55 protein-coding genes and 1 riboswitch (1 of these 56 running past the window's edge) are annotated in these 57,671 nt (G+C 37.8%); of the genes, 15 read left to right on the top strand and 40 right to left on the bottom strand.

Annotation, left to right across the window (positions count from 1 at the left end; translation table 11 throughout):
* From KMW37_RS18435 to KMW37_RS18425, 3 genes are all read right to left on the bottom strand, one after another.
* A protein-coding gene (locus tag KMW37_RS18435) for a helicase HerA-like domain-containing protein (RefSeq protein ID WP_215226130.1) crosses the window boundary here: on the bottom strand, positions 1–689 show its beginning. It extends 853 nt beyond the left edge of the window; only the first 689 of its 1,542 coding nucleotides appear in the window; its start codon is at positions 687–689; the stop codon falls past the left edge of the window.
* 82 nt (positions 690–771) lie between these two features.
* Entirely contained in the window at positions 772–1,179 is a 408-nt protein-coding gene (locus tag KMW37_RS18430) for a DUF4332 domain-containing protein (RefSeq protein ID WP_215226129.1), read from the bottom strand.
* Between the two features lie 28 nt (positions 1,180–1,207).
* Positions 1,208–1,660 (bottom strand): DUF937 domain-containing protein, encoded by a 453-nt coding sequence (locus tag KMW37_RS18425; RefSeq protein ID WP_215226128.1) that lies wholly within the window; start codon positions 1,658–1,660, stop codon positions 1,208–1,210.
* 333 nt (positions 1,661–1,993) lie between these two features.
* Here KMW37_RS18425 and KMW37_RS18420 point away from each other — a divergent pair, with 333 nt between their 5' ends.
* The gene (locus KMW37_RS18420) at positions 1,994–2,665 is read left to right on the top strand and encodes a DnaJ-like cysteine-rich domain-containing protein (protein WP_215226188.1); all 672 of its coding nucleotides are present in this window, start codon (positions 1,994–1,996) and stop codon (positions 2,663–2,665) included.
* Positions 2,666–2,751: 86 nt separating this feature from the next.
* Here KMW37_RS18420 and KMW37_RS18415 read toward each other — a convergent pair whose 3' ends face one another.
* Together KMW37_RS18415 and KMW37_RS18410 are read right to left on the bottom strand one after the other, a co-directional pair.
* Positions 2,752–3,354: a tetratricopeptide repeat protein gene (locus tag KMW37_RS18415; protein ID WP_215226127.1), complete on the bottom strand. Its 603-nt coding sequence runs from the start codon at positions 3,352–3,354 to the stop codon at positions 2,752–2,754.
* A 15-nt stretch (positions 3,355–3,369) separates the two neighbouring features.
* Positions 3,370–4,185 carry a 2,3,4,5-tetrahydropyridine-2,6-dicarboxylate N-succinyltransferase gene (locus tag KMW37_RS18410; RefSeq protein WP_215226126.1) on the bottom strand — a complete coding sequence of 272 codons (816 nt, stop codon included), beginning with the start codon at positions 4,183–4,185 and terminating at the stop codon, positions 3,370–3,372.
* Positions 4,186–4,226: 41 nt separating this feature from the next.
* Between KMW37_RS18410 and KMW37_RS18405 the strand changes: the two genes are divergently transcribed.
* The 7 genes from KMW37_RS18405 to KMW37_RS18375 all read left to right on the top strand — a co-directional run bounded on the left by KMW37_RS18405 (position 4,227) and on the right by KMW37_RS18375 (position 11,350).
* Positions 4,227–5,342 (top strand): glycosyltransferase, encoded by a 1,116-nt coding sequence (locus KMW37_RS18405; RefSeq protein WP_215226125.1) that lies wholly within the window; start codon positions 4,227–4,229, stop codon positions 5,340–5,342.
* Between the two features lie 462 nt (positions 5,343–5,804).
* Positions 5,805–6,473, top strand: a complete 669-nt coding sequence (locus KMW37_RS18400) for a metal-dependent transcriptional regulator (protein WP_215226124.1) — start codon at positions 5,805–5,807, stop codon at positions 6,471–6,473.
* Positions 6,470–7,390, top strand: coding sequence for a metal ABC transporter solute-binding protein, Zn/Mn family (locus tag KMW37_RS18395; RefSeq protein ID WP_215226123.1), 921 nt, complete (start codon positions 6,470–6,472; stop codon positions 7,388–7,390). The genes KMW37_RS18400 and KMW37_RS18395 overlap by 4 nt, the downstream gene beginning before the upstream one ends.
* Complete coding sequence (locus KMW37_RS18390; protein WP_215226122.1) at positions 7,387–8,175, top strand: metal ABC transporter ATP-binding protein; 789 nt, start codon at positions 7,387–7,389, stop codon at positions 8,173–8,175. The genes KMW37_RS18395 and KMW37_RS18390 overlap by 4 nt, the downstream gene beginning before the upstream one ends.
* A 1-nt stretch (position 8,176) precedes the next feature.
* The gene (locus KMW37_RS18385; RefSeq protein ID WP_215226121.1) at positions 8,177–9,469 is read left to right on the top strand and encodes a metal ABC transporter permease; all 1,293 of its coding nucleotides are present in this window, start codon (positions 8,177–8,179) and stop codon (positions 9,467–9,469) included.
* A complete protein-coding gene (locus KMW37_RS18380) occupies positions 9,466–10,371 on the top strand; it encodes a metal ABC transporter permease (RefSeq protein ID WP_215226120.1) in 906 nt (301 codons plus the stop codon). Before KMW37_RS18385 ends, KMW37_RS18380 begins: the two co-directional genes overlap by 4 nt.
* Positions 10,372–10,573: 202 nt before the next feature.
* The gene (locus KMW37_RS18375; RefSeq protein WP_215226119.1) at positions 10,574–11,350 is read left to right on the top strand and encodes an NIPSNAP family protein; all 777 of its coding nucleotides are present in this window, start codon (positions 10,574–10,576) and stop codon (positions 11,348–11,350) included.
* A gap of 45 nt (positions 11,351–11,395) precedes the next feature.
* Here KMW37_RS18375 and KMW37_RS18370 read toward each other — a convergent pair whose 3' ends face one another.
* A complete protein-coding gene (locus KMW37_RS18370) occupies positions 11,396–11,986 on the bottom strand; it encodes a hypothetical protein (protein ID WP_215226118.1) in 591 nt (196 codons plus the stop codon).
* A 97-nt stretch (positions 11,987–12,083) separates the two neighbouring features.
* Positions 12,084–12,608, bottom strand: a complete 525-nt coding sequence (locus KMW37_RS18365; protein ID WP_215226117.1) for a HEAT repeat domain-containing protein — start codon at positions 12,606–12,608, stop codon at positions 12,084–12,086.
* An 80-nt stretch (positions 12,609–12,688) separates the two neighbouring features.
* Here KMW37_RS18365 and KMW37_RS18360 point away from each other — a divergent pair, with 80 nt between their 5' ends.
* Positions 12,689–13,399: a hypothetical protein gene (locus KMW37_RS18360; protein WP_215226116.1), complete on the top strand. Its 711-nt coding sequence runs from the start codon at positions 12,689–12,691 to the stop codon at positions 13,397–13,399.
* 86 nt (positions 13,400–13,485) lie between these two features.
* Here KMW37_RS18360 and KMW37_RS18355 read toward each other — a convergent pair whose 3' ends face one another.
* Positions 13,486–14,814, bottom strand: a complete 1,329-nt coding sequence (locus KMW37_RS18355; RefSeq protein WP_215226115.1) for an ammonium transporter — start codon at positions 14,812–14,814, stop codon at positions 13,486–13,488.
* A gap of 521 nt (positions 14,815–15,335) precedes the next feature.
* Here KMW37_RS18355 and KMW37_RS18350 point away from each other — a divergent pair.
* A complete protein-coding gene (locus KMW37_RS18350; RefSeq protein ID WP_246581565.1) occupies positions 15,336–16,700 on the top strand; it encodes an OmpP1/FadL family transporter in 1,365 nt (454 codons plus the stop codon).
* 210 nt (positions 16,701–16,910) lie between these two features.
* Here KMW37_RS18350 and KMW37_RS18345 read toward each other — a convergent pair whose 3' ends face one another.
* The 16 genes from KMW37_RS18345 to KMW37_RS18270 form a co-directional block, all read right to left on the bottom strand.
* The gene (locus KMW37_RS18345; RefSeq protein ID WP_215226114.1) at positions 16,911–17,870 is read right to left on the bottom strand and encodes an aldo/keto reductase; all 960 of its coding nucleotides are present in this window, start codon (positions 17,868–17,870) and stop codon (positions 16,911–16,913) included.
* Positions 17,871–18,045: 175 nt separating this feature from the next.
* Positions 18,046–19,116, bottom strand: coding sequence for a HesA/MoeB/ThiF family protein (locus KMW37_RS18340; protein ID WP_215226113.1), 1,071 nt, complete (start codon positions 19,114–19,116; stop codon positions 18,046–18,048).
* Complete coding sequence (gene thiH, locus KMW37_RS18335; RefSeq protein ID WP_215226112.1) at positions 19,106–20,227, bottom strand: 2-iminoacetate synthase ThiH; 1,122 nt, start codon at positions 20,225–20,227, stop codon at positions 19,106–19,108. Before thiH ends, KMW37_RS18340 begins: the two co-directional genes overlap by 11 nt.
* On the bottom strand, positions 20,224–20,988 hold the full coding sequence (locus KMW37_RS18330; protein ID WP_215226111.1) for a thiazole synthase: 765 nt from the start codon (positions 20,986–20,988) through the stop codon (positions 20,224–20,226). The genes thiH and KMW37_RS18330 overlap by 4 nt, the downstream gene beginning before the upstream one ends.
* Positions 20,969–21,622: a thiamine phosphate synthase gene (gene thiE / locus KMW37_RS18325; RefSeq protein WP_215226110.1), complete on the bottom strand. Its 654-nt coding sequence runs from the start codon at positions 21,620–21,622 to the stop codon at positions 20,969–20,971. The genes KMW37_RS18330 and thiE overlap by 20 nt, the downstream gene beginning before the upstream one ends.
* Positions 21,612–22,202, bottom strand: a complete 591-nt coding sequence (locus tag KMW37_RS18320; protein ID WP_215226109.1) for a thiamine phosphate synthase — start codon at positions 22,200–22,202, stop codon at positions 21,612–21,614. Before KMW37_RS18320 ends, thiE begins: the two co-directional genes overlap by 11 nt.
* A gap of 12 nt (positions 22,203–22,214) precedes the next feature.
* On the bottom strand, positions 22,215–24,086 hold the full coding sequence (gene thiC / locus KMW37_RS18315) for a phosphomethylpyrimidine synthase ThiC (protein ID WP_317195588.1): 1,872 nt from the start codon (positions 24,084–24,086) through the stop codon (positions 22,215–22,217).
* 12 nt (positions 24,087–24,098) lie between these two features.
* The gene (thiS, locus tag KMW37_RS18310) at positions 24,099–24,305 is read right to left on the bottom strand and encodes a sulfur carrier protein ThiS (RefSeq protein WP_215226108.1); all 207 of its coding nucleotides are present in this window, start codon (positions 24,303–24,305) and stop codon (positions 24,099–24,101) included.
* A 55-nt stretch (positions 24,306–24,360) separates the two neighbouring features.
* Positions 24,361–24,459, bottom strand: a riboswitch (TPP riboswitch).
* A 101-nt stretch (positions 24,460–24,560) separates the two neighbouring features.
* Entirely contained in the window at positions 24,561–25,802 is a 1,242-nt protein-coding gene (locus KMW37_RS18305; protein WP_246581564.1) for an alkaline phosphatase family protein, read from the bottom strand.
* 137 nt (positions 25,803–25,939) lie between these two features.
* Positions 25,940–27,151: a tetratricopeptide repeat protein gene (locus tag KMW37_RS18300; RefSeq protein WP_215226106.1), complete on the bottom strand. Its 1,212-nt coding sequence runs from the start codon at positions 27,149–27,151 to the stop codon at positions 25,940–25,942.
* Between the two features lie 28 nt (positions 27,152–27,179).
* Entirely contained in the window at positions 27,180–29,735 is a 2,556-nt protein-coding gene (gyrA, locus tag KMW37_RS18295) for a DNA gyrase subunit A (RefSeq protein WP_215226105.1), read from the bottom strand.
* Positions 29,736–29,829: 94 nt separating this feature from the next.
* Positions 29,830–30,873, bottom strand: a complete 1,044-nt coding sequence (locus tag KMW37_RS18290) for a hypothetical protein (RefSeq protein ID WP_246581563.1) — start codon at positions 30,871–30,873, stop codon at positions 29,830–29,832.
* Positions 30,874–31,037: 164 nt separating this feature from the next.
* Positions 31,038–31,547 carry a hypothetical protein gene (locus tag KMW37_RS18285; protein WP_215226104.1) on the bottom strand — a complete coding sequence of 170 codons (510 nt, stop codon included), beginning with the start codon at positions 31,545–31,547 and terminating at the stop codon, positions 31,038–31,040.
* 155 nt (positions 31,548–31,702) lie between these two features.
* Positions 31,703–32,356, bottom strand: coding sequence for a ribulose-phosphate 3-epimerase (gene rpe, locus KMW37_RS18280; RefSeq protein ID WP_215226103.1), 654 nt, complete (start codon positions 32,354–32,356; stop codon positions 31,703–31,705).
* 156 nt (positions 32,357–32,512) lie between these two features.
* Positions 32,513–34,165 (bottom strand): S8 family peptidase, encoded by a 1,653-nt coding sequence (locus tag KMW37_RS18275; protein WP_215226102.1) that lies wholly within the window; start codon positions 34,163–34,165, stop codon positions 32,513–32,515.
* Complete coding sequence (locus KMW37_RS18270) at positions 34,152–34,829, bottom strand: hypothetical protein (protein ID WP_215226101.1); 678 nt, start codon at positions 34,827–34,829, stop codon at positions 34,152–34,154. The genes KMW37_RS18275 and KMW37_RS18270 overlap by 14 nt, the downstream gene beginning before the upstream one ends.
* Before the next feature lie 165 nt (positions 34,830–34,994).
* Here KMW37_RS18270 and trpF point away from each other — a divergent pair, with 165 nt between their 5' ends.
* Positions 34,995–35,621, top strand: a complete 627-nt coding sequence (trpF, locus tag KMW37_RS18265; protein ID WP_215226100.1) for a phosphoribosylanthranilate isomerase — start codon at positions 34,995–34,997, stop codon at positions 35,619–35,621.
* Positions 35,622–35,671: 50 nt separating this feature from the next.
* On the opposite strand, the gene trmB is transcribed toward trpF, so the two are convergent.
* From trmB to holA, 9 genes are all read right to left on the bottom strand, one after another.
* Positions 35,672–36,331: a tRNA (guanosine(46)-N7)-methyltransferase TrmB gene (gene trmB / locus KMW37_RS18260; RefSeq protein WP_215226099.1), complete on the bottom strand. Its 660-nt coding sequence runs from the start codon at positions 36,329–36,331 to the stop codon at positions 35,672–35,674.
* Position 36,332: 1 nt separating this feature from the next.
* Complete coding sequence (locus KMW37_RS18255; protein WP_215226098.1) at positions 36,333–37,625, bottom strand: bifunctional folylpolyglutamate synthase/dihydrofolate synthase; 1,293 nt, start codon at positions 37,623–37,625, stop codon at positions 36,333–36,335.
* A 6-nt stretch (positions 37,626–37,631) separates the two neighbouring features.
* On the bottom strand, positions 37,632–38,600 hold the full coding sequence (locus KMW37_RS18250) for an energy transducer TonB (RefSeq protein WP_215226097.1): 969 nt from the start codon (positions 38,598–38,600) through the stop codon (positions 37,632–37,634).
* A gap of 5 nt (positions 38,601–38,605) precedes the next feature.
* Positions 38,606–38,998, bottom strand: coding sequence for an ExbD/TolR family protein (locus KMW37_RS18245; RefSeq protein WP_215226096.1), 393 nt, complete (start codon positions 38,996–38,998; stop codon positions 38,606–38,608).
* A 1-nt stretch (position 38,999) separates the two neighbouring features.
* Complete coding sequence (locus tag KMW37_RS18240; RefSeq protein WP_215226095.1) at positions 39,000–39,695, bottom strand: MotA/TolQ/ExbB proton channel family protein; 696 nt, start codon at positions 39,693–39,695, stop codon at positions 39,000–39,002.
* A 1-nt stretch (position 39,696) separates the two neighbouring features.
* Complete coding sequence (locus KMW37_RS18235; protein ID WP_215226094.1) at positions 39,697–40,521, bottom strand: SPOR domain-containing protein; 825 nt, start codon at positions 40,519–40,521, stop codon at positions 39,697–39,699.
* Positions 40,522–40,630: 109 nt separating this feature from the next.
* Entirely contained in the window at positions 40,631–42,319 is a 1,689-nt protein-coding gene (locus KMW37_RS18230; RefSeq protein ID WP_215226093.1) for a TonB-dependent receptor domain-containing protein, read from the bottom strand.
* A 30-nt stretch (positions 42,320–42,349) separates the two neighbouring features.
* A complete protein-coding gene (locus KMW37_RS18225; protein ID WP_215226092.1) occupies positions 42,350–45,337 on the bottom strand; it encodes a tetratricopeptide repeat protein in 2,988 nt (995 codons plus the stop codon).
* A 15-nt stretch (positions 45,338–45,352) separates the two neighbouring features.
* Complete coding sequence (gene holA / locus KMW37_RS18220) at positions 45,353–46,375, bottom strand: DNA polymerase III subunit delta (RefSeq protein ID WP_215226091.1); 1,023 nt, start codon at positions 46,373–46,375, stop codon at positions 45,353–45,355.
* 219 nt (positions 46,376–46,594) lie between these two features.
* Between holA and KMW37_RS18215 the strand changes: the two genes are divergently transcribed.
* The gene (locus KMW37_RS18215) at positions 46,595–47,329 is read left to right on the top strand and encodes a tetratricopeptide repeat protein (RefSeq protein ID WP_215226090.1); all 735 of its coding nucleotides are present in this window, start codon (positions 46,595–46,597) and stop codon (positions 47,327–47,329) included.
* Here KMW37_RS18215 and KMW37_RS18210 read toward each other — a convergent pair whose 3' ends face one another.
* Genes KMW37_RS18210 through KMW37_RS18200 form a run of 3 tightly spaced genes read right to left on the bottom strand, consistent with a single transcriptional unit; the run spans position 47,330 to position 49,716 of the window.
* A complete protein-coding gene (locus KMW37_RS18210) occupies positions 47,330–48,163 on the bottom strand; it encodes a universal stress protein (RefSeq protein WP_215226089.1) in 834 nt (277 codons plus the stop codon).
* Positions 48,164–48,183: 20 nt separating this feature from the next.
* On the bottom strand, positions 48,184–49,104 hold the full coding sequence (locus tag KMW37_RS18205; protein ID WP_215226088.1) for a 2-hydroxyacid dehydrogenase: 921 nt from the start codon (positions 49,102–49,104) through the stop codon (positions 48,184–48,186).
* On the bottom strand, positions 49,105–49,716 hold the full coding sequence (locus tag KMW37_RS18200) for a DNA-3-methyladenine glycosylase (protein WP_215226087.1): 612 nt from the start codon (positions 49,714–49,716) through the stop codon (positions 49,105–49,107). It abuts the gene before it with no gap.
* A gap of 93 nt (positions 49,717–49,809) precedes the next feature.
* On the opposite strand from KMW37_RS18200, the gene KMW37_RS18195 reads away from it, so the two are divergent.
* The gene (locus tag KMW37_RS18195; protein ID WP_215226086.1) at positions 49,810–50,661 is read left to right on the top strand and encodes a DUF2911 domain-containing protein; all 852 of its coding nucleotides are present in this window, start codon (positions 49,810–49,812) and stop codon (positions 50,659–50,661) included.
* 82 nt (positions 50,662–50,743) lie between these two features.
* Here the strand turns inward: KMW37_RS18195 and KMW37_RS18190 are convergent, their stop codons facing one another.
* Together KMW37_RS18190 and KMW37_RS18185 are read right to left on the bottom strand one after the other, a co-directional pair.
* The gene (locus KMW37_RS18190) at positions 50,744–52,450 is read right to left on the bottom strand and encodes a sodium:solute symporter family transporter (protein WP_215226085.1); all 1,707 of its coding nucleotides are present in this window, start codon (positions 52,448–52,450) and stop codon (positions 50,744–50,746) included.
* A gap of 93 nt (positions 52,451–52,543) precedes the next feature.
* A complete protein-coding gene (locus tag KMW37_RS18185; RefSeq protein ID WP_215226084.1) occupies positions 52,544–55,021 on the bottom strand; it encodes a PIG-L family deacetylase in 2,478 nt (825 codons plus the stop codon).
* A 438-nt stretch (positions 55,022–55,459) separates the two neighbouring features.
* Between KMW37_RS18185 and KMW37_RS18180 the strand changes: the two genes are divergently transcribed.
* Together KMW37_RS18180 and KMW37_RS18175 are read left to right on the top strand one after the other, a co-directional pair.
* Positions 55,460–56,002, top strand: coding sequence for a DUF4136 domain-containing protein (locus KMW37_RS18180; protein ID WP_215226083.1), 543 nt, complete (start codon positions 55,460–55,462; stop codon positions 56,000–56,002).
* A gap of 32 nt (positions 56,003–56,034) precedes the next feature.
* Positions 56,035–56,625 (top strand): hypothetical protein, encoded by a 591-nt coding sequence (locus tag KMW37_RS18175; RefSeq protein ID WP_215226082.1) that lies wholly within the window; start codon positions 56,035–56,037, stop codon positions 56,623–56,625.
* 139 nt (positions 56,626–56,764) lie between these two features.
* Here KMW37_RS18175 and KMW37_RS22675 read toward each other — a convergent pair whose 3' ends face one another.
* Together KMW37_RS22675 and KMW37_RS22670 are read right to left on the bottom strand one after the other, a co-directional pair.
* Positions 56,765–56,998, bottom strand: coding sequence for a GIY-YIG nuclease family protein (locus KMW37_RS22675; protein WP_215226081.1), 234 nt, complete (start codon positions 56,996–56,998; stop codon positions 56,765–56,767).
* 119 nt (positions 56,999–57,117) lie between these two features.
* On the bottom strand, positions 57,118–57,414 hold the full coding sequence (locus KMW37_RS22670; RefSeq protein ID WP_215226080.1) for a GIY-YIG nuclease family protein: 297 nt from the start codon (positions 57,412–57,414) through the stop codon (positions 57,118–57,120).
* Positions 57,415–57,671: the final 257 nt, after the last annotated feature.

The raw sequence follows: 57,671 nt of genomic DNA, 5'->3' as shown, positions 1-57,671 counted from the left end.
ACATCAAATGAAGCTTCACCAAAAAATTCATTTGCACCCTGTTGTTCAAGTTCTATTATTTTGCGCAGGATGGTATTCACTGAGCTGCTCGATACAGAACCGTACTCTTCTTTAATCTCTTCTTTTCCTTCATTGATGATATACTGCAAAACTTTTCTAAGGTCATTGAGATGAAGTAGAGGTAAATGCTGAAGATCACAATACCTGAATACCAATGCCATTATCCCTTGTTGGGTATTGTTAAGCCCTAAAATTTGGGACATCAATACAGGGCCGAATTCTGTTACAGTAGCTTTCATTTTAGCTCCTTTTTCTTGACTTATAGTCAAAAATTCGGTTGGTAATCCTTCAGGTTTGTACTCCACACCAATCGCCTTACTGCGCCAACTAATATGCTCATTTAAAGTCCCTGGCTTGGCAAGACCGGAAATATCACCCTTTAAGTCCATCAGCACACTTGGAATTCCTTTCAGCGAAAGTTGTTCAGCGATTACCTGGAGTGTCTTAGTCTTACCTGTACCTGTAGCTCCTGCAATCAAGCCATGCCTGTTTAGTGTCTTTAAAGGGATTTTAACTGTTGCTTCTGGAACAGGTTCTTCACCCAAAATTCCTGTTCCCAAAACAAAAAAATCCTTTTTTGTCTGATATCCATTTTGAATAGCTTCTTGAAATTTAGTGCTTAGAGCCATAGATCTTCTGGGATAATTGTTGAAAAATGAAAAATACCTCAACCAGTTTGATAATTGAGGTATTCATAATGTAGTGGATCAATCAATAAGTAACCAAAGGTTCCAGTGCTTTGGCTTCATCAATAAATTTCTCTACTTGGCTCAGGGCGGGGACGACCCTTGTTAACTTTTTCTCATTATTCGTCGCGGTCAAAGCCTGATGAAGGTTTTCTGCATTACGATTTCTCAATTCCTTTACGGTATCTACTCCTGTTGCTTTCAACAGCTCAGCAAATTGACTGGCAACCCCATTTATCCTAAACAGGTCAGCCATGTTGACAAAACTGAGCACTTTATGCTCGTCAATTCCTGATAATTCGGCTATTTCCTTCCTTCCCTTTTTGGAAGCTCCTTTTTCCAATAAAGCTTCTACCGTTTTTATTCCTGCCTTACTGAGTTTTTCCTCATTGACAGGGCCTATTCCCTCAATACTTGTAATTGGCTTTGACATAATTTTGATTGGTTATTGGGTTCAAAATCTATTTAAATAAATCTCCTAATCTGCCTAAAATTCCTTCTCTGGATTTTCCCTTAATAATATTACCCAAGCTTTCTCCAAAAAGTTTAACGAGATCAGTTTTACTGGCATTACCGCCTGATTGTGCAGCAATTTTATCCAGTATCATTGGAAGAATAAAATTGGTTATTTGCTTTGCTATCCCATCAGAAACTCCGAGTTTGGAAATAAAATCAGCCGCTAAATTAGAGGCAATGTTATTGAAGCTGCTATTTCCACTTGCTTTGCTCCCTTGATTGACAAGTTCTAGCAGACTATCCAAATTGCCTCCTGTTACTTCTTCTGTTACACTTTTAGAAAGAGATTCTTTGGTAGTGTCCATTGCTGACGATACCTGCTCCTGACTCAGGCCCAACTGGTCTGTCAACTTAGACAATATCTCCGGCCGCAATCCTTTAATAATAGAATCTATCATAATATTGAAATTTAGTCCAACTATCCGCTTTTTTTTTACTCCCTACCAAAATTTTCAACTTAATATACAGATTATTGGACAATTATGTGATTAATTATTAACCAAAAAACAGATTTCGGCACCAAAATCTTTAGATGAAGGAACCAATCCATCCAAATGAGTATGAAGTTAATTCTCCTTAAATATTTCAAAAAATGTATGGACATTTGGATCAATTTTAAGTTCTTTAGGCACAAGAAAAGAATACAATAGTTGAAAACAATGCCGCTTAAAAATTACTATAGAGTCAAAAATCAATGTATAAAGTCAAATCTACATTATTTGCTTTTACTAATGCTCTGTTTGTTCAGCCTAACAAGTTTTGAGTCAACTGCGCAGGTTCAACCTAACTTGGGGCAAACAGATAGATTAATGGAAAAGGGCAAGGAAGCCCTGGAAAGTGCAGAATATGAAAAAGCCAATTATTATTTCAGGGAAATAATCAAAAGCGGGGTACCTATTCCATCAGAAATGCCCTATTTTTTCGCTGAGACTCTGTTCGCCCTTAAGCAATTCGACAACAGTGCCAACTTTCTTAATAAATATTTACAATTAAATGGCTTTAAAGCGGACTATTATGATGAAGCAAAAGGGCTTCAAAAAAGATTGGTCGCTCCACTCAATGAAATAAGATCCTGTTCATTTTGTGATATCAAGGGATACCGCTATCAAACCTGTTCCAAATGTGAAGGTAAAAAGGTGATTGAACAGGATTGTCACTATTGTAAAGGAAAAGGTATAGTGGGCTGTAGCAGATGTAAAGCTACAGGTCTGATTACAAAGAAGAACATCTTTGATCAAACTGAATATTTTCAATGTGAAAGGTGTGAGGGAAAAGGCCGACTTGTTTGCCCATTTTGTAAAGGCTCACTCAAAGAAAACAGTGATTGTAATAGTTGTGATGGATTTGGAAAAGTGCATTCGGATGAAATATGTGACCACCAAGAGGAAAAGGAAAGCATATAACTCAAACTTGACCTTAAGTCAATAATTGAGCTATATAAAAAGAAAGCCGGGATTTCCCGGCATTTCTATTTTTATCTTGAGATGAATTATTTGCAATATTTGGACAAAGCATCATCAGCTTGTTTATAGTTAAGTCCAGAAGCCAACCTAAAATCCTCACATGCTCCTCTGGTCTTCTTTGTTGCATATTTTAAAACACCCCTATAATAATAAGCTTGTCCGTATTGATCGTCTATTTGAATGGCTCTGCTATAGTCGTCCATTGCATCATCTGTCTTTCCCATTTGATGCAATGCCCTTCCTTTCATAAAATAAGCCGTAGCAGGAGCACCAGGAACTTCCACTGCCTTGCCTGCATAAAGTAAAGAACGCTCAAAATTTCCTTCTTTCTGATAAAGATTGGACAGGCTGAGTAAAATTTGAATGTTTTTAGGATTCTGTTTGTACCCTGCCTCAAAATCTTCCTTGGCTGAGTCTAAATCCCCCAACTCCTCATAAGCTCTTCCTCTTTTATAAAGGGCATCTACATCCTTGGGTTTCGTGGCCAATCTATCAGAATAAGCATTAACTGCCTCTTCATATTTACCACTTTCAAAGAATTTGTCACCTTCAGAGCTTCCTTGATTGTTACATCCCCACATTAGACTTGTTGAAACCAACAAGACCAAAACCGATTTCTTATAATTCATTATTTAAATAAAATTTTATACTGCGACATTATTTTCTCTCAAAGCCTCATTCAATGAAGTTTTTCGATCTGTAGATGCCTTTCTTTGTCCAATAATCAATGCACATGGAACCTGAAATTCACCCGCAGCAAATTGCTTAGGCATTGACCCAGGTATAACCACTGATCTAGGTGGAACATAACCTCTATATTCTTTAGGCTCATCACCAGTAACATCGATGATTTTAGAACTGGCGGTCAAAGTTACACCTGCACCAATCACAGCTTCTTTACCCACGTGAACTCCTTCTACGATAATTGCTCTCGAACCAATAAACGCACCGTCTTCAATTATTACTGGAGCAGCCTGAACAGGTTCCAAAACACCTCCAATACCCACTCCACCACTAAGGTGGACGTCTTTACCAATTTGCGCACAAGAACCTACCGTAGCCCAAGTATCCACCATCGTTCCACTGTCCACATATGCACCAATATTAACATATGAAGGCATCATTACTACACCACTTGCAAGAAACGCGCCATATCTAGCTACTGCATGGGGAACTACCCTTACACCGTGCTTGGCATAATTGGTTTTAAGGGCCATTTTATCATGAAATTCAAATGGTCCTACCTCAATGGTTCTCATCTTTTGAATTGGGAAATATAAAATAACTGCCTTTTTCACCCAGTCATTTACTTTCCACTCTCCATTTTCCAATGGCTCGGCTACCCTAATTTTGCCTGTATCCAAATCGTCAATCACTGTTTTAACAGCAATTTGAACATCCTTTTCCTTTAATAGCTCCCTGTTTTCCCAGGCCTTCTCAATGATAGTCTGTAATTCCATAAAATTATATTAGATTCGCTCTAGTTAAGTTTTCTTTTTTAATGAATAAAGCCACTATACTTATAGCTTCCGTACTGAAACCTGTTACTGATACAAGGGCTTTTAATAAACTCGCAATTTCACTGCGTGAAACAAATAAATACCACATAAACATCATAGGATTTTTACAAAAAAAAACACCAAAACAAGATAATATTGAATTTACCTCAATATTTAATAAAAACCGCCTGCACCCATTTAGGCTGCTCGCTCCTATTAAGCTTTGTTATTTTTTAATTAAATCAAAACCAAAATTGGTGATCATAACTACTTATGAACTATTATTTCCTGCTGTCCTGTTAAGGGGGATATTGAAATATAAATTGGTTTATGATGTGCAAGAAAATTACACTAAAAATATTCAATTTAATCAGACATTACCCCATTGGGTCAAATTAATTGCGATAAAATATGTCCAATTTGTTGAGAAAATTACCAAATCAAAGATCGACCATCATTTTTTCGCAGAACAATGCTATCAAAAAGAGTTTCCGGATATAATAGACTACACAATCCTTGAAAATAAATTCTCTGGAAAAGTCATTACCAAAACCCCGTTCATGATCGATGATAACACCTTAAAATTCATTATCACCGGAACTATCACGCCAGTCTATGGAGCAGAACAAGCTATACATTGGTTTAATCTTATCAGGAAACACTATACCAATGTCAGCTTAGAAATAATTGGCCATGTACCTTTAAAGAAATATAAATCACAACTTGAATCACTAGCATCGAACAGTCCAGGTGTAAGGCTCAAATTAAGCTCCACCCCTATGGATCAAAAAGTAATTTATGACGCGCTATTGAAAGCTAATATCCTAGTATTACCTTACCATGACCTTCCCAGCATTTCCCCAAAAATACCCACAAAAATTTATGAAGGACTGGCCTTGGGAATCCCTATGATTATCCCTGAAAATCCTATTTGGGAAGAACTGATTTTTCCTTACTCTGCAGGACTTGCCATAGATTTTTCTAAGCCTGAAAGTAGCCTTGCTAAGTTTAAAGAATTCCTCAGCAATCCAAGATTTACAAAACCAGTTGGCCCTGAAGTAACTTGGGCAAATGAAGCCACTAAACTCCAAAAGGTAGTAGCTAATCTGATCCCTTAAATGCTCCTATCTCCATCACTTTTTTCAATACCTTTTAACTAGGCTATTCAGCTCTTATTCTATTAAACTGTTAAGGCACTAGGCGTAGTATATACTACGCCTAATGCAGCATCGTAAATGCTACTCACAAAAGATAGCACCAGATACCCATTGCCCGACTTATACACACCACCAATAAAAGTTATCCACCTATAGCCTCTTCAAAAAACTAAAGGCATCAAAACGGAAACTCTAGATTTTAAAACAAAATCAAATCAACGAATAAATTAGTCAAATCACAACAAGCTAACTTACTGATATTTAAACAGATTATTACCAAAAGCTAAACTTTATTTTAGCCTAGACTAAAACCATGATAACATTATAAAATGAGTTATCCACAGTCGATTTAGGTTTAATTGAAATATTTTTTTAGTATCATCTAAATTATTATATTTGAATTGTCAACTTAAACAAGAATTAATGCCAAGCTTAACATACGCAGAAGAGAACTACCTCAAAGCCATCTATCATTTGTCCGAGGGCGGGAAGAACAACGTCTCTACCAATGACCTATCCAAAGAGATGAAAACCAAGCCTGCTTCCGTCAGTGATATGCTAAGAAAGCTCTCCGACAAAGAGGTGATTAATTATAGAAAATACTATGGTGTTACGATCACTGAAGAGGGTAAAAAGTCAGCCCTGCAGATCATTAGAAAGCACCGCCTCTGGGAAGTATTCCTCGTAGAAAAACTAATGTTCAGCTGGGACGAAGTCCATGATGTAGCAGAGGAATTGGAACATATAAAATCACCTATCCTGATCCAACGACTGGATGACTTCTTGGGCAACCCCAAATATGATCCACACGGCGACCCTATCCCAGATGAATTTGGAGATGTCAAGGCAAGGCCTAGGCTCCCTCTTAATGAATTAATGGTAAATGATGGCGGACAGATTGTAGCTGTGAAGGACAGCAGTGCAGCCTTCTTAAGATACCTTGATAAGGTAGGTGCATACATTGGCGCAAGAATCAAAATATTGGACAAGGTAGAATTTGACGGATCTTTGGAAATATTGGTGGATAACAAGAAAACCCTATTCATGTCCAAGGATGTCGCAGGGAATATATTAATCATGCAGACCTCATGAAATATAGGCTTCTTTTCATCCTATTTACCTTGGCACTTACCAGCTCATGTAAATTTGACAGAGATGGCGAAAATGGAAAGTTCCGAATTACAGCCACCACCAATATCATGGCTGATGGGGTAAAAGCGTTAGTTGGGGACAGTGCTATTGTGACTCCAGTAATGGCTGTTGGTGTAGACCCTCATTTATACAAGGCATCTCAAAGGGACCTTGATCTTTTCTTCGATGCTGACCTGGTTATTTATCATGGACTCCATCTGGAAGGAAAGATGGTTGAAGTACTGGAAAAGTTTGCCCGGACTCATCCCATCATTGATGTTGGTGAGCTACTCCCTCCCACCCTATTGATTGCTAGTCCTGATTATGTCAATACTGTAGATCCTCATATTTGGTTTGATGTGAGTTTGTGGACAACTGCCATGAAAAACCTGAAAGATGAAATCATCAGAAGAAAACCAGAATGGAAAGCTTATGTCAATGCCAACTGGGAAAAATATCAGCTAAAGCTAAATGAATTAGATACATATACGAATAACAGAATCCACGAAATCACTCAACAAGGCCAAGTATTGATCACTGCCCATGATGCTTTTTCTTATTTCGGAAAGGCGTACGATATAGAAGTAAAGGGCTTACAAGGATTATCTACCTTGAGTGAGCCAGGCCTAAATGATGTTTCCAAATTGGTCAGCTTTATAATAGAAAGGGATATTAAAGCCATTTTCATTGAACAATCCATTTCTCCAAAAGCCATTAAAGCGGTAGTTGAAGGGTGCAAAAGAAAAGGACATGCGGTGAAGCTTGCCGGACCACTATACACTGACAGTTTGGGAGAGCCGGATGGCCCTGCTGGCACCTATCTTGGCATGGTTAAAACCAATGTGGATGCTATCGTACAAAACCTGAAATCAGAATGATACAACAAATAGATAATCCAGTAGTTGAAGTACATGACCTAATGGTCAGCTATGGACAAAATCCAGTGCTTTGGAATATTGACCTAAGCTTACCTTCAGGATCGCTCATTGGAATTCTCGGACCTAATGGAGCCGGCAAATCCACACTCATCAAAAGTATTATGGGGCTTATTGAAGCCAATAGTGGGTATTCAAGGATTTTTGACCAAGAGTTAAACCAAGTTAGAAACAGGGTAAGTTATGTTCCTCAGCGGGAGTCAGTAGACTGGGATTTTCCAGCTTCTGCCTTAGACATTGTAATGATGGGCACTTATCACCATTTGGGTATATTCAAAAGACCCGGTAAAAAAGAAAAAGGACTGGCTATGGCTTGTCTGGAAAAGGTAAATATGAAAGCCTTTGCCAACAGGCAGATCAGCGAACTTTCAGGAGGCCAGCAACAACGGGTCTTTATTGCAAGGGCGCTGGCCCAGGAAGCAGACATCTATTTTATGGATGAACCATTTGCAGGAGTAGATATGAGCACTGAAAAAGCCTTGGTAAGTCTGTTCAAAGAAATGACTGAGGAAGGAAAGACAGTTATCGTAGTCCACCATGATATTTACTCGGCTGGAAAATATTTCGATTGGCTTATTATGCTCAACATGCACTTGATAGCTTCTGGCCCAACCGAACAAGTGCTTACTGAGGAATTGTTGACCAAAACTTATGGGGGAAAACTATCCATGCTTACGGATATTGGAGAGTTGATTAAAAAGAGCGATTTCAATCCACTGAAAAGTTAATATGGAAGATTTTATTTATTTCTTTTCATTTCAAGACCCTAATGTTTTGATGGTGGTGGTTGGGATATCCCTGCTATCAATCAGTGCCGCCATGGTAGGAACATTTACCTTCCTGGATAAGAAAGCACTTATTGGTGACGCCATTTCGCATGCAGTATTACCAGGGGTATGTCTGGCTTTTATGTTATCAGGCAGCAAAAATCCCTATTGGATTGTTTCAGGAGCATTCATCACTGGAGCTCTATCCACTTATATTATCAGCTGGATTTCCAATTATACCAAACTAAAAGAAGATACAGTCATTGCAGCTGTGCTATCCATCTTTTTTGGACTGGGAATTGTCATCATGACGCAATTGCAGCAAACAGGAAACGCTGCCCTCTCTGGCTTGGATCATTTTATTTTTGGAAACGCCATCTCCATTGTAAGAAAGGATTTATTGGTATATGGAGCACTTGCCTTAACCATCATTTTGGTTATACTTTTCTTTTACAAAGAATTTAAAGTAATGGTCTTTAACAGGTCATTTGCCCAAAGTATTGGACTACCTGTAAAAAGATTGGAATTCCTGTTTAATTCATTGATGGTACTTGCAGTAGTGACAGGCATACAGGCTATCGGCGTAGTACTAATGGCCGCCCTGCTCATCACACCTGCAGCTGCCGCCAAATTCTGGACAGACCGTCTTGACAGAATGTTGATTATTGCAGTAGTATTTTCTCTAATTTCTGGAATCGTCGGTGCCTATATTTCCTTTGTTCTTCCCCATATGCCCACTGGCCCTTGGGTAGTTATCGTTCTTTCATTGATCGCATTTTTGTCTTTCTTTTTCTCTGTAAAAAAAGGTGTTTTGACCAAGTGGATTGCAAAGAGAAATTATCAAAGAAAAATTCATTCTGACCATATTCTTAAGGCCCTATTTAAGGCCTGGGAAAAGGATAAACAAGGACTAGAAACTAAACATATTTTCAATATATTCCCTGGTAAAAACTTCAAAACACAAAATTCAATTAAAGCATTAACAAAAAAAGGATATATAACTGAAAATCAATCAATAATAAACCTTACAGAATCAGGTTTAACCGAAGCCAAAAGGATAGTTAGATTACATAGATTATGGGAATTATATATGACTGAATACATGAATATTGCCCCTGATCATGTACACGATAGTGCTGAAAAACTGGAGCATATCATTACCCCAGAGTTGGAATCCAAACTGGATAAAAATCTTAATTTTCCTAAAGCAGATCCGCACCATTCCATCATCCCTAGAGACCCTAAGAAATCATGAGTTTTGATCCAAATGCTTTCATTATTATTGTAACGGGATCCATGATAGCCATATCATGTGGATTACTCGGCGTGTTTTTAATGTTAAGAAAAATGGCCATGACCGGGGATGCCATTTCCCATGCTGTATTACCAGGAATTGTCCTTGCCTTCATGATCTCCGGAAGTCGCCACGGATTGGCTATGGTTATAGGAGCCGGTTTGGTGGGAATTATTGCTACAGTATTTATCGAATACCTAAGCAATAAGGTCAAACTCCAATCAGATGCATCCATTGGTATTACCTTTACTTCTCTATTTGCTATCGGCATTATATTAATCACCTTTCTTGCCAATAAAATAGACCTTGATCAGGACTGTGTATTATATGGAGAAATTGCCTATGTCCCCATAGACCTATGGATTTCCGGATCTGGACAAATTCTTGGGCCACGTGTCACCTATTTGTCCTTGATCAATCTAATACTCGTAAGTTTATTTATCTACCTGTTTTTTAAAGAACTTAAGATCAGCACATTTGACAAAGAGTTTGCAGCCAGCATTGGGCTATCTACTGTAGGGGTAAATTACGGATTGATGGGAATGGTATCGTACACTACCGTCAGTTCATTTGAAGCTGTTGGAGCTATTTTAGTAGTAGCTCTATTAGTAGTTCCACCAGCTACAGCCTATCTCTGGAGTAAAGACCTTAATAAGCTGATCAAGATTACTATAGCATTGGGAATCGTAGTTTCAATTATTGGCTATTATTTGGCTTTCGCTTTGAACAGTTCCATAGCTGGTGCCATGGCCAGCGTAGCAGGTTTTATATTCTTCGTAAGTGTAATTTTACAAAGGAAGCAACTCCCTCTTTTAAAGAAAAAATTAAGCGGATTAAAAACAGGTGACATACATACCAGTTAATGAATAAAGTCAAATGAGCAAAGTTCATAGAGGTTTGGGCAAATTGTCCCCTGGCTTCGAGCTAAACTTTGTATTTTTTTTCGGTCTGTACAATATTTTTTATAAGTGGTTATACAGCCAGTTCAAGTAAATTTATTTATTCAATTAAGTCTTTATCTTTAAACTTTAATGGATAATTAAACACTTAATCAAACCACTACCTATGAAACTTAAATTAGCTTTAGGCACTTTTGTGCTACTATTGTTCAACGTCTTTTCTGTATTGGCCCAGAAAGACCAAGACCGCAGTATCTTTGAGATCAAAATTTATCACATCAGCAGCATAGAGCAGGAAAAGGCCGTCGATCAATTTTTGGAAAAGTCTTATATACCTACAATGCATAAAAAGGGAATTAAGCGTATCGGCGTATTTAAGCCGATTGATTCTGATGAACTAAGCGGTAAAAGAGTCTTTGTATTTACCCCTTATTCCTCTGCTGCACAGTATATGGATATAAGTTCCAATCTTCATTTGGAAGATCTAAAAAACGGAAAGGACTATCAATATGCCTCACATGAAAACCCTCCGTTTGATAGAATAGAATCAATTTTGCTCAAGGCATTCAGTGACATGCCTGGATATGATGTTCCTAAACTAAAAGGGCCAAAAGAAAATAGAATATATGAGTTAAGGAGCTATGAGAGTCCAACCGAAAAGCTTTTCCATAATAAGGTAAAAATGTTCAACAGTGGAGAAGTTGAAATATTTGATAATCTAGGATTCAATGCCGTTTTCTATGGAGAGGTAATTGCTGGACCATCTATGCCCAACCTGATGTATATGACCTCATTTGACAATATGGATGTGGAGAAGGAAAAATGGAAATCATTTTCAGATGACCCTGCTTGGAATAAACTAAAAGTAGACCCTGAATACCAAAACAATGTATCGCACATTGACAAATACTTCCTCTACCCGACCGATTATTCAGATTTATAATAAAAAAGTCCCTTTAGATAATCTAAAGGGACTTTTTTATGCTCCTTATTCTTTTGGTGGAGTAATCATTATGTGGGCCCTGTGTGTTCCAGGATCCATGATCCAAGGCATCCCAGGAGCTTCGGGTTTAAGTGGCAGGCCAGTACTTTCCACAGTGGCAAAAGGGATATAAACTACATATCGGAAATGTCCATTTTTCACTTCTCCAGTAGCTGCATCATAATCTTCCTTATTGGCAGAAAGAACAAATAAGGTCGCCCCATTAGTAGGCATATATAATTTTCCGCTCTTGACTTCTTCCTCACGGATATCAAAAATTTCCTTAAAGTTCTTCCCTTCTTTTCTCAACTCCCTACCTCTTTCCATAAAAGCCTCCAAATCCTTATGGTAGCAGGAAGCATTAAAGCCTTCCTTTGCCGGATCATCAGCGATACAAATAAGTTCATTGGTTCCGTGGCGCAAAAGGACCAACTCCCCGTCTTCATCAAAACCATAAACAGTCGCTGCTAGCCTTCCCTCCTCAGGTGCAGCAAGCACAGCAGATTTTATTTGACTCTCTTTGGAGGGAAAGGAACTTTGCCCTAATACGGGTAAAACTGTTATTGTTACTAAAAAAATGCTCAGAATAGATTTCATAGTAAATTATTATATGGTTTACTCTAATTTACTATACTTTTTTCAAAAAGTAAGGCATTTATTCCCAAGTATCAGCTACCACAAATAGAAAGCCTCCTTATTCCTCAAACATTGATTTTAAATCGCTTAGAATTGATTCCACCTCTTCTTTTTTAATATCAAAACTCTCATCATGCTTGCTATTATTCTGGAAGTGATTCCAATGCTTTTCGGCCTTTTTGATGGTTCTAGGGGTAATATCAAATTCTGTATAATCAAGATAATCCTTAGCAATAAATGAAGCCTTAAAGTTACCGAAAAGGTAAAGCCTCAAGACATCCACAAACTTTGAACTCAGGTCAAAACCTTCCAAGGCCTGAACAAAAGTCCCATTCTTCATTTTGTTGTTTTTATCATGAATGACTTCCAATAATGGTTCCAAGGCGGCTTGGTTATCTTCCATAGCAGACAGGGCCCTAGCTGCCAAATAGCCACTTTCTATATCCTCACCTTTCAATACAAGCACCAATTTTTGAAGCACTTCTTCTCCTCCAATTTCTGCCAATTGGTCTGCATAAACATAAGCTTCCTCTTCCTGCTTATCACACATTTTTTGAATCAAAAGGTCAATATTTGCCGCCATCTTTGTTGAATTTTTCAGTACTTTGACAAAGATAGTTGGATAATTTACAAGGACGATAATATTGAACCAAATTCCTGGACATGGAGGAAAGATTGATCACTGCAGATGAATGTGAAAAGATAATGGAAAAGTTGAGCACCTATGCTTTTCATCAGGAATACCAGCCCCAAAGGAATACATTAATCTTAAGCGATGGTGATGAAAAAAAACTTCAAATACGCTTACCCGTTTATTGGCACTCTCCAACGGATCACAATAAAAACCAATTAGACCAAACCAATTATGTTTTATTAATGATCCGTTCTGGGATAGCGTCCATCGGATATTTTGAAAATGGAGAAAACATGGACCATAAGGTTTTTAGGGCCTATATGGTGAGAAAAAAACAAGGAAAAAGCCAAATCAAGTATCTTAAAACAAAAGGGAAATCCCGGGCAGGATCGAGGGTTAGATTGGCCGAAACCTTGGTATTTTTTGAGGATATCAATGAAAGACTCCAATACTATTTTAATGAATTCAGGGTAGATAAAATAGGATTAAGCTGTGCCACTACCCTCATCCCTTATTTATTCGGTAGCAAAGTAGCAACACCTTTTGAAAAAGATGATGCTAGGCTTTTTAAAATCCCCAAGCATATACCCAACCCTACTTATGAAGCCCTTTTGGACACCAATGATTTTATGTTAAAATCTGAAGTCCAATTTGATTCTTCATTAAAAGAATTAATCTATGGTTTTATAGAAAAAAATAGTCCTCAATCAAATTCAAACGAGGAAGAAGAGGACTGGTAAAAAAAAACAAATTGCCAGATCAAAGGTGCCTCCCAACATACAGATGATGATAAACACTCCTTTAATCTGGCAATTAATTAATATTATCAGGCAGACTCTCCGTGCTGGGAAATATCCAAGCCTACTTCTTCGTATTCATCCCTTACCCTAAGTGTAACAAACTTATTCAAAAGGAAAAAGATGATGTAAGCCATTCCAAAGGAAAATATAGATACACCTAAAAGTACGATCATATGAGAACCAAATACTGCCCAACCACCATGCAATAAACTTGATCCTTCTGGTTGAGCAAAAATGGCTGTTAAAATCATACCCATAATCCCTCCTACACCATGGCAGGCAAAAACATCTAGGGTATCATCCATTTTCTTAAGGAACTTGGCGTTTACAGCTAAGTTGGAAACAATAGCTCCTATAAAGCCAAAAAACATACTTTGTGGAATGGTAATAAAACCTGCAGCCGGTGTAATCACAACCAAACCAACTACAGCTCCTATACAAGCCCCCATTGCTGAAATTTTCCTTCCTTGCATACGATCAAAAAACACCCATGTCATCATTGCAGTGGCAGAGCTAATTGTCGTGGTAGCAAAGGCAACAGCAGCCGTTCCATTAGCAGCTAGGGATGAACCTGCATTAAATCCAAACCAACCAAACCATAGCATGCCGGTTCCAAGCATTACATAGGTCACATTGGATGGCGCATGATGTTGATTTCTTCTTTTTCCAATAAATATAGCTCCAGCCAAAGAGGCTAAACCTGCACTAATATGTACCACTGTTCCTCCAGCAAAATCCAAGACGCCAAAATATGCTCCAATCAAACCATCAGGATGCCATACCATATGACAAAGTGGGGCATAAACCAATACCACAAAAATCCCGATAAAAAACAAGTAACCAATAAACCTCACCCTTTCCGCAAAAGAACCTGTAATAATAGCAGGAGTAATTACTGCAAACTTCATTTGAAATAAGGCAAAGAGAACGAACGGAATACTACTTGCAATACCAATATGAGGTAATTGACCTACTTGATCAAAAAACATATACTGAAATGGATTACCTATCAAACCATAGAGATTACCATCTATTTCTATTCCTATAGGATCACCAAATGAAAGGCTAAATCCAACCACAGTCCAAACCATGGTTACCACACCTAAAGAAATGAAACTTTGAAGCATAGTAGAAATCACATTTTTCTTTCCTACCATTCCCCCATAAAATAAAGATAGGCCTGGAGTCATTAGCAATACCAAACAGGAAGCGGTCAATAACCAGGCGATATCTGCAAAAACTAAATCATCTTCGGAACCAAAATTTTCTACAACAGGTTGAGCTGTTTCCCAAAAAAGCCCTACTAAGGAAGCAATAATGATTGTCCCAAAGGCTACTTTCCACTTTTTCTTCATACAATTTTCAAATTTGGGCTCAAAATTAAATCAATTTTCCGTCTTTTCCAGAATTTTTTAAAAAACCTAGCGATAAAAAATACTTATCCTTAATCACCAATTTATAAAACTCTTTTCGTTGCTCAATCACATTTCTTATCTTGATATATAAGGTCCAATAATGATTATAGTGGTATATTATCCAATTTCTCTTAACCAGAATAAGGCAATACTTTCAAGTCTTCTGTATAATTTCCTTAATCCTTTATTCACCTGAATATAAATTAATTAGAACTTCAAATAGCTATTATCAGATTAATAAAAAATCAATTCAACTTAATGTAAAAAATAGTCCAGTTTTAGTTAAATTGAACTAGGTTTAATTCCTCCCGAAAATAAAGGATTGTTAAATCATATCTTTTAGGGCATACATTTTACTTTTATATGATTTCGCAAAAATGAGGCTATCATTCATTATTATATTATTTATCAATTGTTTTCTATATATGAATGTCTATGGCCAAAACCACCATTTTTGGACAATGAACTATGGGAGTGAGTCTATGCTCCTGAATGGTTCTGTCATTGGAAGTGTGGAGGATTTAGGAGCTGTATATTATAACCCTGCTAGACTAGGCTTGATTAAAAACCCAGCATTTGTCATTAGCGCAGATGTCTATGAACTGAATAATTATAAAATTGAAGATGCCATAGGAACCCGGGCAGATCTAAGCAAATCTAATTTTGGTGGTGTACCAAGTTTAGCCGCAGGAACCATAAAGGGCAAAGAGGGGTCTAAGCATTCATTCGCTTATGCCATCCTTTTAAGAAGCAATAGTGATTTTGGATTAAGCTACAATAATGAAAATGAACGTGATATTATACCTTCCATTCCAGGGGATGAATTGGTAGAAGGAGAAGTGGAATTGCAAAACAATTCAAAGGATCACTGGTTTGGAGGTAGTTGGGCTTATGCTGTCAAAGATAATTTTAGTGTTGGTGCCTCCTTTTTTGTGTCTAAATTAAATTCAAACAAAGGAAACATTTATAATATACGGGCACTGGACAGTAATGGTGATGTCAGTATTTATGAATACAACCGTAACTATCAAATCAAAAGTTACGGTTTGGTGGCCAAGTTTGGAGTTGCCTATAGTTTGGATGATTGGAATTTAGGACTAACAGTTACTACCCCCAGAATAAAAATAACTGGCAAGGGCACATATAATTTCCAAAATTATTTCTCCTTCCCCCCAGAGAATGAAATAAATGATATTTATGCAAATAGTTATCAAAATGACTTAGATATCAATCTAAAAACACCTTTTGCCATTGGCTTTGGTGCAGGTTATAATATCAGTGAGAAAAATATTATCCACTTCAGTGCGGAATATTCCCATCGAGTTAGGAATTTTAATGTTTTTACAGCGGAACCACATGTGATGCAAAGTCAGCCTGATTCCACCATTACATTTTCATTGATTGATGGATATAAAAGTATCTTAAATTTAGGAATTGGGGGAGAATGGTACTTAAATGAAAGTGTAAGTCTTTATGCAGGTGTAAGTTCAGACTTTAATTCAGCACCTAAGGAAGTTTATAGTTTCGTCAGTCAAATGCCTATTGCGTCAAATATGACATTTAATGCCAATTATCTACACATTGCAGCTGGGACATTGTTAACATTTAAAGGTGCTGATTTTACATTAGGAGCAACCCATACCGGTGGAAAAAGTAATTATGCCCAACCAGTAAGTTTACCTATACAAAACAATAATAATTATGATCCTATAGAAACTGATGATACTGGCATAGTAAAATGGTCCAGATGGCAATTTATAGTTTCTGTGTCCATTCCTTTCTTTAAAGACTATGTAAAGAAAATTGAGGAGAAAATTGGTTTGTAGTTTATTCGAAAAATAGAATATGTATATCCGCAATTTCACCAGTAAATATTAAAAGCGAATCGAAAAGATCCTTTTGATGAAAGTATCAATTGCTTCAGTCTTCCGACCACTTGAGCAAAGGATTTATGGTTACTGGCATCATAGCGGATAATCAGAAAATAGAATTAACAATAGTGTAATAAAATTATACTATTGTTATTCTTCTAATTCTCAGCTGTATTCTTCCCAAAAATCTGAAAACTCATATGGGCTATCGTGCAGGGTCCATAGCTTTCCATCTGTAAACCTAACTGGCCCTTCAAGCTTATTCAAGCTGTCAACCTCTGATTGACTCAAAGTCAATTCTGTAGATGACAGATTTTCAGCTATCCTTTTAGCGTTAACTGATTTGGGAATAACAGCGATATCTCTGCTCATTCCCCAGGCCAAGACAACTTGAGCTGCACTGGCATTATGATTTTCAGCAATTGAAGACACCGCTTCATTTTCAAGCAATATAGGTAAGTCCAAGCCACCTGCCCCCTTCATCCTATATGCTGCTCCCAAAGGTGCATAGGCAGTTAAATGTATGCCTTCACTTTTACAGAAATCAACCAAGTCATTTTGTTGGAGAAAAGGATGCATTTCCACCTGATTCATCTCAGGCTTAATCTTAGCGGAATCAAGTATTTCTTTTAACTTTTTAATCTTAAAATTAGAAACCCCAATATGCCTCACTTTTCCAGTTGCTGGCAATTCCTCCATTGCTTTCCAAGTACTAGTAAGAGGAACTTCATCCAAAGTTTCAAAATCCTCCTTCTTCTCTGGAAATTCTACTCCATGTTTAAGGACCAACGGCCAATGCACCAAATACAAATCCAAATAGTCCAATTGAAGGTCTTTCAATGTTCGTTCTAAGGCAGGCATCACATGTTCAGGCCTATGGGAATCATTCCATAATTTAGAAGTAATCCATAGTTCCTCTCTCTTTACCACCCCATCCTTAAAAGCTTTGGCAAAAGCCTCTCCTATCTCCTTTTCATTTTTGTAGATATAGGCACAATCGAAATGCCTATACCCCATTTTAATTGCATTGATAATCGCTTCATACACTTCTCCAGGCTTGGACTGCCAAGTACCAAGTCCTAAAATGGGCATCTTGTCCCCATTATCAAAAGTTAAGGTTTTCATGGTTTGTTAGATTTTATAAAATTATATCCCTTTCAACAGGATTAAACTAAAATTACACCTTTTGAAAGGGATATAAAAACCCAATAGTTCCTTTAAGTCTATTGTTAGGAAAAAATTTCAATATTGATAAATAAACTTAGTAAGTAATTATTGTCACAAGAAAAGATGATCTGGTCTAATCAATCAATTCCAAGGCGTTTAGACCACCTTTCAAATGAACCACATTTTTCAATCCCTGTTCTTTTAAGAATTTAAGCGCATCCTTACTCCTTTGTCCTGATTGACAGACAAGCAAAATCTTACCCATTGACTGAAGTTCAATCCATTTTTCTGAAAGGATTTGTAACGGATAATTTAATCCACCTCGATTAAAAATCGAAAATTCATTCTCTGACCGAACATCTATAATTTTAGGCTGCCAATATGATTCAGCTTCGATAAAATCCTCCACTTCTATCACCTCCAATATTTCCTTTACTCGACACGAATATTCCTGCCTATTCAATAAATCAATCTGTTTATTTTCACCAACTAATGAAAAACTAACAGCTGATTGACTATTGGTCAAAGCATCAATAATGAGTAGTTTTCCAGATAGGGGCTTACCGATTTTGGCGATGATTTTTATTACCTCGTTGGCCTGCAAGGTCCCTACCAATCCCGGCAAAACTCCTATTACACCAATTTCGCTGCAATTTGGTGAATCCAAAGGATCTGGAGGTTCCGGGAACAAACATCTATAAGTAGGTCCATCCTCTCCATAATTAAAAACACTCACCTGTCCTTCAAATTCTAATATAGAACCAAAAACCACCGGTATCCCTAAAATCACCGCTGCATCATTAATTAAATAGCGTGACTCAAAATTATCCGTTCCATCCACAACGACATCATAGCCCGACATGATTTCCAAGGCGTTATCTACTGTTAGAAACTCCTCATAGGTGAAAATTTTCACTTCTGGGTTTTGGGAACGTAGCTTAGCCTTTGCTGTTAATGATTTGAATTCTCCAATATCTCCCTCACCGAATAACACCTGACGTTGAAGATTGGAAATTTCCACCTTGTCTCCATCCACAATACCTATTGTACCCACTCCTGCAGCTGTTAAATACTGCAAGACAGGACAGCCTAAACCACCAGCTCCGATTACGAGAACCTTAGCAGAAATAAGCATATCTTGTTTTTCCTTCCCAAAACCAGGCAAGGAATAATGACGGCTATACCTTTTTGAATTATTCTGCATATTGTAAAATTTGATCCCAGTCCTTCCAAACAGGTTGGTAACCATTACTTTTTAATAATACAGCTATTTCTTTTGGGCTTCTTTCATCAGAAATTTCAAATTGCTCCAAGGACTGCTTTTCTACTGCATAGCCACCTGGATTGGTTTTAGAACCAGCACTCATGGATGTTATCCCCAATTTGATTACATGGTTTCGGAAGTGTTCCGTTTCCCTAGTAGAAAGAGACAATTCAACATCAGGATCCAATAATCTATATGCACAGATCAGCTGAACCAATTCTCTATCATTCATGGCCACTTTGGGTTCCTGCCCGCCCGAAAAAGGCCTTAACCTAGGAAAGGAAATGGCATATTTGGTTTTCCAATACTTCTTTTCCAAATATTGCAGGTGCATGGCCGTATAAAAACTATCTATTCTCCAGTCTTCGAGGCCAATCAAAGAACCCAAGCCCATCTTATGAATTCCCGCCTTTCCCAATCGATCGGGAGTTTCTAACCGATAATCAAAATTCGATTTCTTACCTTTTGGGTGATGCTCCTTATATGTTTCCCTATGATAGGTTTCCTGATATACCAAAACACTGTGCAAACCACTTTTGATAAGTCGCTCATATTCATCCTGATCAAGAGGCTGAACTTCTATGCTTACATTGGCAAAGTGGGGTTTGATCAACTGGATCGCATGTTCCAAATAATCTACACCAACGGTCTTATTAGCCTCACCTGTAACCAAAAGCACATGGTCAAATCCCATTGATTTTAACACTTCCACTTCCATGAGGATTTCCTTATCACTTAGGGTTTTCCTCCTTACTTTATTGTCCAAGCTAAAGCCACAATAAGTGCATATATTTTGGCATTCGTTAGAAAGATAAAGTGGAGCAAAAAGCTGCATATTATTTCCAAATCGCTGCAAAGTCAGTTCCCTACTTTGTCTGGCCATTGTTTCCAGATAAGGGGCTGCTACAGGAGAAATCATCACCAAAAAGTCGTCAAGACTTTTTTCTTTTTTGGACAATACCCTTTCTATATCCTGTTTTGTAAAGCGATCCAATCTAACTTGGATTTCCTCAGGAGAGTATTTGGCCAGAATATCTTTGAAATCCATCATAAAGAAAGAAATTCGGTTAATGGGCTACTTGAATCAGCCTGAGCACTTATGGCCGCGGGTCCACATTCATATGCCAATCGGCCCGCTTCTACAGCCATTCTAAAAGCATTGGCCATATTTACTGGATTTTCTGCAACAGCAATAGCCGTATTGACCAGAACCGCATCTGCCCCGATTTCCATGGCTTGGGCAGCATGGGAAGGAACTCCCAAGCCAGCATCAATCACCACAGGTACATTGCTTTGTTCTATAATAATCTTAAGAAAATCAATTGTCTTTAATCCATTATTACTTCCTATTGGAGAGCCTAATGGCATCACTGCAGCCGCTCCAACCTCTTCTAATCTCTTGCACAAAACTGGATCAGCATGAATATATGGAAGCACCACAAAACCTGCTTTGACCAATTCCTCAGCAGCTTTCAAAGTCTCTATTGGATCTGGAAGTAAATATTTGGGGTCAGGATGGATTTCCAATTTAATCCAATTGGTTTCCAATGCCTCAGCCGCTAATTGAGCAGCAAAAACTGCTTCTTTAGCAGTCCTCACTCCAGAAGTATTGGGAAGTAAATTAATGCGCTGATGGGACAAATGTGCCAACATATCATCATGATCACTTTTTACATCCACCCTTCTCAGTGCCACAGTAACCAACTCCGACTCAGAAATCTCCAAAGATTTCTGCATGATCTCATAATTTGGAAACTTACCTGTTCCGGTAAATAGTCTTGATGAAAATGTTTTATTGGCTATAGTCAGCATAATCAAATGTTTTTATTATATAATCAATCATCAATCGTTGGTTTTCAGATTTATGGATAAATCCTGAAAGCGCCACCCCATAAATACCTGTAGTTTTTAAATCAGTAATATCAGATTCTCCAATCCCTCCTATTCCCAACACAGGAATATTAATTCCTTTAATTTTTAGAGCATCCATGATTGTCTTAAAACCTTCTACTCCTAAAACCGGGCTTAATTTCTTCTTTGTCTCAGTAAACCTAAAAGGGCCCAATCCTATATAATCTGCTGTTTCTGCCACCCCCAAAATATCTTCCAGACAATTGGCCGTTGCACCTATAATCAACTTATTACCATATCGTTCCCTGATATATTCCACCTCTTTATCCTCCTTGCCTACATGAACACCCGATGCACCCACTTTATGTGCTATTTCTGGATGATCATTGATTATCAGTTGACATCCATATTGGTCGCAAATATGTTTAGCTTTTGAAGCTGTTTGAAGGATAGTATCTTTTGGAAATTCCTTCATCCTCAGTTGCACCCAATCTACCCCATTCTCACATACCAATTTGATATTATACAAATAATCATCCTGATGGTCTAAATTGGGAGTTATATATTGTAATGTGCTGATTTGCTTATCTTGCATTAATTAATTGTTTACTTAATTCTCTAAAAGCTGAAATTCTGGAAGTTGAATCCTTTATTTTCCAAATGCTTCCCATTATTACTGCACCATCAAATCCCACTTCCCTCGCAGACAAAATTTTTCCTCTGTTAATTCCCCCTAAGGCATATATAGAAAAACCTAATCTAGACTTATGATCAATCATCCACTTTTTTAATAGTTCATGGTCAAATCCAGCTTTGTATCCTTGCTTTGAAATACTATCAAAAATAGGGCTTAAAAACCCATATTCGAGTTCCTTGTTTTCAGCATTCAATAACTCATCTAATTGATGAAAAGACTTTGATTTTCTTAAATTGGATGCTGAAATTTCCTGATTGCTCTTGAAATGACAACCACCCAATCCCAAATCCTCAGCCATTCTCAAATCACCATGTAAACTGATTTTTGAATAAAATTCAACAGGTATTGATTTAACCAATTTTTCAATTTCAATACTCGCCCAATCAGGTTTGCGTATATGAAGTCGAGAAAGTCCCTGATCCAGAAATTGGATCAGGCTCTCTTCTTCATGTTCAGGATGGCCAGGGTCTGTTATCATCACCAAATCCATTTAGCGATTGAGGTAAATCTCCCCCCCTTTATCAGTAAATTCCTCTGCTTTTTCTTTCAGGCCTTTCTCAATGGCATCAATCCCATCAAGTCCTTGTCGGTCAGCATAATCACGAACATCTTGAGTGATCTTCATGGAACAAAAATTTGGTCCACACATACTGCAAAAATGGGCTACTTTTGCTCCATCTGCTGGTAATGTTTCATCATGGAATGACCTAGCTGTATCTGGATCTAAAGACAGATTGAACTGATCCTCCCATCTAAATTCAAATCTAGCTTTACTAAGTGCATCATCCCTATGCTGTGCTCCTGGATGACCTTTTGCCAAGTCTGCTGCATGGGCGGCAATCTTGTAAGTGATTACACCATCCTTTACATCCTTTTTGTCTGGTAAACCCAAATGCTCTTTAGGGGTAACATAACAGAGCATGGCACATCCATACCAGCCGATCATTGCAGCTCCTATACCTGAAGTAATATGGTCATAACCAGGTGCAATATCTGTGGTCAATGGCCCTAAAGTATAAAAAGGAGCCTCTCCGCATTCCACCAATTGTTTATCCATGTTTTCCTTGATCATGTGCATAGGAATATGCCCAGGACCTTCTATGATGGTTTGTACATCATGTTTCCAGGCAATCTTGGTGAGCTCTCCCAAAGTTTCCAATTCAGCAAACTGTGCTTCATCATTAGCATCTGCAATAGATCCTGGCCTTAAGCCATCACCCAAAGAAAAGGTGACATTATAAGCCTTCATGATCTCACAGATTTCTTCAAAATGGGTGTACAAGAAATTCTCCTTATGGTGTGCCAAACACCATTTGGCCATAATGGAACCTCCTCTGGAAACTATACCTGTAACTCTTTTGGCCGTCAATGGCACATATCTCAACAGTACTCCAGCATGAATAGTAAAATAATCCACCCCTTGCTCCGCCTGTTCTATCAGGGTATCCCTAAACAATTCCCAAGTAAGGTCTTCTGCTTTGCCATTGACCTTTTCCAAGGCTTGGTAAATAGGCACAGTTCCAATAGGCACAGGGCTGTTTCTCAATATCCACTCTCGGGTTTCATGAATATTCTTGCCAGTAGAAAGGTCCATTATGGTATCTGCTCCCCATCTACAAGCCCAAACAGCCTTTTCAACTTCTTCCTCAATACTGGAACCAATGGCTGAATTTCCAATGTTTGCATTGATTTTTACCAGAAAGTTACGGCCAATAATCATTGGTTCTGCCTCAGGATGGTTGATATTGGCAGGAATGACAGCTCTGCCTTGAGCTACCTCATCTCGGACAAATTCTGCCGTGATAAAGTTTTTAGGTGTATTTGCTCCGAAATTTTGCCCAGGATGCTGCTTGGTCAATTCCTTTTGTTCAGCAATTCTTTGATTTTCCCTTATGGCAATATATTCCATTTCAGGAGTGATTATGCCCTTCTTTGCATAATGCATCTGGCTGACATTTACACCCTGCTTAGCTTTTAGAGGTGGTTTTACCAATTCAAAACGAAACTTATCCAATGCTGGGTTATCCAGTCTGCGTTGCCCATATTCTGAAGTTAACTTTTCCAATTGCTCCACATCACCAGTAGAGGTAATCCACTCTTCTCTTAATCTGGGCAATCCCTTTTTTACGTCAATTTGAATATTTGGATCAGTGTAAGGCCCACTTGTATCATATACAGTTACCGGGGCATTTTTCTCCACTGTTTGGTGTCTGTCCAAATGTGAGACGGTATCATGCAGGCTGATTTCACGCATGGCGACTTTGATTGGGTGAATTTCACCCGAAACATAGATCTTTTTGGAATTTGGAAACGGTTCAGTGGTGATAATATGACTCATTTCCTGTTGATTGATATCCTTCATATAGACTACTGATTATCCACCTTGAGTGGCTTTAATGATTAAAATGTCATCGTTTTCTTTGAGCTTAAAATCATCCCATCTGGACTTAGGGACCACTTCTTGGTTTACAGCTACAGCAAGACCACGGAGTGAGCTAATCTCCTGATTGGCCAACAATCCTGATAAAGTGATATCCCCGTTTGTATGAACCATAGGTTCACCATTAAGGAGAAAATTCATAAGAATAAATTTTATTAATTAAGAAAATAACTTCAGGAATGAAGATAATCTGTCGGAAGGACGCTTCACTTTTCCCTTCGCCCGCATTACCGGGATCAGGTTCGGAGGGTATGTCTCAGTCCCGATTATTATCGGAACACCCCTAAAGTTTTTTAATACGTGTCTACAAAGGTATGCTCATAAGGGAATTTCCAAAATGTTTTATGCATTTTCTTTTATCCCTAAAAATTAAAAAAACAAACTTTCAAAAATCAACTACTCTATAATCTCCTGTAATACAGACAAATCACCATCAATATAGTCTGGAATTGGCAAATTTAGAATTTCACAAATAAGAGGATAAATATGAATATTTTCAAATGAGCCTATATTATATGCAGATTTAATTGCTGGGCCATTTGCATAAAATATACCATGCATTTCTTTGAATTTGGGATGAAAACCATGCTCACCAAAGGTCTTGGTACCGTACATTGTTGACCTTTTATCATATTTGATGAAACCTGATTTTTCAACAAGATAATATCCCAAATCAGGAATAATCATAAAATCACCCAACTTGGGATTATTGTTTCCTGAGTCACCATAATACTTTTTTGACCTTGGTTCAACCATATTGATATGTGTAATGCTGTTCCTGATTTTCTTCCTAATTTTGGATTTACCAATCCCATTATCCAAATAAACATGTACCACAGAACCATTATTAGCATATTTAATAGGCAAGCCCTCTAAAGCTCTCTCGAGGTCCAACAAGTGATCTTCGTTTACACTCATCATACCATGATCAGAAACAATCAAAATATTAACATCAAGCCCTGTTTGCTTTACAGCATTAAAAAGTACCCCTAGTTCTGCGTCCAATCGAAAAATCGCATCTTTAATTTGATCGTCATTATCAGGCCCATATATATGACCTATATCATCCATATCAGAAAAATATAAGGATATAAACCTTGGCCGCTGAGAATCCGGCAATGCAAGCCAATCCAAAACCTTAGCTATTCTTTCCATATTAGGAACATTCCGATCATAATTATAATAGTAGCTGGGCCTATAACCCATAATTTCTGCTTCGGACCCTATAAAAAAGTAGCTGGCAGTTTTCAAGCCGTTTTCCTCAGCCAATACCCACAAAGGCTTTCCTCCATACCAAACCCCATCTTGAGAACTTTCAGGATTACTGTTCTTATATACCTGCTTTCTATCAGGATCATAAAATGTATTATTAATCAAGCCATGCTTTCCTGACCTCATCCCAGTAGCAATAGAATAATGACTTGGAAAGGTTTTTGAAGGAAAAGTAGGAATTAGGGATTCAGCATTGACACCGGATTCAATAAACTTTGATAGGTTTGCTGGCTGGAATCTTTCTGTATAATCATATCGGTAGCCATCCAAAGAAACTAATATTACATACTGGTCCTTCTCCTGAGCATATAATTTAAAAATCAATCCGCAGAATAATCCTATAAGAAATAATTTGGGTAGTTTCATATTGATCATATTAATCCTGAAATAACCTAGAAAGTTAAATGATACCAACTCTTTGTAATAAATAAATCTTTACCATTTGGCACAAAAAAAGGTTGCTGAAATCCTCAGCAACCTTTCTATATCTTTTAATGAACTAATTAGCCCTCCATCCAATTAGGACCTTCAAGTTCCTGTAATCTTTTATCGTATTCAGCAGCTTTTGCTTCGTTTTTCAAACGAGTGTGAATTTGAAACAAGATTCTTAAGATTTCAGTATTTTCAGGCTTTAGGCTTGAAGCTTTTTCAAACAAAGGTAATGCCTTCTTATAAAGCTCATCAGCTTCAGCTAGCATAGTCTCAGACTTAGCTTCCCACTCATCATCAGGAAGGTTGTTAACCTCATTGATAATATCTCTAGCTTTGTCTACATAAACTGCTGCAGCATAATAATTACCTTCAAAGAAGTCAGGATCAGTCTCTACAGTTTTCAAGTACTCTTCAAGAGCTCCATCAATATCACCTGATTGCTCCTTCAAATAACCATATCTCAAACGGATAGGTGCATTATCTGGATCTTTTTCCAATGACTCTTTAATAGAAGCCATAGCTTCATCCATTTTCTCTAATTGTAACAACAACTGGATCTCGAATTCTGATAGCCCCTCGTCCATTGGATATTCTTCTCTAGCCTGCTTAACCAATCTGTAAGCTTCTTCTTGATCTTCATCTTCCGTGTTGGCAATCTGGATCAAGAAATAATACGCATTCAACTTATTGTAATCAGGATTATCCAACAACATGGTCAGATATTTCTTAGCATCATCAAAGTTTTCACTTGCATTGGCTGTATAGCCAGCGTTAAAAACAATTGAAGTATCAGAAGGATCGATATCTGCAGCCAATCCAAAGAATTTAGATGCAAGATCCATATCTTCTTCATCATATTTAGCAATGGCCTTATCCACTGACGAATTCTTCAACCTAAATACACCTTCACCTTGAAGATTGTCAGGAAGACCTGGAACTACTTCCTTGAAAATTTCTTTTCCTACTTTGCTGGAAGAATCCTGTCCATCCATTTCAAATGACTTAATAAATGCTTCAAAAGCACTTCTACCTTTATCTACAGTCCCTAGGGTGTTCGAAGAATCCGCTACATATTGACTGGTCAAAATTTTCCCTTTGATAAGATATGTTTCAGGATCAGAACCAGTCTCAGCATCTTGAGTCGCCATTTCAATCTCTGAAAGTGCAGTGGCAAACTCACCTTTTCTAAGGTTCTTTTCCGCAGATTTAACTACCTTTTTCTGGCCGAAGGCTACCGTTGAAGCCAGACCGACCAAGGTCAATGATAAAATTAATTTTTTCATTTTGATTTATTTATTCCTGTATTGGTTTTTAGGTCTCACTTGAATCTTCGTCAGAGGATTCTGAATTTCCTTGGGAAGATTCAGGTTTTTCTGAAGACGACTCATTTATTTCATCTTGAAGTTCCTCCTCTTCAATTTCAACATTTTCAATTTTTTCAATTGATGAAATCTCATCATTATCATTAAGTTTAATTAGTCTAACCCCTTGTGTGGCTCGACCCATTACCCTTAATCCTGCCACCGGAGTCCTGATAATTATTCCTGATTTATTAATGATCATCAAATCATCAGAATCTACCACTTCTTTTATGGCGACCAAACTACCTGTTTTCTCAGTGATATTCATGGCCTTAACGCCCTTACCCCCTCTGTTGGTAATTCTGTATTCCTCTACCGGGCTACGCTTTCCATAACCTTTCTCAGAAACCACCAATAAGGTTGCATCCTCCCTAGTTACACAAACCATGCCAACTACATAGTCTTTATCGTCAGCTAAAGTAATAGCTTTTACCCCTGTAGCTGTCCTCCCCATAGGTCTTACTGCAGATTCATTAAAATGTATCGCTCTACCTGATTTGGCAGCTATGATGATATGTGAATCACCATGGGTTAGCTCCACATTCAATAACTGATCATCCTCTCTGATATTCAAGGCGATAATACCATTTGATCTTGGTCTGGAGTATTGCTCCAAGGTAGTTTTCTTGATAATCCCCTGCTTGGTGGTCATCACCAAGAAATTATTCTGAATATAGTCCTCATCATTCAAATCAGCTACTTGAATAATGGACCTAATTTTATCTTGGGATTCAATATTGATCAGGTTCTGAATAGGTCTTCCCTTAGCAGCCTTACTTCCCTCAGGAATAGCATAGGCCTTTAACCAGAACAACTTACCCAGATCGGTAAAGATCAATAGATAGTTATGCGTCGATGCTGAGAAAATATACTCGGTGTAATCATCATCCTTAGTACTTACGCCTCTTGAACCAACACCACCTCTACCTTGTGTTCTATACTCCTTCAATGCAGTTCTCTTAACATAGCCTTGATGAGAAACGGTAATGATCACCTCCTCATTTGGAATCATATCTTCATAACTGAAGTCTTCTGCATTATGCTCAATAACCGTACGACGCTCATCTGCATATTTTTCCCTGATTTCAGAAAGCTCAGTTTTGATGATATCCATCCTTCTTTCCTTATTGGCCAAGATATCCTTAAGATCCTCGATCAATTTCATCAACTCCTCATACTCCTTCACAATCTTCTCTCTTTCCATTCCGGTAAGACGTTGAAGTCTCATATCCAAAATGGCACGGGCTTGAATCTCGGTCAGCTCAAATTTCTCCATCAATCCATTTCTGGCTGTTTCTGGATCTCTTGAGTTTCTGATTAGATTGATTACCTCATCAAGATTATCCAAGGCGATCAAATACCCCTGAAGTATATGTGCGCGCTTTTCAGCTTCTCTTAATTCATACTCAGTTCTCCTGGTTACTACTTCATGTCTATGGCTGACATAGTGGACAATCAGATCCTTCAGGTTCAAAGTATGTGGTCTACCTTTAACCAAGGCCACATTATTGATACTGAAAGAAGTTTGAAGCTGGGTTTGCTTATAGAGGTTGTTAAGCACCACATTGGCTATAGCGTCTCTTTTCAACTCATATACAATACGCATTCCATGGCGGTCAGACTCATCTCTGATAGCAGAAATACCTTCCAGCTTTTTCTCTTGAATAAGCTGAGCAGTTTTCTCAATCATATTGGCCTTATTGACCAGGTAAGGAATCTCATCGATAATGATCATTTCCTTACCGTTATCCTTGGTTTCTATGGTGGCTTTGCCGCGCATCACCACTCGTCCTCTACCAGTTTCAAAGGCATTTTTGACACCATTATAGCCATAAATGATACCACCCGTTGGGAAATCAGGAGCAATAATATGCTTCATCAATTCTTCAATGGTGATTTCATTATTGTCTATATAAGCGACAATGCCATCGATTACCTCTCCCAAGTTGTGAGGAGCCATATTGGTAGCCATACCAACAGCAATTCCAGATGCACCATTAAGCAACAATGCTGGAATCTTTGCAGGAAGTACTACAGGTTCTTTGAGGGAATCATCAAAGTTCAACTGGAAATCCACGGTCTCCTTGTTGATATCAATCAATAATTCCTCGGCAATTCGCTTCAGCCTGGCTTCAGTATAACGCATCGCCGCTGGGTTATCACCGTCAATGGAACCAAAGTTTCCTTGAGGATCAACCAATGGGTAACGTAATGACCATTCTTGGGCCATTCTAACCATGGTTTCGTATACGGCACTATCACCATGTGGGTGATACTTACCCAATACTTCCCCGACGATTCTAGCTGATTTTTTATAAGGCTTATTGTGAAGGACGCCCAATTCCTGCATTCCAAAAAGGATTCTGCGGTGAACTGGCTTCATCCCATCTCTTACATCTGGGAGTGCTCTGGAAACAATAACCGACATCGAATAATCGATGTAGGCACCACGCATTTCCTCCTCAATGTTAATCGGTATAATGTTCTCGTTTTCTCCTTGAGCCATATTTTGTAGTTCTCAATATAAGGTTGCAAGATAATAAAAAGAATAAGGTTTTAAAACACTATTTTCCTTTCAAAAAGGTTTATTTAGGCTGTTTTTAGTACCACTGACCGATCTTTCGGTTTTGCATATTCCAGATAGAACTTCCCCTGTATTCTACTCCATCATGTAAATGTTTCATTTTCACCCCACATCCACCAATTTTACACCTCTTTGTCCCTGGTAACCTTACCGAAAGACCAATATTTACCGTATAAAGATTTTGTTTGATAATTTGACTTTCTTCTAAGGTTGGAAGTTGATAATTGAACTTTCTGAATTCAGCATTTGGTTTGAGAAACACCTTAGTGTACTCTGAGAGCTCCCGCTCTATTCTTAACCCAATTCCATAATAAGGTTCAGTAGCTGTCAATGCTGCATCATAACTTTCTTGAACAGTAATATTACCAAACTCTCCTTCCAAGGTAAAGCGCCAAGGATAATCCTGTCGCATCCTGATCTTATGCTCTGCTTGCTTGTAGGTGTTTACACTACTGTACTTTTTATACCTCCAGTTTAGGTAAGCCTGCCTCCTTTGGGCATCATAAAGTACTAACCCGACAGTTCCATAGAGTTTGTCAAATACATATTTATCACTGTTAAAATTAAAATGGTATTGCTCACTTTCAAGTGTGGCCATACTGCCGAATTCCCGGCCATATCCTCCTCCCACACTTAGTATCCCAAACAGGTCAATTCTAACACCAGCGTTTAAAGGTATAACAGAGCTTTTGGAGTCAAAGGATACTGTTTCACCTGAGCCAATATCAGTTGAGGAAACATCTTCAAAAGCCGGAGTAATAGGATAGGTGGCCGGGCTGCTACTAGTAAAATCCATAGTATTAAAATGCTGGCCGTATCCGCCTGAGAGTTCCAAACTGATTTTACTGATAATCCCTCTGGTCACATTCCCTAATCCACTGTCACTCCTCCTGGTTTTACTCCTCGCCTTTGTATCAATTCCAAATATATCCCCATCCTGTGCTTTTAAGGGAACATTTAATCCTAGGATAAGCAAAAGCAATGGTACATTGAAGAATAATGTTCTGAATTTGGAATAATAAAAATGGTCAAAAGATGTAGTGTTTACAGCCTTTTTCATAGCAGTAGTTTATTTTAATAACGCCTCTTAGTGAATAGACAATTTATATAATTTCATGAACAAGTTAAGCCAAATATAAAATAAGCTATTCCACAAATTTATGTTTCCACAAAAAAAGCCCTCCAAGTTATTGGAAGGCCAGTCAAATGATTTATAAATGGTGCTTATTCAGCATCACCACCATCTTCTTCTTTTTCTGAAGTTCTAGCACTTGCTTTCTCCGCTATAATAGCATTTACTTTAGCTTTTACTTCAGGATCAGTTTTCATGGCACTATTCACTTTGTTGTAGGTAGCAGCACCTAGGATCTCATCATTTTTGATCAAAGAAATCATTCTCTCTTTGATCACATCCGATAGAGAATTTTTAGTTTCTACGATTTTGCTGTATTCAGCTTTCTCTTCCTCTGTAATTTCAATCTCACCAAGTTTAGCATCATCTCCCCAAGCATCTTTGATCTCATTGTATCTCGCGACATCAAACACCTCATTTTCTTTAATCATACTCTCCAATTCTCCTTGTTTCACTTCCATAAAATGATTTACAGAATCCTTCATCGCTGCAAACTTTTCAATCTCCTCAGTGCTCACCTCTTCTGCTGCTGCCTCTTGAGCCTTTGCAGTGATACTAATCATACACAACATCAAAAATGCCAATCCAAATAAACGCTTCATCTTTTTCAATCTTTTTAATAAATACTGTAAACTTAACTAAATTCCAATAAAAGGGTTTAAAGCTTATTAAGCAAGAATTTTCCGTAAAAAAACTTAATTTTATTAATACCAAAAACATTGGATACCAATGCAAAAACCCTCCTAAAAAGCTGGTTCTATTGGATTTGCTTCAAGGATTCTATGGTATTTTCTGGATTTTCAGAATTAAACACAAAACTTCCTGCCACCAAGATATCAGCCCCCGAATCTATAATTTTAGCTGCATTATCCATATTAACGCCACCATCTATTTCTATCTTGGCTTTGGAACCTGTTGCAGTAATGATAGCCTTCAAGTCACGAATCTTTGAATAAGTGTGTTCTATAAACTTCTGACCTCCAAAACCAGGGTTTACAGACATGATTATAACCTGATCTATGTCTCTGATGATATCCCTCAATAATTCCACAGAGGTATGCGGATTAATGGCCACCCCGGCCTTACAACCTAATTCTTTAATGGCTTGAATACTTCGGTGCAAATGATTACACGCCTCTATATGAACAGTAATAGTTCCTGCTCCTGCGTCTTTAAATGCTTTCAGATACTGATCTGGATTCACAATCATAAGGTGAACATCCAATGGTTTCTTGGCATGACGATTAATCGCTTCCAAAACAGGAAAACCAAAAGATATGTTGGGAACAAAGACCCCATCCATGATATCCACATGAATATAGTCTGCTACTGACGCATTCAACATTTCTATTTCAGATTTTAAATTCCCGAAATCCGAGGCCAATACAGACGGAGCTACCAATGTACTCATATAATAGTGTTATTTAATAATGCTTAAAGAAAACAAAATTTTCCCAAAAACTAAACCATCAAAATTATGGGCTTGACTTAAGGTATTAATAAAAATATAGGTTCCAGAATTTTCACATTAAAAACGCCGGAACCTATTAAAAAGATAGTCAATATTTTACCTGATCAATATAGGGTGCCTTTCTGAGGAAACTCCTTCTATCAATTCTATTATATATAATCCCTTATTCAATGAATTAATTTTCAACTCGTATGGATCCCTATTAGAAGTACGCGAAAGCATATCCTTGCTCACTATTTGGCCATTACCATTTATGAGGGTATAGGTGCATTGATCCTTATGTCCAAACTTGATAAATAAATCCTTTCCTTCAAGCGGATTAGGATAGATCTTGGTCTCATAAATTTCCGGACTCAGCTCCACATCCAATATTTCTCCATAATAAGCCAATTCAAAATTAGGGACTCCATAGCCTAATTCTGAATTGGGATCATTGGCATTACTGCCACTCATTAGTAAATAATATACCAATTCATCCTTGGTCCATTCTGGCCTTCCCTGCCAAATTCCAGCAGCAAGAGCAGCAATTTGAGGAGCAGAAAAGGAAGTACCGCTGGAAGTTGAAGTGGCATTGATTCCTCTCCATAACCTCACCCCACTTCCCAATGCCATTAGGTCAGGCTTTGTTCTCCCATCTGCTGTTGGGCCTATGGAACTGAACGAGGAACGGGTCAAATCCTTACTCACCGCCCCTATCGAAAGTACACCTTTGGAGTCTGCAGGAGCGGTAATGGTGATTTCTGATCCACCTCCTTCATTACCCGCACTGGTAACTACTAATATGCCTTTATCTGATGCAATATTGGCCGCTTTTGTGATTAAAGCAGTTTCACCATCCAAATCAGCCTTGGTGTAATTCATTCCCGGATCATTGAAATAATTATAGCCTAATGAACTACTAATTATATCTGTACCTAAACTATCGGCATACTCTGCCGCTCTTGCCCAGTTATATTCCTCTATTCTATATTCTGAAGATACATCCTCGGTAATACACAAAATATAATTCGCATCAAAAGCGCCTGCCACTAAGGTGTTCACATCATTGGCAGCAATCAACGACAAGGCGGAGGTACCATGTGTTTCGGTCCTAAAAACATCATCAGACCATGGCATAACAAAATCTTTGGTGGCGATGATCTTATTATCATCAAACAAATGCTTCATACCATCGATTTCATCTGTATTCAAAAAGCCCCCATCAAAAACAGCGATGGTAATTCCTTTTCCTGTCAATCCTTCAGCATGCATCTCCGGAAGCCCTAAAATACTATTTTGAAAGGCATAATCATCTTCTGAACTCCCCTTGGTCCTAACTTGGATATTTACTGGAAGTTTTAAGATATTCGACCTACCATTACTTCCATTTGAATAGTAATTCTTCGCTATTAGCTCCACGCCATCCTCAGCAACAAAATCTAAAGTTTTTAAGATTTCAACTTGATCTTCACTCGCAATAACCACAGAAGCATTAAACCATTTTGAATTATAGATCACTTCTTCCACTATTCCTGCGACACTTTCAACGTACTTTTGTGATACTGGTAAATCAGTGCTGTCTGCCAAAATCCCTTCCCGTGACCTTCTATCGAGTGCTTTTTGAGTCAAAAATTCCTCAGGCCTTTCCAAACTATATCCAGTTTGGGGTTTGTATTTATATTTCACCACATACCTATCTTGACCATAAGCAAATGATCCTGAAAGCAATACCCATGAAAGAACTAAAATTCCAATTTTAATATTGTCCATTGCTGATTAGTTTCAAATGTGTAATACGGCCTCCATCAATTATTTGTTCTCCAAGGCAATCATTCCTAGAACAATAGCTAAGCACTTCATAATACTTTTCTATCAATCCAACTCCCTTTGCATAAATCTCATACCGGTTATCCCTAAAAGTGATCATATCATCTTCTTCTTCCTGTATAACTCTTGCCACACTTTGATGGGTCTTGTTATTTAATTCATAAGCATTGACTAACTCTAAATTAAACTCATCTTTGGAAAGGTTATTATAAGCATTGGCATCCCAACTAATCAGGTTTTTAGGTGGAAAGACCAAAGGAATATCTTTGAAATTATCTGAATAACGTAAAAGGGACTGCTGCTTTAACTGAAGGGTGTAAACACTATGTTTTTCCCAATCTGATTGATTATTCGATTTCTCACGAGTTACCAAATAAACCAGATTGCCTTCTACATCTATACTACTTTTACTGATAATATCCCTATAAAAAAAATTGGAGGACTCAATATCAGATTCTCCAAAATAAATGGTTTCGGCAACTTCATATATCCAGAATCTATTAACGGATAAGGGCATATAATCAAGACCTAGTTCCACTGAATCAGGTGTACTTTCCTGACAGGCAGCAACAAACAATATTAATACATAAAGTAGAACTTTCTTCATTCAGTTATGCTTGGTATAATACAAAAATACATTTTTATCCTGAAAATTAGCAGCTTTGTATTTTCTAAATCCAAAGCTTGACAAGGATCATATAGAAAAAGCCCCTTTTCTGATTATCTTTGAGCGAAATTTAAGAATTATATCAATTGCTAAAACCGATTTGGAATGGCGCTTAAGACTTTTGTAAAAATAAGTACTGTTAATAACCTGAGCGATGCCCGTTATTGTGCAGGAATGTATGTGGATTTAATGGGATTTAATCTAGAGGAGAACAATAAAAACTTCCTTTCTCCTGAAAAATTCAAGGAAATGACCAACTGGCTTTCTGGTTTGGATTATGTAGCCGAATTTGAAAACACACATCCTGACAAAATCCTGGAGACAGTAAAAAACTATGAAGGAATAAGCTATATTCAAGTCGCAGAAGAGCATCATCTACAGATGCTTTTAAACACTTCTTTTGGCATTATCTGGAACAAATGGGCTGAAACCTTGGATGAATTAAAGGAATTGGTTGCTAAAGCTCCAGGAATGAAAGAAAATCAGGTGACCTTGTTATTGGAATCTTCCAATTTAAAGCTGGATGAAGAAACCATTGCATTGATCAAGGAATTATCTTCAAAATGTGATGTTTTATTAGGGTTTGGACTTGAGGCAGAAAGCATTGATGAAACCATTGCAGCTACCCAAGTAAAAGGAATAGCCATGAAAGGTGGGGATGAAATTAAGCCTGGCTTAAAAGACTTTGATGAACTCGCCGATATATTGGAATCTTTGGAAATTGAAGACTAAATATAAAAACAACAAAAAGGCCTCTGAATTGATTATCAAAGGCCTTTTTGTTAATTAAATTTAAACTTCAGGTACTTGATTTTTTCACCTTTAGCGCTGAACATCGCTTCATATCGCGTCTTTATTCCATGATGCTCATCTCTCATCTCAGAGCTGTAAAAGTCATGCGTAAATTCCAAAATCTCTATGTCCTCCCTTTCTTTCAGTAACTCTAGCGTATAATCGAACAAACCAGTGTTATCTGTCTTAAAATTGATAATACCATCTTTTTTGATCATTGGCTTATAAAGTTCCAAAAATCTTGGACTGGTCAATCTCTTCTTCTCATCGCCATCCCTGGGTCTAGGGTCTGGAAATGTAATCCATAGCTCACTAATTTCCCCCTCCGAAAAAAACTTGTCCAAGTGCTCGATCTGGGTTCTTAGAAAAGCTACATTCTCTAAACCTTCCGAAATGGCTATAGTACTTCCTTTCCAGATTCTAGAGCCCTTGATATCCACACCTATAAAATTCCTTTCACGATAGTGTCTTGCGAACCCAACGGTAAACTCCCCTCTTCCACAGGCCAATTCAACTACTATAGGATGATCATTTTGAAACTGCTCTTTGTTCCAGTTCCCTTTTATCTTTTCAAAAATCTCTTTGCCTTCCTGAACCACATTCCTGTTTTCTTCATTGGCCTTAAACCTGGCAAGTTTATTTCTACCCATTTTATAAATTTTCAATTTCTGCGACCACAAAGGTACTTCCTCCAACAAAAATTAAGTCCTTTTTATCCGCTTTTTTTATCGCTTGGGTCAAGGCTTCATTAACATCCTTAATCACTCTCCCCATTAATCCTTGTTTTTCCGCTTGCTCTTTCAGCTGTTCTGCCTCCAAAGCCCTAGGAATATTGGCCTGGCAAAAAGTATATTCGGCATCTTTTGGCAACAATTTCAACACCTCCCCAAGATCTTTGTCGTTAACCATCCCCAATATCATGTGTAATTTGCGAAAATCCATTTCCTGTATTTGCGCCGTGATCATTCTAATTCCATCAACATTATGACCAGTATCGCAATATACCAAAGGTGCTTCCTGCAATTTTTGGAATCTACCTTTCAAACCAGTAACCTTTGATGCGTGAGCCAAACCTTTTAAGATATGTCTCTCCTCTATTTTAAGATCTTTTCCCCTCAATAGATCAATACTCATTAACACTCCAGCTAGGTTTTTAGCCTGGTATTTCCCCAAAAGATCTATTGAAACGCAGCTCTCTTCATTATTTTTAAAAACCTGATAATCAGACAACAAACCATCACTAGATAAACCTTTAAATAAAACCAAATAATTCTCATCCGCAAAATATATCGGGGCTGAACGTTCACTGGCAATTTCTGAAAAAACAGGTTTTGTCTCTACTTGACTTTGACTGATTACAACTGGTGTTTTGGACTTAATAATCCCTGCCTTTTCAACAGCAATTTCTTCTAAAGTATTTCCCAAAAACTGGGTATGGTCCAAGCCGATATTGGTAATTAAACAAAGCTCAGGTCTCAGGACATTGGTACTGTCCAACCTTCCTCCCATCCCCACTTCCACCACAGCATAATCCACCCTTTCATCAGCAAAATGCTTGAATGCCATGCCTACGGTCATTTCAAAAAAGCTGGGCTTCAGTTCATCTAGGTACCCCTTATATTCTGCGACAAACTCTATTACCTTATCAGCTGGAATTTCTTTACCATTGATTTTGATCCTCTCCGTAAAAGATTTAAGGTGCGGAGAAGTATATAGCCCAACCTTATAACCTGCCTCCTGTAAAACCGCAGCAATAGCATGAGAAGAACTTCCCTTGCCATTGGTTCCTGCCACATGTATAGATTTGAATTTATTTTGGGGATTCCCCAAATGTTCACAAAGCTGAATGGTATTGCTTAGATCTTTCTTAAAGGCTGCTGCACCAATTCGCTGGAACATGGGCAAGGCATTGAACAGATAGTCCAACGTTTCCTGATAATTCATGTCCTGTTAATCTACTTTGATAATAAAGGTAATTTTCCCTTCAGAATATTCGGCGGTTGGGTTGCCGCTTTTCCTTTTAAAATTGAGTTTATTGACCACACCACGATAATAAGCCAATACTTCATTAGTAACATTATATTCCAAAGGTATGGCCTGGGCAATTCGGCCATTATCATCTACAACTATTTTGAAAACTATTCTGCCACTTCGGTTAGAAACCCTATCCTGAATATTAGGTTTGCTAGCAAAATCCCAGCCTGCCAGATCCAAATTATAACCAGATCCATTTCCTGCATTACCTCCTCCAGACTGCAAAATAGAACGGCCGTCAATAGTACCTTCAGGATTTCCTTCATCACCTTTTTGCGTAGAATTTCCTTGGTTACTGCCTGCAGAGGCCTCTTTGCTTGTGCCTTTATTTCCTGCTGCCCCAAAAATAGCCCTTTGATCAATCTTAGGCTTTTCTTCTACTTTTTCCTCGATCTTTTCTTCTACTTTCTCCTCTTTCTTTTCTACAGGTTCAGTAACGGGCTTAGCGCTTTCTTCAGGCTTATTGGTTTCCTTAACCGCCTCGGTAGTCTTCTCAGCCCCCTTTAAAGGACTTACTACATTAGACTTTGTTTCAAGGCTACTTTTCGACTCTGAAGGCTTAGGCTTTGTTGCTGGTTCTGGTTGCGGCTGTACAACTGGTTGAACAGGCTCCGTTACCTGCTCTACTGGATTTCCCGGTGCAGGACTATCTGTATTGATTTCTTTACTTTCTGATGGTGGCGCATCAGTTTGCTCATTACCGCTTCCAGTATCGGTAAAACCAAGGTTCAATTCAAGTCCAAATTGGGCCATAGGGGGAACGGGTGGTCTCCAAACCACAATGAAGTAAATTGCTACCAATACCAAAATATTTACTATAATGGTTATAATGGTAGCTTTCTTTTTACTATCCAGCTCTTCCTTATTGATACCCTCTACTTCCATTCTTATTATTTGTAAGGTTTGGTAGCGATAGAAACATTTGCTTCCAGTAATGCCGCTATACCTCCTATTTCAACTAGGTATTCCACAGGTACTTCCTTGTCAATATGCAAAACAACCTGTCCATCCTTACCTTTTAATAACTTGGTTAGCTCACTTTTAATTTCCTCACGACTGATAATTTTGTCGTTAACGGAATATTTCAAGTCTTTGGTAACAGTAACAGTCACTTCCTGCATCACAATATCTGATGCCTCACTACTTGGCAGGTTTACAGGTAGTCCTGAAGGGGTAATAAAGGAAGAGGTAAGCATAAAGAAGATCAATAACAGAAATATTATATCTGTCATCGAAGACATGCTAAACGCCGCCTCTATCTTATTTTTGGATTGAAGTGCCATATTATTTTTTATCCTGCAATAAATCCATGAATTCCACAGTAGTATATTCCATATTGTGGATCAGCTTAGATACTCTAGTCACGAGATAGTTATAGCCCAAATAAGCTATAATACCGACCACCAAACCAGTTGCTGTAGTGATCATGGCCTCATAAATACCTGTCGAAAGTAATTTAGGTGAAACCATTCCTTCTTCCTGGGCCACACCAATAAACGCCCTGATCATCCCTGCTACAGTACCCAAGAAACCAATCATTGGAGCAGCGCCAGATACAGTAGCCAATAAGCTGAGGTTTTTCTCCAACTTATATATCTCTATCTTGCCCACGTTTTCGATGGCCACTTCAATGTTTTTGAGCGGGCTTCCTATCCTATCCAAGCCTTTGGCTATCATATTGGCCACTGGTGTATCTTCTCCTTGGCAGATCATTCTGGCACCTCCGATATCCCCGGTTTGTACCATCATTTTCACCTGATCTACCATTCCCCTTGGTGTTTGGGCCGCCTTTTTCAAGGTAATCAACCTCTCTACAAAAATAAATACTGCCAATACAAATAACGCATACAAAGGCAACATCATATAGCCGCCTTTAATCATCAAATCCATAAGGCCAATACTGTCAGCACTGTTTTCCATAACGGAAAGGGAATCCGCAACCAATGAATCATTGGTTGATAAAGTCTGTAGTAATATCATATTAGTATTTAAAAACCCATAAAGTTTCTTCAAAATTGGCCTGCTCTTCGTTGATCATGGCCGTGGCATCTACCACATTGTCAAAGTCTGCTATGGCCAATTTATAAAACGATGAACCATAGCCAGGTTGTATAATATAGGTGCTATATCCTTTTTTGTTTAATCGGTCAGAAAAGTCCTTTGCCAAATCCCCATCGATGAATGCGCCTACTGTCACCAAATACCTTGGGCTATCACCCTTTTCGCTGATTCTTGTAAGACTTGGTGTCTCAGGTGCTGCTTCAATCGGAGCTGTAGGAACTTCTTCAACAACTTCTTCCTCTACATTTTCCGGTTCGCTTGGGCTAATTGGTTCGGCATCTTGAGTTAGATAAGATTCAACATCTTTACTGTCTCCATCACCTGCGAAATAATAAATTGAATAACCAATGACTCCCAACAAGAAAATAAGTAAAATGATTATCCAGGCCTTACTGCTACTCTTTTCTTCCTTTTCTTCAGAGATTGATCTACTTGGTCCAGCACTGGTGGCAACAATCGGAACTGCCTCTTTTTTCTCTTCTTTAGGCTCAGGTTTTTCTTCTTTAGCTTCCACCTTTTCCTTTTGGGGGCTTGCCACTGGAATTGCGGTTGGAGGAGTGTCCTTTTTCTCCTCTGCAGGTTCTTTGGTTGGCTCCTTTTCTATTTTCTTCTCTGGAACTGGCGTTACTTTAGGTTCAGGCTTCTCTTCTTCACTAGAAATAGGCGTAATTTTGATTTCTGGCAAACCAAAATCCTTGTCTTCTTCTTTTCTTTTTGAATGTTTATCCTGATCCTTTTTAGCCATTATCTTCTTTTTTTATGGGTGGATTAAATTGCTAAGCTAAGATAAAACCTGCAATTACTCAATAAAGCTGTAGGTAATAATTACGCTTCAATTTTTGCTTTAATTCAAGTTAAAACTTAAAGGTTAAACCACCAATCCCTTGAATTCCACGGGATTGATAATTCCAATATCTTTCATTTTTCTGGTTCAACAAATTATTACCTTGGGCAAATACTGAAAACCTGTCCGTGATCTTATAATCGACTTTAGCATTCAAATCAATGATCGGGCTAAGTGTAGCTGTGTTATCAGCATCAGCCCCCATAAAGTTAATCACATCTATTCCTCCCATCATATCTAGTCCTGCCTGAAGCAACCACTTTTCATCTGGCGTAAAGGTATTGTGCACATTGATTTCCCACTTTGGTTTTTGCCAAGCACCTCTTTCGATATCTACATTTTGCTCATCATCAAATATATAATGATAATAATTGGCAGAAGCATTGATTTGATATTGGCTTCCAAAGCTATATACCAATGAACCCGTATAGTTTAATACCTGAGTATCATCATAAACGATTTGGAACCTAGTGCTATCATTCATACTATTTCCGTAGAAGTGCATATTTTCATAATCTCCATAGGCAACTCCTAACTTATAAGTAAAAGCGTCTTCAACACTACCCCTGATTCCACCTTCAGCCTTAAATTTTTGTATGGTATTCAGCAACTGATCACTTGGACCTAAATAAGGGTTTTCCATAGCAAAACTATAATAGGTATTTCTCTTGACATCACCTATATAGCTAGCATACAATGCAAATTCCTCTTGCAGATTATAACTCGCTTCAATGCTTGGAAAAACATGAAAATCATTGCCTTTATCCGCATAAACATCATTCTCCACTACCAAATTAGCTCCAGCCTTAACTTCAAAACTTTCATTTTGATATTTCACATAAGGCGAGAATTTCACATAATTCCTGTTTATATCTGAATAGGTAATATCTGAAGGAGAAGTTAATAAAGCTTCTAGATTAACTCCTGCCTTAGTTTCATCATTGAAATTATAATAGGTTTTTCCAGAAAAATTAATTTCATGCTCCCTAGCATCATAGTCATCATTGAAAAGTCTTGCTCCCAGTTTCAACTCGTAGTTAAGCGGATCGTCCTTTTCAATATTCCTGATTCCTGCTTGCCCATAAATGCTATGGAACAACTGTTGGATTTCATCTGCTGTAACCTCTGTACCCGGTGTATATCCATAAAAATGGTATCTATCCCTGTCATATCCTAGCTTACCAAAAACTTCAAAAAATTCGGTAAAATAACTTGCGCTCAAACGGACATTGGTATGATCCTCTGCAGAGTTTTCCTTATCTACTGGACCTTCGTAGAACCCCTGATGCTTTAGAAAAACACCGAAGTTAAGGTAATCACTTTCGACATTATTAATATGAAGCTCAGCCAAAGGTGATTGATAATTACCATAACCCAATTTTACCAAACCGTGATTAAGGGCTTGAGTAGTGGAGGGAAATCTTTTTTGATAGGGCTTCAACTCAGAAATACTTGGATCCAAAGTGAAGAAGAAATCCCTTACATCATAATTGAAATTCCCCAATCCTTCTGGCTGTGGTATATTTGGCGCACTTTCAAAATTTCTAGGTCTTGTGGGCAAGCTCAAAACACGGTCTTTTCTAATGACAAATTCCGCATTGGTGACCTCACCACGTTCACTGCCCTTATTGTCCTGAGCAATCGCCCAAGAGGCATTTCCCAAAAACAATAAACATATAATTATCAACGATTTATTCATCTCTATTTCAACAGTTTATTCAAGCAAAAATTATTGAATTGTGCCTAACAATTCTTGGGCTTCTTTCTTAATTTCCTGATTTTCAGAATTCTCAACGATAGACTCCAAGGTGGCTTTTGCCTGGAAGTTTTCATTCAAAGCAAGGTAGTTTTGAGCTAGAAGCAAGAAGCATTTTCCATACCAATAATCATAAACAGCATATTTATTTGAGAAACTAAATATAGTTTCATTTGATTGGGTATAATTCCCGGCTTCATTTAATGAAGTGGCCAACAAGAAAAGCGCCTCTGCTCCCTGAATGGATTCACTTTCATTGATCAACACCATCAATTCATCCTGTGCTCCTGCTGTATTGCCAGTTTTAATCAGTGATTTGGCCTTGATTAATTGAGCATTTGACTTGGCGTCTGTGGTGATGTCCCCCAATGCAATGACTTTGTCTGCAAAGAAGCTAGCAGAATCAAAATTGTCAATTTCATAATAGGAAGTCATCAAACCTTTGAATGCTTCATATTCTTCAATCCTGTCCCTTGCAGCTTTTGCACTGCTTAAGAAATATGGGATTGCTTTTCTGTATTGCTTATTCTCAAGCTCAATTTCTGCAATTTTTTGTATAGCCTTTGATCTATGGGTAGAAGCTCCCATTTTTTCCAACTCATAGAAAGTAGCCAAGGCTTTTTCCTTTTGGCCAGAACGGTAATAGGCGTCACCCATGAAGAAATAGGCTTCCTGTTTATTCCCAGAATTAGGATAACTTTTCAAGAAATTATCAAAAGCCTGTACAGCTTGCTGATAAGACTGGCTAAAGAACAGGTTTTTTGCCGATTCAAATTCCACACTTTGCAGACTTTCATTACTTGGATTGGCTTTCTTGTATTCGGAAAGGTAATTGGAAAATTCACCTGATCTTCCTTGAAGGGAAAGTGCCTCCTGTAATCCCACCAAGGCCGCATCTGCATTACTTGAATTAGGATATCTGTTCAGGATTCTTTGGTAATCATTGATGGTCTGATCATAATTTTTCAAAGAATAATTGGCAATAGCCCTACTTTCCAAAGCAAAAGGTACAAATGGACTATTCGGACTTTGGTCAATCAATGTTGAAAATCCAGTCCTGGCCGCTTGATAATTAGACTCCTCCATATTGATCTGGGCCTTTTGAAAAATCACATCATCCCTGTAAAGGCTATTTGGATATTTGCTTATTGCTTTATCCAACTCCGCTATCGCCTCTCTGTTTCTATTTTGGAAATTAAGCACGACACCTGCCATATAATAAGCATAATCCTCTGATTGATTCCTTTCAGTAATAGCCCTTCTAAAAGTGCTCAATGCGTCATCAAATTTCTTTTGGATATAATAAGTGTCACCAAGTCTTATCAAAGCATCATCATAATAGCCTTTGATATCAGTTTTCTTGATCTGCCTAATATAATTATTGAATTGCTTTTCAGCCTTAGCGTATTGCTTGGTATTGAAATAGGCATATCCCAAACCATAGTAGCTTCGGATCAAAGCAGGATCTAATGAAGTCAATCGCATATTGGTTACCTGCTCATAAGCTTGAATGGCCTGACTCAAATTACCTGCAGCAGCATAAGCTTCCGCTTTCCAATAAAAAGCTTCATGCACAATGGTTTTGTCGATCGGATAACTTATCGACTTGTCAAAATAGGTAATGGCATTTTTATATTGCTTATTTCTATAATAAGTCACTCCTTGAAAATAAGTTACCTTTTGGTAAGCAGCCCTGATCCTAGGAGATTTGTTCTGCATTCCCTCTATATGAGTAATTGCCCTCAAATAATTATTGGTATTGATCAAGGCATCACTTAGTAAATTTTCTGCTTCTGCCCTGTTGGCACCATTCGGATATTTATCTAGGTAATTGTCCAGAGCATTCACTGCTTCTTGAAAACTGCCTTTCTCCAAGCTTAACTTGGCATAATTAAATAATGATTCTTCCTGAATGGCCGCATCGTAATTGCTTTTATAGGCAGCATTGAAGCTGGTTGATGCAAATTGAGGATTGTTTAACTTCAAATAAGAATGACCCAGATAATAGCTGGAAACCTGTCCCAATCGGTCCTTTTCCAATGCAACTTTCTTAAAGTAATTCGTCGCTTCCTGATATTTCTGCACTTTAAACTGGGCTACACCAGCCTTATACATTTGCTCTCTGCTCATCTCCCCGCCGCCTGCTTTTGTAAAAGCATCGTAATAGGTAGCAGCATTGGTAAAGTCCCTTCTTTCAAAATAAGCTTCGGCCAACAAAAGGTAAATTCCTCCTTTTCGATCCAAATTGTTTCTGGATTGGGTTATTGGAGTGGCATAGGCGATTAGCTCATCATATTGCTTTTGTCTATAATAAAGTTCAGAAAGCATGTAAGGGACCTTACTTTGATAGACTTGATATCTATCTGCTTGTTTGAAATCGGCAATCGCCTGATCATACTTCCCTTGCTGAAGTGCTACATAACCGCCATAATAAAATCCATCTGCAGTGTATGAGGTCTGCATCTTCTTAACAGGATCAAAATATCTCGCCGCATTGGCATAGTCTTTCAACTGAAAATAAGCGTATCCAGTCTTAAAGTAAACTTTGGATCGATCCTCCAAACTCACCACATTGACGTTTACCTTATTGTATTGTAAGATGGCATCTTTATAATGTCGCTTTTCAAAATAATAATCCCCTAGCAAAAAAGCTGCTTCATTGGCCTTAGGGTCTGTAGGATAATTATTGGTGATATTTTCTACAAGAGAAGGGCCGTCAGGATTATCTGTCCTTAAAGCGGAAACTGCATGATAATATTCAACATCAATGCGCTGGGAAGGGCTGAGATTTTCCTCTTTTAAGTTTTCAAACTCCAGTTTTGAAGCACTGTATTGGTGTTTATCAAAAAGCTCAAAGGCATCATCTATCTTTTTATCGAGTCCTTTTTGGTACAAGCCTGATTGGGCATTGACTTGATAAATACAGCCTGTGGTCAGCAACAGTAATAATATTTTTCTCATGGTAAAGTTCGCAAACTAGTGCATCAATTTGAATATGAGTTCTTTAAGAATTTCTGCCTCACTCATCCCGTTGGCATCTATACCCTTAGAACGTAGATCTGCTTCTTTCAAATATCCTATATTATCAATAACCTTGCCTATTGGGTAATTTTTAGAGGCAATCATGTATTCTTTCATAAAAAAAGGATTGACTTTCAGTTTACCGACAAGCTCCCTTTCCCCTAATTTCCTGTTGGAATGCACCAATAAAAGTCTCGAAAAATGCAGGTATAACAGGGCTATTATCGGAATCAGAGGATTTGACTTAGGATTTTGACTGAAATGGTTAATGATTTTATTGGCCTTTAAAACATCCCTGAAGCTTAATGCCTTGGTTAGCTCAAAATTATTATAGTCTTTATTGATCCCAATATATTGCTGGATATGATTGCTATTGATCTGAATAGGCTCACTGAAATTGATCAACATCTTATCAATTTCATTGGTCAACACCTCAAGGTTATTACCAATAGATTCAGCAATGATCTGGCAGGCCTTAGGCTCAATGGTAAAATCCTTACTCTTAAGATATCCATCGATCCACGGCGAAAGTTTGTATTCAGGAACCTTGTCAGATTTCACCAAGACTGCTTTCTTATCCAAATCCTTGGCCAAGGCTTTTCTTCCATCAAGGACTTTATATTTATGGGCAAAAACCAAAATAGTACTCGGCAGTGGATTAGAAAGGTAATTTATCAACAGGCTGTCCCCTGCTTCCTTTCCCAAATCAGGTAAATTCTGCGCTTCTTTTACAATGACTACCTGTCGCTCAGCCATCATGGGAAACCGCCGGGCATTGGTCAACACTTGGTTCATGCTAGCGTCCTTCCCATACATCATGATTTGATTGAATCCTTTTTCATGCTCAGGAATGGCATGCTTCTCGATATAATTGGTAATCTGGTCTATAAAATAAGGCTCGTCTCCCTGTAAAAAATAAACGGGAGCATATTTCCCGCTTTTCAACTCCTTTAAGACTGCTTCAGGTTGGTTTGGCATAATTCTATATTTCTACTCAAATATAGAAATTATTGGCATGATAGGAATAATATATGGTCATTATCCTGTGATATTTAGCGACTGACCAAAAGTCAATCTCACTGAATTCAATCCAATAAAATAAGTAAGGAATTTCTGAGCTGAATAAACTTCTTCGGGACATAGCCTGTTAAGTATAATGTTATTAATTTTGAAGCAAATAAATTAAACAAATACATCGTGAGTGATATTAATCAGGGTATCTCCTATTATAAAGAAGGTAAATTTGAAGAGGCATTGGTAATTTTTGATCAACTGATCATTCAAAGCCCCAAAGAGCCGGTTTTACTACTTCATAGAGGGCGAATCCTTTCCAGACTAGGGAAACTTGAGGCTTCATTGACCGATTTCAACCAACTCATTGAAGTGGATAATTTTAATCCGGATTATATTAGTGACAGGGCTGTGGTACTCCATTTGATGCAAAGGAATGATGAAGCTTTGAAGGAATTGGACCGGGCCCTGAACCTTGATCCAAAGAACCCATATAGATATTCAAGCCGTGCCTTCCTAAAAGACCGTGCGGGGGATTTGGAAGGGGCCATTGCTGATTATGAAAAGGCCATTGAGCTAGACCCTGAGGATGCTGTTTCCTATAATAATAAAGGCATTGTAGAAGAAAAACTAGGCTATAAAAAGCGGTCAAAAGAAAGCTTTGACAAGGCCGACAACCTTATCGGTTATCAACCTAAAGAATATAAAAGCACCGCAGCTCCCAAGGAAAAAGATAATACTGAATTGCCCGCAAAAGAATCCGCACCATCTACTCCTTCCTCTCCAATAGAAGAAGAAAAGGCTGAAAACTCACTTTCATTTAAAGACTACTGGAAAACTGTAGCGAAAGTACTAGGTGATAAAAGTACCAGAACTGAGTTTTATAACTTTATCAAATCAAAATTTGGAGGTAAAAAATGATTAGACCCTTTTGATCACCATTAACGGTTTATTGATGAAATAAGACATCTTTCTGGATAGATTACTTGTAAAAAGCTGGTCAAACCAGCTTTTTTTCTTGCTAAGTGTAACCAAAATATCTCCTTTGGCTACAATCAAATAATTCTCAAGACCTAAACCAGGTTCATCACGATATGTCTTAAGCACATAACTCATTTTTTCATAACGAATAAATGGTTTGATCTCTTCCACCATCGTTTGATGCAAGGCCTTATCAATGATTTTACTTTTTGTTCCTACATGAACAATATCAATTTCACTATCAAAATGCCCTGCCATTTCCACCACTTTTTGAATGGCTAATTTATCTTCCTCTACATAATCAGTCGCATAAACGAATTTTCTAGGAGGCTTAAAAAACACTTTTCGGGGCACGATCAGTACATCTCTATCCACTTTGTCAATCACCTGGCTAGACCTGGACCCAATGAAATTGGTTTTAATATCATTGACCCCTTCTGTTCCCATAATGATCAAGTCGATATTGTTCTCCTCAGCATAATCAATTATTACAGGAACAGTCTTTCCTTCTCTAATTTCAGCCCTACACGAATTTATGCCTTTATCCGAACATTCAAGAAGCACTTCATTGACCAGGTTATCCATCTTTTTTTGCACAAACTCCCATAATTCCTCCTTTGGCGTTCGGAAGAGCTTTTTATAGTCGTCCATGTCGGGAACATGAAATAGGATTAAATCTGCATGATATTTTTCGGCAATTTTTGCCGCGTACTCAATTGCATTTAAGGAACATTCCGAAAAATCAGTTGGACATAAAATTTTAAAAGTACTCATTATAAATTAGGGTTTATTTATTAATAACCTCTTTCACGATCAATTTGATTGATCAGTGGTCTATTCTCCTTCTGCCTAAGATAATTATCAATTATTTGGGGAGCAGCAGCCTTAGGGTTGGTTACGCTTGCAATATGAGGGGTAAAGGTGATTTTAGGATGTTTCCAAAAATCATGTCCCTCAGGTAAAGGTTCTTTTCTGAAGACATCCAATAATGCTCCTGAAAGCCATCCTTTATCTATGGCAGGGATTAAATCTTCCTCAACCAGGTGTTGACCTCTTGCCACATTGATCAAATACGTCCCTTTGTTACATTGCTTAAATAATTCTGTATTTAAAAAACCCTCAGTTTTTGGCGTTAAGGGCAATAAACAAATCATCACATTGATTTCCTTGAGAAAATCTCCCAATTGATCACCAAAAAAATAGGGGAATTTAAAATTATCCTTTGGTCTGTTTCCATAACCAAACACCTCAAATCCCATATAGTCCAATTTATCCAAGACATCTCCCCCCAGCTCACCAACTCCCAACACACCAATTTTAACCGGCAGTTCAGGCTGGCTCATATCCCATTTTTGCTTTTCCTTATCAGCCAAAAACCGCTGAATTTGACGGTGATAATTGAGTACTCCCATCACCACATAATTGGTCATTGAAAAAGTCAACATAGGATCCACTATTCTGCAGATAGGAATGGTCTTGTCAATTGTTTCATCTCCCAAAATATGATCCACCCCCGCCCCCATAGAGCAAATGATTTTCAATTTTTTGAATTGGGATAAAGAGCCCTTTGGATGTTGCCAAACCATGGCTACCTCTACTTTATCAGGTTCTTGGATATCAGGATATATCTCCAATGGAATTTCTGGTGATTCCTTTTTAAATATTTCTATCCAAGGACTAACATCCCTGCTCGGGGAAATAATTGCTAAGCTCATTTATTTTTTACTGATATATGGATTGTTCTTAATATAAAACCGCCAAGGCAATAAAGCATCTTCTTCTGCATAATCTACACCTATTCTTTGGGTAGTAATAATCTCAAAATCATCATATCCTTCTTCCTTATATCCTATCCAAAGGCCTGATTCTTGGTTAAATAGATTTACATCATTATCTTCTGAAGTAATTCCCAGCGCTTTGGTCAACTTCCCTGGACCATTGGTCAGGTCACGGTTATTTTTCACTTTTCTTCTCTCATGCATAATATCAATCCCGGAAATTGGTTCCACGGCCCTTATCAGTACTGCTCTCGCATCCCCCTCAGCATGAGTGACAATATTCAACAAATGATGTATACCATAACACAAATAAACGTAACTTCTTCCACCTTCTTTGAACATTACAGCGGTTCTTGGCGTTAGCTTATTTGGAAATGCATGACAGGCTTTATCCACGTTTCCGTCATAAGCCTCTGTTTCCACTATCCTAGCGGTAGTAATCTTTCCGTTAAACTCTGAAACAATGATTTTACCTAAAAGGTCCTTGGCAATATCGGTTACATTCCTGTCTAAAAAGAATTCTTTAGCAAGAATTTTAATATCTTTCATGCTTAATATTATAACACCTTAATATCTATAATTTAGTCAAAATAAAAAAATCATTAATATTACTTCTTACAATTAAACCAATTCAAATTACCTATGAAGCTAAGAGTCAGCATCTTCATTTTGCTACTAACCATCAGTGCTACTTTTGGGGCGTTAGCACAACAAATCCAAATGCCACAAGCAAGTCCTGCGGCCAGTATAAGCCAAAAAATAGGCTTAACCGATGTAAAGGTTGAATATAGTCGGCCAAGCGTAAAGGGCCGAAAAATATTCGGAACTTTGGTTCCTTATGGAGAGGTTTGGAGAACCGGAGCCAATGCAAGCACCAAGATTTCCTTCAATACCGATGTTATCATCGAAGGAAAAAATTTACCTGCAGGCACCTATGCACTGTATACCATTCCAAATAAAAAGGAATGGACTGTTATTCTTTCGGACAATCTTGAATTGTGGGGATCCATTGGCTACACAGCAGAAAATGATGTATTGAAATTTACGGTTCCAGCCCAGAAAAGCCGGGAAGATTTTGAAACAATGGAAATCAGCTTCAACAAACTAACAGATTCTGGAGCTGCCTTCAACTTGAACTGGGAAAAAACAGCAATCAGTTTTAATATTGAAACTGAAGTGGAGCCTGTAGTGATGAGTCAAATTCAAGATTTGGTTATTGACCAAAATTCTGATAACCCTGGCTTACTTTACCAAGCTGCCTCCTATTATTATTCCCAAGACAAAGATTTGAAAACTGCCCACCAATGGATAGAAAAATCAGTGGAAGCAGATCCCAAGTATTGGACCATGCATTTGAAGGCAAAAATAGAAGATAAACTGGGTATGAAAGACGAAGCCATAGAAAGTGCCAACCTTTCAAGTGAAATGGCCAGAGAAGCTAAAAACATGGATTATGTAGGTCTCAATGAGAGATTGATCAAATCGATTAAATGAGAAGCTATTTTCAGTAAAAAAGACCACGATTGTGATGATCGTGGTCTTTTTTATTTATGGATAAGTGATAAATCTTAGATAGTTAGTCCTTCGAATTGAAAAGCTGAATCACTGCTGAAAGCCCCATTACTAACAGACAACCTATAGCATTGTACCACAAATAGCCAATATCAATACTTATACCTAGAAACTCACTGCCATTTTTCCAATGGATCAATAATATGATCACCTCCGTAATTAATGCAGCTATAAAAACCGCATTCCCCCTCACCCATTTCATATAAAACCCTACTAGAAATATACCTAGGATGGTTCCGTAAAAAAGTGAGCCCAATAGATTCACAGCTTGAATCAGGTTTTCAAACAATGTTGCATATGTAGCAAAAAGAATCGCAAACACTCCCCAAACTGCAGTGAGTAATTTAGACGAAAGCGTATAATGCCTCTCTGACTTGTTTTTATTAATAGAACGTTTGTAAATATCCACAGTGGATGTAGATCCCAAAGCATTGAGTTCTGAAGCAGTACTGGACATAGCCGCTGAAAATATTACTGCAAATAAAAGCCCCACCACACCTGAAGGCAGATAATCCATTACAAAACGCATAAACACGTAATCCGTATCCCGGGTTTCGGCTTTTGGTTCATTTTTAAGTATCAACTCTTTTACATCACCTCTTATAGCTTCCTGCTTTTGTTGGCTTTTGTCTATTTGAACTTTCAATTCTTCTACCTTGCCTTCATCTCCTGAGTTTTCCGCTTCAATCATGGAATATATGGCTGAATTCTTTTCTTCAAACGCATCAGAATAGGCTTTTTCAAGTTGGCGAAAATCATCCTTATATTCACTTTTGGACAATTTTTCTGTCTGGACCTTATTAAAGAAGATAGGTGGTTCGTAAAATTGATAGAACACAAATACCATTACCCCAATAAACAAGATGATGAACTGCATGGGGACTTTCAAAAAACCATTCATAATTAGCCCCATCCGGCTTTCCTTCAAAGATCGCCCATTAAGGTACCTTTGTACCTGAGATTGATCAGTGCCAAAATAAGACAAGAACAAGAACAAAGCACCAGTAATACCTGACCAGAAATTATACCTGTCACCCAAATCAAACTCAAAGTTGACAATATTCAATTTCCCCATCTTTCCAGCCACATGCATGGCATCATTGAAAGGAATAGGTAGCATATTGATCACCAAAATCCCTGCTAGTATCATCCCACCCATCATAACGGTCATTTGTTGTTTCTGCGTTATGGAAACAGCTTTGGTACCTCCTGAAACTGTATAAATTATCACCACCAAGCCAATAAAAACATTGGTAAAGGTCAGGTTCCAATTCAGTAAAGTAGAAAGAATTATGGCTGGTCCATAAATAGTTATTCCTGCTGCTAATCCCCTTTGGATCAAAAACAAAAAGGCAGCAAGTGTTCTGGTCTTTAAATCAAACCTTGATTCCAAAAATTCATAAGCTGTGTAAACCTTTAACTTATAATATATAGGAAGAAAGGTTATAGATAGGATTATCATAGCTATAGGCAAGCCAAAATAAAACTGTACAAACCGCATCCCATCTTGATAAGCCTGTCCAGGTGTACTCAAAAAGGTAATAGCAGAAGCTTGAGTGGCCATTATGGACAAACCTATAGTCCACCATCCAAGTTCGTTTCCACCCTTCAGGTAGCTGTCCATATCCTTTGGTCCATAGGTTTTGTATACGCCATAACCGATAATGGCCATCAAGGTTCCAAAAAGGACAATCCAGTCAAGATAACTCATGAATAATATTTGGTAATGGTATAAAACAAAAGTATCAAGCCGGCCAAGACCAGTATTAATAGGGCATATAATTTATTCCAGTTTACCGATGGTTCATTCATTACCTTGCTCTATTAGATTGACAAAAAGTTTAATTGCTCCAGGAACTCCTGCAGGCAATAACCTGAACCATGAGATCCCTGAATAGGTATACGTACCTTTCCCGTATTTGGCCAAAAGGAGGCTTCCCTTACTTGCACTTTCTCCTGGGTCATTCATCGTAATAGGAGTAACATACTGCTTATCCCAATTATCCGGAAAGTACAAGCCTCTTTCTTGTACCCAACCATCAAAGTCCTCCATACTTATAGGATTAGGCCCTTGCAAGACCGAATGGGCTTTGAAATCCACCATTACAGGTGAATTTTCAACAGCCACCCTTTTACGGGTAATATCAAAAGGATAGGGTCCCAGCTGATCTGTCATCAATGAAGCTGTGGTATTATATTGGACAATCAAATTCCCCCCATTTTCAACATATTTCATTAATTCACCAAATTGACCAACCAATTGTTCATTCACATTGAAAGCCCTGATCCCTACTATCACAGTTGAAAATCCGGATAGTCTTTTTTCATCAAAACTTCCACTTTCTAAAATTGACACTGCATAACCCAAATTCTGTAATACTTGGGCTACATCATCTCCAGCTCCAGGAATATATGCGATCCTTTGATTGCTGATCTTCAGGTCAAGTTTAATCAAATCAAACTTAGCCTTTGGAAAATAAGTCAAGTCTGGAATATGCTTATAATTAATATGCCTAATCCCTTGATCATAAGTCCTCCCATCATCTGTCTTAAACCGAGCAGTAATACTGGTTTTACCGATTTTCGCATCCCCGTTGATGCTGACCTGATAAGTAATTTCATTAGGACTTTTACTGCTCTCTTCCTTAACAATTTTATAGGCACTTTGAGGCAAACCTGCCAGCTCCAGTCTTCCAGAAACAGGCTGATCGTTAAATTTCACACTAATATTAAAAATGGCTGGTTTGCCAGAAATGGCATAAACTTGATCTTGTTCAATACTCAGTTGAATGACAGGAATTAAAACAAATGGTTGGTTGATCTCCCCGTCGACAGGATCATTATATTTATATTTCAATGGAACATCGACCTGAAATTCCTGTCCATCAATATTGAAACTGACCTTAGCTGTAACTGTTGGTTTATTGAAGGCCATTCCAATCTTACATTGATCTGTAACATCATAAAGCTTGCCTTCTGGTTCATTTTCTATCCAATAAGGCTGAGAAACCCTGCTACTCGCGTCAAAAGACATTTGCATTCTTTCCCTCAACACCTCATTATCTAAAACTGTTGTATTCAAATCATGATTTCCGTCCTGAACATCAATTTTGTTCACCTTTACTGGAATCGTAGATGGGTTATTAAAAACAAAGGTTGCATTTACCTTTTCTCCTACAAATGCCTCTTGTTTGTCTGCTAAAAGTTCCATTTTCAGCCCAAGCGCATTCACAACTATCTCATCAATAAGCTCTTTTTTCTCTTTAATCCACTTTCCTTCACTTTTGACTTTATCCAATAGTTCTTTTATCTTGAGTAGATTGGAAAGATTATTATCTAAATGAACAAAATCAAAATCTGTTATTGCCTTATTTAATGCTACCTGAATTTCTTTACCATTTGTGATTTTACCCCATCGGCTTTCTACACCTTCAAAGGGATCATTTTTAAAATCTTCTCCATCGACCAATTCTATTATATCTTCAGAATCACCTATAGAAGCTGTTGAACCAAAGCCCTGAGATTTGTGCATGGTTCTGCTATCAGCAGCTATCTGAGCGTAAGTTGTACCCAAAAGATCATTGTATTCACCTACGGGAAAAGAATGATAAACTGCTTCATTGCCTGGCTCATAGGGCCTCCCCCAACTATATGCATTCCAAAATACCCTTTTGGTTTCCCAAACACCAACTTTATCTAATTGCTCAGGAAAGACCTTTGGATCTGCAGCAGCCCTAAAAGCTTCAGTGGATAAAATGGCAGAAGTAGTATGATGACCATGAGTGGTTCCAGGAATGGTATTGAATCTGTTGATAATAATGTCAGGCTGGTAATTCCTGATCACCCAAACAACATCTGAAAGCAATTTTTCCTTATCCCAATTATTCAGGGTTTCAGTGGGGTTCTTACTGTAGCCAAAATCAATTGCCCTGGAAAAAAACTGTTGGCCACCATCAGTCTCCCTTGCCTTTAAAAGTTCTTGGGTTCTTATCATGCCCAATTCAACACCCAATTCTTTTCCGATAAGGTTCTGACCTCCGTCCCCCCTTGTGAGAGATAAATACCCCACCTGAACATGTTCTTTATTTCCTAAATAGGCTATCAACCTTGTATTTTCATCATCTGGGTGAGCAGCAATATATAACACCCTTTTGGTTTCATTTAACCTTAATAATTGATGGAAAATATAAGAAGAAGGTTGAGGTATTATCTTTTCGGCAGCTGCTTGCCCGAAAACAGAAATCAAGATAAAAGAAAATAGTAATCGTATTTTTAGCTTCATAGGGTATGGTCTTATAAAAACGAATCTAAAATAACCATTAAATATGATAAAACACTTTTATACAAGTGGTATTGCCAACAAAGGTTTGGGGCTTCTCAGAACAGGACAATCATGTCATTAAAACTAAATTTTGAAACTGACATCTGCGATTGGGATGTGTCTAAAGAGAATTAAAAAACATTAAGCTCCTCAAAAATTAGATAAACAAAATTGACCCTGCCAATTTTTACCAAATTATTAATGAATATTTTGCATATCAAGTTTATTAATTCAATCACCAGCTAGTTTTATTCGTATTTTTAGGTAATACATAACTGATAAACCTTAATTTATTTATCAATGGCCACTACAGATTTTATTTGGGAAAACATTGATATCAATACCGCAAACCATAAAAGTCCTGTCACATTTGTTTACCAAGTTTCAAACTAAAATATTATGAATAAACAAAGTCTATTTGCCATCGCTACTCTAATTTATTTGTTCAGTAGCTGCTCTGCAGGAAAGGTCATTGACACTACTTCAGATGAGAACTTTAATATCAATAATTATGAAAGTTTTGATTTTTATCAAACAGACCTTGAAATCGACGAAATGCCTGAATTTGAAAAACGGGTAGATTGGATCAAAGAAGCCATAGCTGAAAAATTTAGCGAATTTGGCTTGAAAAGAGATACAATATCTCCTGATCTCCTTGTTAACATTGGCATAGTACTAGAAGAAAAAGTACAAACAAGAGAAACTGACCTTAGAAGTGATCCCCCTACCTATGTTGGACAAAGAAATTACCATTGGGAAGTCCAGGAAGTTGAAGTTGGAAGGTATAATGAGGGAACATTTACTTTAGACTTAGTAGATGCAAAGTCAGAAAACTTAATGTGGCAAGGTATTGCTGAAGGAGTTATTACCAAAAACGACAACAGAGCCTATAAAGACCTCAAAGAAGGGACCAAGAAATTATTATCTGATTTAGACCAATAAAAAATTCTTTCAACAACTAACCTTAATAGATTATGAAAAACTTATGGATTTTGTTTCTGATACTAATGATGAGTTGTTCAAGCAGCACTTCAATCGTAAGTTCTTGGAAAGAACCCGGTGCCAATATGGAAAACACCAAATTTTCAAAAATTTTAGCTGTAGTAATGGCCAGTACTGAATCATCAAGAAGGCAAGCTGAAGATGAACTAGCAAGAGAAAATTCAATTTTTGTTCCATCATATCAAGTCCTCAATAATAAGGAAGTATCCATGGACAAAGAAAAAAGTGGCAATATCTTGAAAGATCAAAATATTGATGGGGTTTTGATTCTAAAACTAGTGGACAAGGAAAAAACCCAGAATTATGTTCCGGGTTCCTATACAGGTGGATATTATGGCAGGTATAGTTATTATTGGGGTGGCTACTACGACCCAGGCTATTATCAAGAAAACACTAATTATCTAATCGAAGTAAGCTTATACTCTTTAGAAAAAAATGAATTGGTATGGTCTGGTATCAGCTCAACCGTAAACCCAAGTTCTGTTGAAAAAACGGTAAAGAACATTCTCAATGAATCTTATAAGCAAATGAGAGAGGATGGATTCCTACCTCCAGCAAATTAATTCCTTAGAAGAGGCTGTCTTGTAATAAGTAAATCCGTCATCCCGAGGTAGGCAGGATCACAATGACACATCAATTTAAGGCAGCCTCTTCTTCCTTCATCCTCTTCACCTTTACTCTTTTTAATGATTGTCCAATTTTTTAATAACTTGAGGGGATTATTGAACTAAATAGTCCTATTTGACCATCATAGTCTTCTGATCTACAACTCAAACTAAAATACAATTCCCAATCTTCGGCCCTATTGGTAAAACTTCCTTTAATACCATGCTCCCTATGCTGATCTATTCGTTGGGATAGATCACTGCTGAAACCAATGTAATAAAAAGTATCAATGGATTTTGAGTACAATATGTAAACCTTAAAAATTGACATAACAAAAAAAGGACAGCTTTTGAACTGTCCTTTTGAGCCTCCTGTCGGGATCGAACCAACGACCTTTCCGATAACTATCGGAATGCTCTACCATCCCGATAGCCATCGGGATAAGGAGGCTAATCTTTGTATTGCTCCAAGAGCCTTCGTCCAATGGCTTCGTACTTTTTTAGGTTAGATAAATATTTCCTGGACTTATTCTTTTTTAAATGTCTTTCTATCGATCTAGCCTGAGATTCAGAAGTACAAGTCAAACTTAAATACAATTCCCAATCTTCGGCCCTATTGGTAAAACTCCCTTTAATACCATGCTCCCTATGCTGATCTATTCGTTGGGATAGATCACTGCTGAAACCAATGTAATAAAAAGTATCAATGGATTTTGAGTACAATATGTAAACCTTAAAAATTGACATAACAAAAAAAGGACAGCTTTTGAACTGTCCTTTTGAGCCTCCTGTCGGGATCGAACCAACGACCTTTCCGATAACTATCGGAATGCTCTACCATCCCGATAGCCATCGGGATAAGGAGGCTAATCTTTGTATTGCTCCAAGAGCCTTCGTCCAATGGCTTCGTACTTTTTTAGGTTAGATAAATATTTCCTGGACTTATTCTTTTTTAAATGTCTTTCTATCGATCTAGCCTGAGATTCAGAAGTACAAGTCAAACT

Source organism: Echinicola shivajiensis (assembly GCF_018642165.1).
GTDB classification, from domain to species: Bacteria; Bacteroidota; Bacteroidia; order Cytophagales; family Cyclobacteriaceae; genus Echinicola; species Echinicola shivajiensis.
Note: the sequence above shows the minus strand (reverse complement) of the source record. Positions and strands in the feature narration are given on the sequence as shown.

Bases quoted from the DNA above. Each gene is read 5' to 3' on its own strand.
- KMW37_RS18430 (WP_215226129.1), bottom strand. From the start codon at position 1,179: ATGTCAAAGCCAATTACAAGTATTGAGGGAATAGGCCCTGTCAATGAG.
- KMW37_RS18425 (WP_215226128.1), bottom strand. From the start codon at position 1,660: ATGATAGATTCTATTATTAAAGGATTGCGGCCGGAGATATTGTCTAAG.
- KMW37_RS18420 (WP_215226188.1), top strand. From the start codon at position 1,994: ATGCTCTGTTTGTTCAGCCTAACAAGTTTTGAGTCAACTGCGCAGGTT.
- KMW37_RS18415 (WP_215226127.1), bottom strand. From the start codon at position 3,354: ATGAATTATAAGAAATCGGTTTTGGTCTTGTTGGTTTCAACAAGTCTA.
- KMW37_RS18410 (WP_215226126.1), bottom strand. From the start codon at position 4,185: ATGGAATTACAGACTATCATTGAGAAGGCCTGGGAAAACAGGGAGCTA.
- KMW37_RS18405 (WP_215226125.1), top strand. From the start codon at position 4,227: ATGAATAAAGCCACTATACTTATAGCTTCCGTACTGAAACCTGTTACT.
- KMW37_RS18400 (WP_215226124.1), top strand. From the start codon at position 5,805: ATGCCAAGCTTAACATACGCAGAAGAGAACTACCTCAAAGCCATCTAT.
- KMW37_RS18395 (WP_215226123.1), top strand. From the start codon at position 6,470: ATGAAATATAGGCTTCTTTTCATCCTATTTACCTTGGCACTTACCAGC.
- KMW37_RS18390 (WP_215226122.1), top strand. From the start codon at position 7,387: ATGATACAACAAATAGATAATCCAGTAGTTGAAGTACATGACCTAATG.
- KMW37_RS18385 (WP_215226121.1), top strand. From the start codon at position 8,177: ATGGAAGATTTTATTTATTTCTTTTCATTTCAAGACCCTAATGTTTTG.
- KMW37_RS18380 (WP_215226120.1), top strand. From the start codon at position 9,466: ATGAGTTTTGATCCAAATGCTTTCATTATTATTGTAACGGGATCCATG.
- KMW37_RS18375 (WP_215226119.1), top strand. From the start codon at position 10,574: ATGAAACTTAAATTAGCTTTAGGCACTTTTGTGCTACTATTGTTCAAC.
- KMW37_RS18370 (WP_215226118.1), bottom strand. From the start codon at position 11,986: ATGAAATCTATTCTGAGCATTTTTTTAGTAACAATAACAGTTTTACCC.
- KMW37_RS18365 (WP_215226117.1), bottom strand. From the start codon at position 12,608: ATGGCGGCAAATATTGACCTTTTGATTCAAAAAATGTGTGATAAGCAG.
- KMW37_RS18360 (WP_215226116.1), top strand. From the start codon at position 12,689: ATGGAGGAAAGATTGATCACTGCAGATGAATGTGAAAAGATAATGGAA.
- KMW37_RS18355 (WP_215226115.1), bottom strand. From the start codon at position 14,814: ATGAAGAAAAAGTGGAAAGTAGCCTTTGGGACAATCATTATTGCTTCC.
- KMW37_RS18350 (WP_246581565.1), top strand. From the start codon at position 15,336: ATGAACTATGGGAGTGAGTCTATGCTCCTGAATGGTTCTGTCATTGGA.
- KMW37_RS18345 (WP_215226114.1), bottom strand. From the start codon at position 17,870: ATGAAAACCTTAACTTTTGATAATGGGGACAAGATGCCCATTTTAGGA.
- KMW37_RS18340 (WP_215226113.1), bottom strand. From the start codon at position 19,116: ATGCAGAATAATTCAAAAAGGTATAGCCGTCATTATTCCTTGCCTGGT.
- thiH (WP_215226112.1), bottom strand. From the start codon at position 20,227: ATGATGGATTTCAAAGATATTCTGGCCAAATACTCTCCTGAGGAAATC.
- KMW37_RS18330 (WP_215226111.1), bottom strand. From the start codon at position 20,988: ATGCTGACTATAGCCAATAAAACATTTTCATCAAGACTATTTACCGGA.
- thiE (WP_215226110.1), bottom strand. From the start codon at position 21,622: ATGCAAGATAAGCAAATCAGCACATTACAATATATAACTCCCAATTTA.
- KMW37_RS18320 (WP_215226109.1), bottom strand. From the start codon at position 22,202: ATGATAACAGACCCTGGCCATCCTGAACATGAAGAAGAGAGCCTGATC.
- thiC (WP_317195588.1), bottom strand. From the start codon at position 24,086: ATGAAGGATATCAATCAACAGGAAATGAGTCATATTATCACCACTGAA.
- thiS (WP_215226108.1), bottom strand. From the start codon at position 24,305: ATGAATTTTCTCCTTAATGGTGAACCTATGGTTCATACAAACGGGGAT.
- KMW37_RS18305 (WP_246581564.1), bottom strand. From the start codon at position 25,802: ATGAAACTACCCAAATTATTTCTTATAGGATTATTCTGCGGATTGATT.
- KMW37_RS18300 (WP_215226106.1), bottom strand. From the start codon at position 27,151: ATGAAAAAATTAATTTTATCATTGACCTTGGTCGGTCTGGCTTCAACG.
- gyrA (WP_215226105.1), bottom strand. From the start codon at position 29,735: ATGGCTCAAGGAGAAAACGAGAACATTATACCGATTAACATTGAGGAG.
- KMW37_RS18290 (WP_246581563.1), bottom strand. From the start codon at position 30,873: ATGAAAAAGGCTGTAAACACTACATCTTTTGACCATTTTTATTATTCC.
- KMW37_RS18285 (WP_215226104.1), bottom strand. From the start codon at position 31,547: ATGAAGCGTTTATTTGGATTGGCATTTTTGATGTTGTGTATGATTAGT.
- rpe (WP_215226103.1), bottom strand. From the start codon at position 32,356: ATGAGTACATTGGTAGCTCCGTCTGTATTGGCCTCGGATTTCGGGAAT.
- KMW37_RS18275 (WP_215226102.1), bottom strand. From the start codon at position 34,165: ATGGACAATATTAAAATTGGAATTTTAGTTCTTTCATGGGTATTGCTT.
- KMW37_RS18270 (WP_215226101.1), bottom strand. From the start codon at position 34,829: ATGAAGAAAGTTCTACTTTATGTATTAATATTGTTTGTTGCTGCCTGT.
- trpF (WP_215226100.1), top strand. From the start codon at position 34,995: ATGGCGCTTAAGACTTTTGTAAAAATAAGTACTGTTAATAACCTGAGC.
- trmB (WP_215226099.1), bottom strand. From the start codon at position 36,331: ATGGGTAGAAATAAACTTGCCAGGTTTAAGGCCAATGAAGAAAACAGG.
- KMW37_RS18255 (WP_215226098.1), bottom strand. From the start codon at position 37,625: ATGAATTATCAGGAAACGTTGGACTATCTGTTCAATGCCTTGCCCATG.
- KMW37_RS18250 (WP_215226097.1), bottom strand. From the start codon at position 38,600: ATGGAAGTAGAGGGTATCAATAAGGAAGAGCTGGATAGTAAAAAGAAA.
- KMW37_RS18245 (WP_215226096.1), bottom strand. From the start codon at position 38,998: ATGGCACTTCAATCCAAAAATAAGATAGAGGCGGCGTTTAGCATGTCT.
- KMW37_RS18240 (WP_215226095.1), bottom strand. From the start codon at position 39,695: ATGATATTACTACAGACTTTATCAACCAATGATTCATTGGTTGCGGAT.
- KMW37_RS18235 (WP_215226094.1), bottom strand. From the start codon at position 40,521: ATGGCTAAAAAGGATCAGGATAAACATTCAAAAAGAAAAGAAGAAGAC.
- KMW37_RS18230 (WP_215226093.1), bottom strand. From the start codon at position 42,319: ATGAATAAATCGTTGATAATTATATGTTTATTGTTTTTGGGAAATGCC.
- KMW37_RS18225 (WP_215226092.1), bottom strand. From the start codon at position 45,337: ATGAGAAAAATATTATTACTGTTGCTGACCACAGGCTGTATTTATCAA.
- holA (WP_215226091.1), bottom strand. From the start codon at position 46,375: ATGCCAAACCAACCTGAAGCAGTCTTAAAGGAGTTGAAAAGCGGGAAA.
- KMW37_RS18210 (WP_215226089.1), bottom strand. From the start codon at position 48,163: ATGAGTACTTTTAAAATTTTATGTCCAACTGATTTTTCGGAATGTTCC.
- KMW37_RS18205 (WP_215226088.1), bottom strand. From the start codon at position 49,104: ATGAGCTTAGCAATTATTTCCCCGAGCAGGGATGTTAGTCCTTGGATA.
- KMW37_RS18200 (WP_215226087.1), bottom strand. From the start codon at position 49,716: ATGAAAGATATTAAAATTCTTGCTAAAGAATTCTTTTTAGACAGGAAT.
- KMW37_RS18195 (WP_215226086.1), top strand. From the start codon at position 49,810: ATGAAGCTAAGAGTCAGCATCTTCATTTTGCTACTAACCATCAGTGCT.
- KMW37_RS18190 (WP_215226085.1), bottom strand. From the start codon at position 52,450: ATGAGTTATCTTGACTGGATTGTCCTTTTTGGAACCTTGATGGCCATT.
- KMW37_RS18185 (WP_215226084.1), bottom strand. From the start codon at position 55,021: ATGAAGCTAAAAATACGATTACTATTTTCTTTTATCTTGATTTCTGTT.
- KMW37_RS18180 (WP_215226083.1), top strand. From the start codon at position 55,460: ATGAATAAACAAAGTCTATTTGCCATCGCTACTCTAATTTATTTGTTC.
- KMW37_RS18175 (WP_215226082.1), top strand. From the start codon at position 56,035: ATGAAAAACTTATGGATTTTGTTTCTGATACTAATGATGAGTTGTTCA.
- KMW37_RS22675 (WP_215226081.1), bottom strand. From the start codon at position 56,998: ATGTCAATTTTTAAGGTTTACATATTGTACTCAAAATCCATTGATACT.
- KMW37_RS22670 (WP_215226080.1), bottom strand. From the start codon at position 57,414: ATGTCAATTTTTAAGGTTTACATATTGTACTCAAAATCCATTGATACT.